Here is a 57,318-nt window from a genome sequence, read left to right as displayed (position 1 = left end):
CGGCGCCCCGGGCTCATCCGTGCTTGCAGGTTCCCGTCGCCGCGCGATTCACGCCCCGGGCGGGCGGACCCGGGGCGGACGGTCGGGGCGGACGGTCGGGGTGGTGGACCGGGGGCGGGGGCCGGGCGGGCCGGTGCCGTACAGGCCGGCAGCCCTGGCGTCGGGGGGACGCACCAGGGCTGCCGGAGTCGGGGTTCGCGCGTCGCGCGGGGGGCCGGGGTGTGGCCTCGCGGGGGAGCCTCGCGAGGTGATGAGGCCGGGAGTGGGAGGCCGCTGAGGTGAGAGGCCGGCCGGATCAGCCGGCGCGCGAGGATCGACGGATCCGGGGGTTTACACCGGACCGGCGGGGCATACGCCGAACTGGGACACGGGGTAACACCCGGAGGCCGGAGGGCGCGTGGAGCGCGCCCTCCGCTTCCGGCCGTCACAGGAAGCCGTCCCGGGCGTCGGTCCCCGGAGGGTCCGGAGGATTCCCGGTGTCAGATGGTCTTGCCGTGGTCGCGGAGCCAGACCGCGGGGTTGACCGGGTCACCGCCGCCGGGCCGGACCTCCAGGTGGAGGTGCGGACCGGAGGAGTTGCCGGTGGAGCCGACCCGGCCGATCGTGTCGCCGGTGGTGACCTCGCCGGAGGTGACGGTCATCGAGGAGAGGTGGCAGTACCAGATCTCCGTGCCGTCATCGAGGGTGAGGATGATGCGGTAGCCGTACGAACCGGCCCAGCCCGCCTCGGTGATCGTGCCGCCGTGCACCGCCTTGACGGGGGTGCCGGTCGGGGCGGCGAAGTCCTGGCCGGTGTGGCTGCTGGACCACATGGAGCCGGACTCGCCGAAGCTGGAGGTGAGGGTGTACGAGGAGAGCGGGAGGGCGTAGCTCGCGGCCAGCTTGGCCAGCCGCTCCTCCTCCGCCTTCCGCGCGGCCTCCTCGGCGGCCTTGCGCTCGGCCTCCTCGGCGGCCTTCTTCTTCTCGGCCTCCGCCTCGGCCTTCTTGGCGGCGGCGTCCTCGGCGGCCTTCTCGCGGGCGGCCTGCTCGGCGGCCAGCCGCTCGGTCGTCTCGGCAACGCTCTGCTGCTGCTCCGCCTGGCGCATGATGCGGGCCCGCAGGGCCTCTCCGGCGTCGGCGCCCTGGGCGATCTCGTCCGTGGTGAGTCCGGCCTGCGACAGCGGGGCGCGGCTCGCGGTGGCGGACACGTCGTTGGAATCGCCGACCAGGGAGTCGATGGCGGGCAGCTTGTCCGTCACCGGGGAGAGGTCGGGAAGCGAGATGGGGGCCGGGGGACGGTCCTTGGCCGTGGCCATGCCGCCGGCGCCGACAGCCGCGATCACACCGACACCCAGGACGGCGCCGCTCCGGGCCATGCCTCCGCCGCGCTGCTTGACGACGCGGTGCCGGCCCCGTACCGGGGTGGTGGATTCGGCGGTGGGATTCCACTCACCGACGGGCGGCTCTCCGTCGAAGTGGGGTCCGGAGGTGGACGGGCCGGCCCACGTTTCGGTGGCAGGGCTGCTGGACGCCACGGAGGCGCACTCCTTTCCTTCCTTCTCGCCTACCGGGTTAGCTGACGGGTTCGGAGCAGGAAGGTCTCCTACGGTTCCCTCCTGGCGGAGGGGCCCGATTCACCCCAAGGATTGGTTCCCCGGTTCCCTTGGTGCAGGTGGTGCTGTTCCGCGCATGCGGGATTCGGCGATTGCGCGCGGCGCCACCTTCGGTGGCGGCTGGGACGACCGCGCTGCGTTATCGAACGTTAATTGACGGGCCCCGGTATTCCAAGCCGTTCCGGCTGATCTTTTGGTAATGACCGCGCGGATGAAACGGACATCGGCCGCCAGAGCAGGGCGAGTTGACCGGGGGCCGGGAAACCTGTTTCCGCTGATCGTGCATCACTTGTTATCGCGGGGACACCGGCCGTCACGCAGTGTTGCCGCGGACGGCGGGAGTCCGCGGCCGGACGGTCACGAGCGGCGTTCCGGGATGTCCGTGACCGCGAGGAGCGCCATGTCGTCGTGGGCGCCGCCGCCGGTGTGCAGGGTCACGTCCGCGACGAGCATGTCCAGCAGTTCCTCCGGGCCGCTGAAGTCCCGCCCGAACAACCGGATTCGGGGATCGTAGAAGTCACCGGCGCGGTCGCGGGCCTCCGTGACGCCGTCGGTGAAGAGCAGGAGGGTGCTCCCGCGCGGGAACACGATCTCCTCCACCCGGTCCGGATCGGTCCGCAGCCAGGCCAGCCCGAGCGGCACGGCGGGCACTTCCGGCTCCACGGCGCACACGACGCCGTCCCCGGTGAGCATCAGCGGGGCCGGATGACCGCGGTTGAGCAGCCGCAGCCTCCGCGGTGGCGACGCTCCGGCGGTGCCGGCGCCGGGGACCCCGGGTTCCCCCGGGCCGGTGCCGGCCGCACCGTCGCCGGGGATCTCGGCGAGCACGGCCGTGGTGAACCCCTCGATCTCCTCCAGCCCTTCCCTGCGCTTCGCCTCCCGCACGAGCGCGCCCTCCAGCCGCTCCGCGATGCCGGTCAGCTCCGGCTCCTCCTCGGCCGCTTCGCGGAACGCCCCGAGGACGACCGCGACGGCGCCCACCGCCCCCATGCCCTTGCCGCGCACGTCGCCGACGATGAGCCGCACCCCGTACGGGGTGGACTGGACCGCGTACAGATCGCCGCCGATCCCCGCGTCCGCCTGCGCCGCCTCGTAGCGGGCGGCGACGCGCAGGCCGCCGATACGGCCGGAGGGCGTGGGCAGTACGGCCCGCTGGGCGGCCTCCGCGACGTTCCGGACGGAGGCGAGCGCGCGGTGGCCGTGGCGCACCACGCGGTTGATGAAGACGGCGAGGCCGGCCACGGTGACCACCGTGGCGGTGTCGAGCAGTGACTGGAACTGCCCGGCCGTGCCGTGCAGGAGAGCGATGCCGACCATCGCCAGGCTGGACGCGACGGCCGTCAGGATCGTCGCGGGGCCGGTGTAGAGCGCCGCGGCGACCATCGGAGCGGCGGCGAAGAACGGCGAGCCGGTCAGCTTCGGCGGTGCCAGCAGACCGAAGACCAGGCCGCCGACGATCAGGAGGCCCGGGATCCAGCAGGGGAACGGGGCACCGCGGAAGCGTGTCCCGCCGTCGCCCCTGCCGCACAGCTGTCCTCGCTGCACCACCAGTGATCTCCTGCCCAGGTCCCGGCCCGTCCGGTTACGGAACGACACCGCGCCCCCTGCCACCCTGAGCCGTCCCGGGGCGGAGGGCGACTCCGCTTCCCCCTAACGGGTGACGGTCCGGGCAGCGGCACGGGCGGCGGCCGCGGAACGGCGGGGGTCAGTGACGCGGGCGGTGGCCGAGGGGGCCGCGCGGGCTGCCGATGACCGCGGACGGTGTCCGGTGACTCCGGACCCGGTGCTTCTTGCCCCCATTCGTGTAGCTTCGAAGATATGAGGAGCACATCGCGCAATGCCGTGCTCGGACCGGTGCTCGCCCTGCTAGCGGCCCTCCTGGTCGCAGCCGGGCTCCTCGCTCCGGGCGCCCGGGCGGCCGACGGACTCGACGGCGCCGCGGAAGCCCTGCGGGACGGCCCGGTGTACGTGGACCCACGGGCCTCCGACCGGCTCTCCGGCTCCGAGGCCGAGTCACTGGCCGACACCATCGAGAACGCCGGCAAGCCCGTCTTCGTCGCCGTCCTGCCGGAGGCCGGGGAGTTCGACCCGGCCACCCTGCTCCAGGACCTGAGAACCCGGGTCGGCGTCAGCGGCGTCTATGCCGTCACCCTCGGCGACGGCTTCGACGCGGGCGCAGACAGCCGGGTGATGTCGCAGAACGCCGTGGGCAATCTGACCGGTGCCGTCGAACGGGAACACGGCACCGACACCGCCGCCCTGCTCGACGACTTCGTCGGCCAGGCGGTCCAGCAGGCGAACGGCTCCGCACCCGACTCCTGGAACGGCGGCGGTGACGGTGGCGGCGGGACGAACACCGTCGCCGGTGTCGTCACTCTGGTCACCGTCGGCGCCCTGGTACTGGTGGCCGTCCTGGCGGCCCTCACCGTCTCCCGGCGCAACCGCGCCCGCCGGGCGGAGCGCGAGAAGGCCGAACTGGAGACCGTACGGCCCCTGGTGGACGAGGACATCACCGCCTTCGGCGAAGAACTGGACCGGCTCGACTTCAACCCCTCCGCGCCGAAGACGGACGACGCCATGCGCCGCGACTTCTCCCACGCGCTGGACTCCTACGAGAACGCGAAGGCCGCGATGGCCCGCGCCCACCACCCCGGTGACGTCCGCCATGTCACCGAGGCCCTGGAGGACGGCCGCTTCTCGCTGGCCACCCTGGAGGCCCGCCGCGCCGGCACTCCGCTGCCCGAGCGCCGGCCCCCCTGCTTCTTCGACCCCCGCCACGGCCCGTCCACCGAGGACGCCGAGTGGGCACCCGAGGGCGGAACGGCGCGCACCGTCCCGGTGTGCGCCGCCGATGCCGCCCGGATCGCCGACGGCCACGAGCCGATGGCCCGCACCGTCGAGACGGCCTCCGGCCGCAGGCCGTACTGGGAGGCCGGGCCCGCCTACGCGCCCTGGGCCGGAGGCTACTTCGGCGGCGGAATGCTGCCCGGACTGCTGGTCGGCACCATGCTCGGCAACATGATGTTCGCCCCCTACGCCCATGGGGCCTACGGCGACTACGGCGGCGGAGACTACGGGGCCGGCGCCGAGGGCGGCGAGTACACCGGCTCCGACTTCAATCCCGGGGACTTCGGCGGAGGAGGCTTCGACGGCGGCGGATTCGGTGGCGGAGGGGACTTCGGCGGCGGCGGAGGCTTCTGAGCGCCGCAGCAGCCCCTCCCGTCCCCGACCCGGCACCCGGCCCCGGACCGGTCCGGAAGTCCGGGAGTGGTCCGGGCAGTCGGGATGATCCGTGAGGCGGGCGGAGCGCGACACCGGCCGGAGACCCCGGACCACCGGGCACCCCGGGCACCCCGGGCACCCCGGGCACCGTCTCCCGCCCCGCCGGCACCGTCAGTCGCCCAGATGCCGCTCGGCATAGACCTTCATGGCGTCCCGGACGAACTCCGCGACCCCCTCACCATGCCGGTCGTAGTGCGCGGCGAACCGCGGATCGGCCACGTACATCTCGGCCAGCCCGATGAAGTAGCCCTTGGAGGGATCGGGCGCGGCATCCGACAGCCAGGTGTAGTGGCGCCGGGTGATCGCCTGCGCCTCCTCGCCGTCCGGAGAGGCGCCGGCACGCGCGGCGTCGCCGTAGTCGCGGGCGATGTCCAGCTCTCGCTGCTGGAAGGACTGTTTGTCCTCGTCGCCGAGCGAGCGCCACCAGCGGTCGGAACGGTCATAGGCCTCGCGCCCCCAGCGCTCGATCACCTCCTCCTTGTGGCGGCTGTGGTCGAAACCGTCCAATATCTCATCGGCCATGAGCTGTTCGCCCTCCTCCGTCTTGCGCAAGGTGGTCCGCACCGACTCGATCTGCCGCCCGATCCGCTCCCGCTCGTGCTCCAGCAGCCGCAGATGCGTACGGAGCGCCGCGGTCTCGTCCCGCTGCCCGGCCAGTACTTCGGTGATGGCGGGCAGCCCGAGGCCCAGCTCGCGCAGCAGCAGAATCCGCTGGAGCCGGATGAGGGCGGCCTGGTCGTAATAGCGGTAGCCGTTGCCGCCGATCCGGCTGGGCGGCAACAGCCCGATGTCGTCGTAGTGGCGCAGCGTCCGGCTGGTCGTCCCCGCACGGCGCGCGATGTCCTGGATCGACCACTCCACCGCGGCTCCCCCTTGCTGTTTCCACGTCCCCGGGCGTCTCTCGCCCAGTGCTCACGACCGTAGAACTTGACGTAGCGTAAAGGTCAACCCGGAAGCGGGCGAACGGCCCGGCGCCCGGCGGGCGGGGCTTTCCGCCGGGGTGACGATCGCGAGACCGGGACGACGGCAGCCGGGCCGGACCGCCGGAGCCACGGCACCGAAGAGGCGGCCGGGACGGTGGGAAGCCTCTCCCGGCGCACGGACGAGGGGAGGGGGCCCATCCATGACGGCAGCGGCAGCACCGGGCACGCCGCCCGGAACGACGACAGGCACGACGCACGGGACGACGACCGGGGCAACAGCGGGGGCAACACCTGCGGGCACGACGAAACCGGAGAGCCGTCCCCTCCCCGGTGCCCAGGGAGGAGGAGGCCGGGGCCGGGACCTGTCCGGACAGGTCGCACTGGTCACCGGAGGGACAGCCGGACTGGGGCTGGCGATCGCCCGGGGCCTGGCCCGGGCGGGCTGCTCGCTCGTCGTCGCGAGCCGGAGCCCCGGCGCCTGCCGGTCGGCCGCGGAGGAGATCACCGAGGACTGCGGCCGGCCGGCCGTGGGCCTCGCGTGCGACGTCCGGGACGAGGAGTCCGTCCAGCGGCTGGTCGAGGGGACCACCGCGCGCCACGGCCGCCTCGACATCCTGGTGACCAGCGCGGGCGTGCAGGCCCGCGGCGCCCTCACCGACCTCGACGTGGCCGCGTTCCGGCAGTGCCTGGAGGTCAATGTGGTGGGTACGTTCCTGGCCTGCCGCGCGGCCGTACCGGTCATGCGCGCCGCCGGGTACGGCCGGATCGTCACCCTCGCCAGCGCGCTGGGCCTGGTCGGGGCCGCGGACCGCAGCGGCTACGCGGCGAGCAAAGGGGCGGTGGTGCAGTTCACCCGGAGCCTCGCCGTGGAGCTCGCCGGTACCGGAATCGGCGTCAACGCGCTGGCGCCCGGGCCGTTCCGCACTCCGATGAACGAAGACGCGGAGAACGATCCCCGGGTGCGCGATTTCCTCGGCCACCAAGTGCCCGCCGGCCGCTGGGCGGACCCTTCCGAACTGGTCGGCGCCGCACTGCTGCTGGCCGGCCCGGACGCCTCCTATCTGACCGGCGCGGTTCTCCCGGTGGACGGCGGCTGGACGGCGCACTGAGCGCGGCACGGAAGACAGCGGAGGTGCCGGTCGTGCGGGACTCAGCCTGTACGGCGGTGGAGATGACCGCGACGCACACGGCATGACGACGGGGACGGCGGTCCCACCCGCCGTCCCCGTCGTCGAGCCGTGACGCGTACCCGTCCCCACGGGCCGGTCCGGAAACCTGCCGGACGTACGGTGCGCACGGCACCGGCACGGTCGTATCCGTGCCCGGCCGCCCGACCGCACGTCCGGCTACCCCAATGTGTCCCGCCCCCACAGCAGGACCCGCACCACCCACCATCGCCGCAGCGGCCCGCGGACGGCAGGGACCGGTCGGCCCGGGAGGGGGCCCATTGGTCCCCCTTCTCCCGGCTCCGCGCGTCTTCTCCTCGGTACGCGCCGCCGCGCTGCCGTCGGCGCCCGGCACTGCCGCTGTCCCGTGGCGGGACGGCTCATCGCTTTGCCCGGGACCGACGGGCAGCAGGGCAGCGGACCGGGCGGCCCACCGGAACCCCGGCCAACGGCACGGCCCGCGGCCGTGACGGCACGCGGCCCCGGAACGCCGTGAGGCCCGGACCGGGCGCTGACGCCGGTCCGGGCCTCCGTGGTAGGCCGTGTGGGACTCGAACCCACAACCAATGGATTAAAAGTCCACTGCTCTGCCAATTGAGCTAACGGCCCGTGGTCGTGCTCCCCCGAGCATAGCCCTCCGCGGGCCGCGAGCCGATCGGGTATACCCCTGTTCGCCCCCGGCGGCTCCGGTGACGGCGGACGCCCGGCCCTCGGCGCGAACCGGACACGGTGGCGCGGGCCCGGAAACGGCCCCGGGGCCCGTACGCACTGCCGTACGGGCCCCGGGGGCACGGGTGTTCGGTCAGACGCCGTCAGCCGTTGCGCTTCCAGCGCGGCTTGTCGGCACGGCGGTCGAACGGACGGCCGCCGGTGGTGTTGCTGCTGCCGCGGTGGTCGTCGCGGCGGGCCGGACGGTCGTCACGGCTGAAGGGACGGTCGTCACGGCGGTCGCGGTTGTGCGGGCGGTCGCCGCCTCGGTGGCTGAACCCGGGGCGGTCGTCGCGGCGCTCGTGCGGACGGGCTCCGCCGAAGCCACCGCGGTCGTCGCGACGGTCGCGACCGTAGCCGCCGACCGGACGGTCGTCACGGCGGTCACGGCTGTAGCCACCGCCGGAGCGGCCGGCGCCGTAGCCACCACTGGGACGGTCGTCGCGACGGTCACGGCTGTAGCCACCGCTGGGACGGTCGTCACGGCGGTCACGGCTGTAGCCACCGCTGGGACGGTCGTCACGGCGGTCACGGTTGAAGCCACCGCTCGGGCGGTCGTCGCGGCGGTAGCCGCCGCTGTAGCCGCCGGAGCGGTCGTCGCGACGGTCACCGCGGTCACGGTTGAAGCCACCGGAGGAACGCTCCTCACGGCGCTCGCGGCCGTAGCCGCCGCGGTCGCCGTAGCCACCGGAGCGGTCGTCACGACGGTCACGGCGGTCGAAGTTGCCCCGGTCGTCACGGCGCTCGCCCGCGGGCGCGGACTGCGCCGGTACGGACGCGGCGGCCCGCGACTCCTCCTCGGCGGCTTCCGCCGCGGCGGCGGCGACCGTGGCCTCGGCCGCGGCCGCGACGGCCGCCTCCGGGTCCTCGCCCCGCTCGCGCGCGGCCCGCGCCACCAACCGGTCGGCTTCCGAGCGGAGTTCGGCCGCGCGGCGCTGTGCCCGCTCAAGCTGCCGGGTGAGGTCCTGGACCTCGCGCTCGGCCTGCTTCGCGGCGTTGCCGGCCGACTCGGCCTGCACCTCGGTCAGCGAACGGGCGCCGGTGATCCGGGCGACGTCCTCGTCGAACGCGCCGGCGCCGCCGACGATGTGGCGCGAGGCGTCGACGCCCGCGTCCTCCATCAGCCGGAAGATCTGCTTGCGCTGGTGCGGCAGCGCGAGGGAGACGACGGTGCCGCTGCGGCCCGCGCGGGCCGTACGGCCGGAGCGGTGCAGGTAGTCCTTGTGGTCACCGGCCGGGTCCACGTTCAGGACCAGGTCGATGTCGTCGACGTGGATGCCGCGCGCCGCGACGTCCGTGGCGACGAGGCAGTTGACGTGACCGTCCTTGAAGTCGGCCAGCGTCCGGGTCCGGGCGCCCTGCGTCATACCGCCGTGCAGCGCGTCCGCGCGCACCCCGGTGTCGAGGAGCTGCTCGGCGACACGGTCGGCGCCCATCTGGGTCCGGACGAAGATGATCGTGCGGCCCTTGCGGGCGGCGATGGCGGCCGTGACCGGCGCCTTGTCCTTCGGCTTCACGACGAGCACGTGGTGGCTCATCGTGGTGACCGCGCCCTGCGCCGCGTCGACCTCGTGCGTCACCGGGTCGACCAGGTAGCGCTTGACGAGGGTGTCGATCTCGTTCTCCAGCGTCGCGGAGAACAGCAGCCGCTGTCCGCCGGCGGGCACGAGGTCGAGGATCTCGGTGACCTCGGGCAGGAAGCCCATGTCGGCCATCTGGTCGGCCTCGTCGAGGACAGCGACCTCGACCTTGTCGAGCGTCGCGGCGCCCCGGTCGATGAGGTCGCGGAGCCGGCCGGGGGTGGCGACGAGGATGTCGACGCCGCGCTCCAGGGCGTAGATCTGGTTGCCCATGGAGGTGCCGCCGCAGACGACCTTCATCTTCAGGCCGAGGACGTCACCGTAGGGCTGGAGGGCGTCGGCGACCTGCATCGCCAGCTCGCGGGTGGGGGTGAGGATCAGGCCGCGGGGGCGCTTCTTCTCGGTGCGGCCCTCGGCGAGACGGGTCAGCAGCGGCAGACCGAAGGAGAGGGTCTTGCCGGAGCCCGTGCGGCCGCGGCCGAGGATGTCCTTGCCCGCCAGCGCGTCCGGGATGGTCGCGGCCTGGATCGGGAACGGGGTGACGACGCCGTTCTGGGAGAGCTTGCGGACGATCGCCTCGGCCAGACCGAGGTCGCCGAAGGTGACACCGGGGGTCTCCGGGGTCTCATCGGCCGTGGCGGCGTCGGGGACCGCGGTGGCGGTGACGGCGTCCGCGGTGGCGGTGGGCTCGTCGAGCTCGGTACCGGCGAGAACGGTGATCTCCGCGTCCTCGGGCATGACGGCGCGGTCAGTGGCAGAAATGGACATGCGAAATGCAAAACCTTCCGGAGTCTCGGCACGCGCCCAAACTCCGTGTATGCATACGCCCGCCTCTATGCGGTCAGCCACGGTTCGGTACAGGAACGCGCCACGCGGCGCGTTCATCACCTCGGTCTTCGAGGAGACACGGTAGCGCCGGGCAAATGGGATCAAACGATCTGTCACCATACGCACCCGGGACCCCGAAGCGCAAATCGGCTCCGGCGGGGGATCCCGGGGGGGGTGTGGTGGTCAGTCGCGGGGTCGTCGTCGCGGTCTGAACCGCGCTCCACCCAGCGTACCGGACGAGCGGGGCAACCGGATCTCCGGTGTACCGGACAAGGCGGTGCGCGGGCCCCCCGGCCCGACGGCGTGGTTGTCCCGCGTTGTCCGTGTCCTGGGCGGTGCGGGCGGAGTTGAGCAGACCGGCCTGCCCGCCCCGTCTTCCGGAGGTGCCCGCCTGTGCGCCCGTTCCCCGTCCGCGTCCCCGCCCCCGCCCCGGCCGCCGGACCGCCTGCCGAAGCCGTGCCCGTGGCGGTCCCGGCCGGTGGGGCGCGCAGGCCGCCCCACCGGCCCGCCCGGCCCTCGGCGGGCACCGGAGCCGGGGGCGGGGGCCCGGCCGTGGAGAAGGCGTTGGACGAGGCGCCGGCCCCGGACCTTCCCCGGCCGACGGCCGGAGCGGGAGCCGGGGCCGCGCCCGGGCCACGGATTGGGACCGGGGCCGCGGCTGGGACCGGGGCCGCGGCTGGGAGTGGAAGCAGGACCGTGGCTGGGACCGGCGCTGGCGCTGGATCCGGAAACGGGACCGGGGCCGGGGTCCGTACGCGGGGCCGCGCGGGCTTCCGCGCCGCCCTTCGCCTGGCCGCCGTCGCCCTCGCTCTGGCCACCGCGACCGCGTGCATGAGCGTGAGCGACAGGACGGACCCGCCGAAGCCCGCCGGTTCGGCCGGGCGGGAGGACGGGGAGGGGAGCGGCGGTCGCCGCTCCGCGGACGGCGAGGGCGTGGAGCAGCCGCACGGCGCGGAGGGCGGGACGGAGGCCCGGAAGCGGCATGGCAAGGCGGACCGCGGGCGGGGCGGGGGCCGCGGTGAGGACGATGATCCGGGGTCCGGCCGCCCGCGTTCCCGTAACGACGCCGACGCCGGTGCCGACGCGGCTCCCGGCCGCCCGGGCGCGGACTCCGGAACCGCCTCCGGCTCCGCCCCGGACGTGGGTGGCGGCCGCGAGGGGGACCAGCCCGCCCCGCGCGCGCCGCGGCAGCCGGACGGGGACGGGACCCCGGCCCGTCCGGCGCCGGAGCCGCCGTCCCCGGAACCCGAGCCGGAACCGAAGCCGGAGCCGGAGCCGTCGAGCCCCGGCCCGGCGCCGACGGGCGAGGAGCCGAAGCCCGAGCCCGGGGGAGCGGCTTCGGCGACGGGCCTCTCACCGGAGCCGGCACCCGCACCGCCTTCGCCGGGCGTTCCGGCGCCGTGAGCGGTCCGGTGCCGGCCGGATCCGCCTCCCTCGCACCGGGCGCACGCCTCGCACCCGACACACCGGCTTCCCGGGCGCACCGGCTCCCCGGGCGTACCCCCACACCGGCTGCACCCCTCTCACCGGGCGCACCGCCGTAACCCGGGCTCAGCCCTGAACGAGCCCCCCGGTCAGCCCCGCGCCCAGGGCGAACGCCCCCAGCCCGCCCACCAGCGACAGGCAGACATTGGCCGCCGCGAGCCCGCCGCGCCCCCGCTCGGCCAGTCGCAGCGTCTCGTACGAGAACGTGGAGTAGGTGGTGAGCGCCCCGCACAGCCCCGTCGCCAGCAGCAGCCGCCACGGGCCGGTGGCCGTTCCGGCGGCGACGGCCCCGGTGAGCAGCCCGAGCAGCAGGCTGCCCGCCACATTGACAGCGACCGTGCCCCAGGGGAACACCGAGTCGTGCCGTGCCTGGACCGCGCGATCGGTGAGATAGCGGAGCGGGGCGCCCACGGCGGCGCCCAGCGCGACCAGCAGCCAGTTCACCGTGCCTGCGCCTCCGTCCCCGCCCCGGCCGACGTCCCCGCCCCCGACGCCGTCCCCGCGCCGGCCCCCGCCGTATCCGCTGCCGCCCTCCCGCCGCGCAGGCCCACGGCTCGCCGGGTCAGCACGGCCGCCGCCCACACACCGGCCAGTGCGGCGGCGAGCGTCCCCGCCGCGTAGGCCAGTGCCACCGGGGTCTCGCCACGGGTCAGGAGCCCCGTCACATCGGCCGCGTACGTCGAGAAGGTGGTGAAGCCACCGAGCACACCGGTGCCGAGGAAGGGGCGCAGCAGCGGATGCGGGGAGGTGTCCGGCCGCTCGCTCACCAGCACCATCAGCACTCCGATCAGCGCGCTGCCCGACGCGTTGACCGCGAGGACCGCCCACGGAGCCGCGCCGGGTGGCGCGGGCCAGGCGAGCGTCAGCCCGTACCGGGCGCAGGCGCCGAGCGCGCCGCCCGCGGAGACGACGGCGAGGGTTCCCCACAGCGCGCGGCCGGTGGCCTCGGACCGCTGCCCGGGGACGTGCAGATCGACGTCGGGGTCGACCGCCTGTGGTGCCCGGCCCGCGGCCGTGGCGCCCGCCGGGGCGGCGCCGGCCGCCGGACCCGTGTCGCATCCCGGTCCGGCGGAACGCGCGCCCGCCGCGCCTCCGGCGCCGGCCGGCTCCCCGGACGACGGCGGGGGCTCCGCCCGGCCCCGCCCGCCCCGCTCTCCCGGCGCGCCGGCCGGACCGTCCGGCTCCGCGCCCTTCCCGCTCATCCGTAGCCCAGGGCGTGCAGCCGCTCGTCGTCGATGCCGAAGTGGTGGGCGATCTCGTGGACGACCGTCACCTCGGTCTCCTCGACGACCTCCTCCCGGCTCCCGCACATCCGGAGCGTCGGCCCCCGGTAGATGGTGATCCGGTCCGGCAGCACGCCCGCGTACCACTCGCCCCGCTCCGTCAGCGGAGTCCCCTCATAGATGCCGAGGAGTTCCGGGTCCTCGGCGGGCGGCTCGTCCTCGACGAACACCGCCACGTTGTCCATGAGCCGCGTCAGCTCGGGCGGGATGCGGTCCAGCGCCTCGGCGACCAGTTCCTCGAACTCCTCACGCGTCATCTCCAGCACGCCGCCATTCTGCGCCACGCCCGGCTCCCCCCGCCGCCGCGCGGCCGGGAACGGCGGCCGGTGACGCCGCCGGGAGCGGCGGGCGGGGGAACGAACCGGCGTCCGCGCCGGTTGACTTCCTCGCATAGCGATCACCGCGGAAGGGCATACGGCAGCAATGGCACGCGAACCACTCCGCCGCCGCTTCCGTCTGCCCTCCCTCCCGGGCCGGAGCGGCGGTCTCCCCTCGAAGGCGCCGGCGGTGCGCCCGCTCGGCCACACACCGCGTCCGTACGCCCGTGCCATCGGACTGGTGTCCGTCGTACTGATCGGCGCGTGGCTGGGCCTGCTGGTGGTCGGCAGCGTGCAGACGCCGGTGGGGCCCATGGACACCAAGATGGCGCTGCGCCCGTCGGTCTCGGGCGGCACGAAGATCAACGTGTCTCCGCTCGGCGCCCTCGAACTCGACAGCCACCACGCGCCCCTCCGCCTCGACGTGGACGTCGACCAGCTGAACCCCGAGCGCTCCCAGGCCCTGGTCAACCACCCGGAGCGGATCGCCGGACTGCAGGAGGAGATCGCCGACGACGTGGCCGCCGGCACCATCGACCTGGGCGTTCGGTCGGTCGTCGCCGTGGTGTCCGGTGCCACGCTGCTCGGCCTGGCCGTCTACCGGCGCCCGCGGCGCGCGCTGGCGGCGGGCGGTCTGGCGCTGGCGCTGCTGGTCGCGTCGGGCGCCGCCGCGTACGCCACCTGGAATCCGAAGTCCGTCCTGGAGCCGAAGTTCTCCGGGCTGCTGAGCAGCGCGCCCAGCGTGGTGGGCAACGCCCGCAGCATCGTCAGCGACTTCGACATCTACCAGCAGGAGCTGGCCCGTCTCGTCACCAACGTCACCCAGCTCTACGACGCCACGGCGAACCTGCCCACGTACCAGCCGGACCCGACGACCATGCGCGTGCTGCACGTCTCGGACATCCATCTCAACCCGGCGGCCTGGCACATCATCGAGTCGCTGGTCAAGCAGTACGACATCGACGTGATCATCGACTCGGGCGACACCATGGACCACGGCACCACGGCCGAGAACGGCTTCCTCGACCCGATCAGCGATCTGGGCGCCCCCTACATCTGGGTGCGGGGCAATCACGACTCGGCGGCGACGCAGGAGTACCTCAAGGACCTCGAGAACGTCCGGGTCCTCGACGACGGCAAGTCCGTCAGCGTCTCCGGTCTGCGGATCGCGGGCATCGGCGACCCGCAGTTCACCCCGGACCGCTCGGTGCAGCCGGTCGGCGACGACTCGGAGCGGGCGGCGGGCCGCAGGCTGGCGGCGGCGATGAACCGGCAGCGGGCCCAGGGGCACCCGGTCGACATCGCGGTGGCGCACAACCCGATGGCGGCCCGCGAGACGGCGGGGGCCGTCCCGCTGGTCCTGGCCGGGCACACCCACAACCGCAAGACGCATGAGCTGGACGGCGGGACACGGCTGATGGTCCAGGGTTCGACCGGCGGCGACGGGCTCCGCGCGGTGGAGGGCGACGAGCCCGCCGATGTCCAGGCCTCCGTGCTCTACCTGGACCGGGAGAGCCGGGAGCTGCAGGCGTGGGACGAGATCACGCTCGGTGGTCTCGGCCTGTCGACGGCCGAGGTGAGCCGCAGGCTGCCGGACGAGAAGACTCCGGGTGAGGGGGCCTCGCCGTCGTCCTCGCCTTCGTCGTCCTCGCCTTCGTCGCCGTCGCCTCCGTCCGCCGGACCGGGCTCCGGTACGGCTTCCCCACCCGCCCGCCGGACGCCGTGACGCCCCGCCCGCGAGGGCACAGCAAACCGTTTTGGCGATCCCTCCCCGCATCCCATATGCTTCTCACGTCCCCGACGGTGCCGGAAGGCGCTGCAGGCGGGCCATTCAGCCCTCATCGTCTAGTGGCCCAGGACGCCGCCCTTTCAAGGCGGTAGCACGGGTTCGAATCCCGTTGGGGGCACGCATCACCATGTGCGAGACTGGAGAACGCCGCCAGTGCTCGCACGAGCTTGGTCCTGTGGAGCAGTTTGGAGTGCTCGCCACCCTGTCAAGGTGGAGGCCGCGGGTTCAAATCCCGTCAGGACCGCTGCAACCGCGAGGTTGCGTGGCTGGGTAGCTCAGTTGGTACGAGCGTCCGCCTGAAAAGCGGAAGGTCGCCGGTTCGACCCCGGCCCCAGCCACCACCGCCCTCACCAGGGCTTGAACCCCTCCCCGAAGCAATCGGGGAGGGGTTCTTTCGTGTCGCGTACGCCAACCCGTACGCCAACGGCTCTCAGGACAGGGTGTCCCCAAGCTTCCGGAGAGCCTTCCGCTGCTCGTCGAGTGAGGCATGGGCGTAGACCTTCATCGTCACGCCGATGTCGCTGTGTCCGACGATCTGCCGGACGATGTGCGGCGGCACCCCCAGGTCGAGCAGCAGCGAGACAGCCGAGTGCCGCAGGTCGTGAAACCTGATCTCCAGCCCCAGCCGCTTCCGGAGCGGGTCCCAGCTCCGTCGGAGGTTGTCCGGCTCCAGCGGTGTGCCGATACGGGACGTGAAGATCAGTCCGTGTTCCTTCCATCCCATGCCGGCCGCCGCCCGCTCCTGCGCTTGACGCTCGCAGTGCTCTCCCAGCGCCTTCACGACGAGCGGCGGGAGAGGGACCGTACGGACCGACGCCAGGGTCTTGGGCCGGACCAACCGGAGCTCCCCGCCGACGCGCTGTAGCGCGCGCTCGATGGTCAGCGTCTCGCGGTCGAAGTCCACCGCATCCCAGCGGAGCCCCAGCAGCTCACCCCGACGCATCCCCAGGACCAGGGCGAGCACGTAGAGGGCGTGCAACCGGTCCTCTACCGACTCTCGGAGCAGCAGCCGGGCGTCCGCCACGCTGAGTCCCTTCCCGGTGTCGTACGACGGTGTGGGGACCTGTACGAGCTGGGCGACGTTCCGCACGATCAGCTCTTCCCGGACGGCGTTCTGCAGCGCGTTCCGCAGGACGGCGTGAATGGACTGCACCATGCGGCGGGACAGCAGGGTCATGCAGCACTCCCCAGCCGCGCAGCACTGCGGCTCCGGTCGTTCCTTGTCCCATCCGTGCTTGCAGCACTGGCACTCGGCCGCGAGACGAGCGAGCCACGTCCGCACCTCGGCGGCCCGCAAGGTGCGGATCTTTTTCCGTCCCAGCCCGGGCACGAGGTGGACCCGCACGACGCTCTCGTAGCCCTGGTAGGTCTTCGGCCGCCGGTGGACCTTGACCACGGTGGCAAGCCAGTAGGTCAGGTACTCCTCAAGCCTCATGTTCGTGTCCGGCACAGGGATGCCCTTGTTCTCCTGTGACTGGAGTTCGGTGATCTTCTCGCGCACCTCGTCTCGCGTCTTGCCGTAGACGGAGACCCGCTTGCGGATGCCGCTGGTCGTGGTCACGTACACGCGGCCGTGGTACGTGCCGTCTTTGCGGATGGTGATACTGCCTTCGCCGTTGGCGCGCTTGGCCATCAGGCGGCCTCCCCTAGTTGGTTCTGCATGAAGGTGTGGAGCGCATCGGCGGGAATCCGGCGGGACCGACCGATGGTGAAACTCGGGAGCTGTTTGGAACGGATGAGGTCGTAGACCTTGAAGCGGCTCAGTCGCAGTGCCGCCATGACTTCCGGCACGGTCAATGCCTGGTGGGTGGTGGGCAGGGTGGGGCTCACTTCTGCCTCCATGGGCGTCTGGGGTCCCGGCTTCTGTCCGAGGTGCGGATTTCTGCGTCACCCGCGTCACCTGCGTCATCCATGCCTCTGACCAGCGGATTTAAGGTGACGCAGAGTCCGCAGGGTGCGTCACCGGTGACGCGGTCCTCCGTCATTGGGTGACGCAGGTGACGCAGGTGACGCGGGGTGACGCAGGAATCGGCTTTCTGCGTCACCCGGCTTTCGGCAGGTCACCGGCCGTTTTCGGGGCGTGGGTGACGCAGGTGACGCAGCGCCTCTCTACTTAGGACAAAGAGGGGGTGGTTTCTGTCGTGGTGCGCGGCTCAGAGCGTGAAGAAGGAGCCGCTTCGCGGCGCGACCACCACAGGGCGGCGCCGCCGCCGAACAGCAAGAGGAGCACGCCTGGCCGGTGGTGCTCCTCTTGCTTGTCCGGCGTGGTGCCGCGCGGTCAGAAGGCCGCTTCCTGCTCGGACGCCAGCGGCGCGGCGGCCGGCCGCGCGATCTCGATATAGCGGGATGCCTTGGTGCGTCCCCAGTCGATGAGGACGCCCCGGGCGGCGAGGGTGGGCTGTAGGCGCTTGAGGCGGTCGGAGAGCACCTTGCCGGTGGTCGGCCACCCTTTGGGCAGGGGACGGCACTCCTCGCCCGTGTAAAGGCCCGTGAGGCAGTGCAGCCATTCGGCGGACGTCATGCGCTGCTCGGTCCCCGGCTCGATGCCGGCGGCGTGCTTGAGCACGGTCTGCGCCAACAGGTCGCCCTCAATGACGTCGTCGTTGAGGTCGTCCAGGCTGGCCCGGTAGGCGGCGAGAGCTCCCAGGCCGGTTGCGGCGTCGAGCTGCGCGCACAGGTGCGCGAAGTCGGCCATGCGCAGGTCCGTCGGGATGTCCGCCTCCGCTGCCCGCACCTGCACGGTGAGGTCCAGGAGCGAGCCGAGGATGACGGGCAGCACCTCTGCGAAGTCCGACCACAGTTCCGCCTCGGTGCGCCGGACCCGAGGGCGTTCCAGGCGGAGCGGCAGGAGCCGTTCGGCGAGGTCGGGTCGGATCACTCCGACGTCGATTCCGGTCAGGAGCAGCGGGCGGCGGTAGCCGATGCGGAAGACGTCCCCGTCGGTGAACAGCGCGCGCTTGACGTTCTCCGCCCCGGTCACGATGCAGCACATCGCATCCGACAGCTCCGGGGTCATGTGGCTCAGGTTGTCCAGGGCCGTGACCCATCCGGCCGCCACCGCCGTGATCAGGTTCTCCTCATCCTTCGGCGCCCGGCGCAGATCCCCGGTCATGCCCTCGATGATCCGCACCAGCATCCGCCCACCGGTGGACTTGCCCGCACCCTGCGGGCCGGTGAGGAACGGCGCCGGGACGGGGACCGTCGGCCCGAGGCAGCCGATGAGCCAGGCGATGGCCAGGCACTCGGTCTCCGCTGTGGCGAAGTTGCACAGCCGCATCAGCAGATCGATGCCCTTGCCGTTGGTGTCCTTGGCCGGCAGGGGCAGTTCCCCGGTGAGCTGGGTGCGACGCCAGCAGACTTCCTGCGGGTCCGGGGTGTGGATGTCCCATCCGGTGGGGTGGATACGCACGGACTGCCCGTCGCTGCGGCCCAGGTCCAGCCACGTGGCCCCGTCGTACCCGGGGGCGACGCGGATGTGTACGGGCTGGACGTCCTCGGTCAGTGCCAACGCTTCGATCAGGTCGAGCGCCTCCTTCATCGCGGTGCCGTTGAACACGCCCACTCCGTCGCGGAAGAGACCGACCATGAGTTCCTGGCGGTGGCTGCCGGTCGTGCCCTGGGAACGGATCGGGCGGGCCACAGGGTGCCCGTTGCGCTGTGCGTAGACGGTCCCGTCGGCGGTGCGGAAGTACCGGAAGTGCGCTTGCGCGTAGTCGGTGATGATCTCGCGGGCGGGGGTCTTGTCGTCGTCGGACATGGTCACAGTCCCAACGTGGTGCGGGCGTTGGTCCACGCATCCGCGCAGTGCCGGGGCGATTCGCCCTTGGCCTGCGCGGCGGTGAACAGTCGGGCGATGTGGGTGTCGGTGAGGCAGCCGCACCGGCCGTGCCGGGACAGCACGGCCAGGAACGTCCGGTACACCGTGGCGTGCACCGCGCTCCGGGCCTCGGTGATGCGCTGCTCTGCCATGCCGATCCCGCGTTCCAGGTAGGTGGGTGTGCGGTGCGGGCACTGCCCACCACCGACCGGCGCCGCCACGGCGACGGCGGCCCGGGCGGGCCGGGCCGTCGAGGGGCGGGGGGTGGCCAGCGCGCGGACAGCCGTGGGCAGTGCCGCGATGCTTCCGTGCCCGGGGCCGCGCCAGCGGGCGTAGGCCATGCGGGATTTGAGGTCCACGCCGGGCCGGACGCGGTTGGCCGATGGCAGGGTGCCCCGGTAGATCCAGTGTTCTCCGCGCGTGGTGGCCACGGTCCGGGTGGGCGGCAGGTGGGCGCGGGCCCAGGTGACGGCGTCGGCGTTGTCGAGGTCGAGCACCGTGAGCCCGGCTCCGCCGGGGTGGTAGGCGACGGCCGCCGCCTCCGCCCATGCCGTCTGCCAGGGCCGGGAGGTGAGGATGCCGGGGTCGGTTGTGGCGGCGGCCCAAGCGTGGCAGGGACGCGGGCAGGCGCACGGCCCGGGGGTCTTCATGTTCGGCCGGCCGCCGCACCGGTTGCCGGTGCAGGAGCGGCAGTTGCCGAACGGCACCTTCCCGGCCCGTAGCGGCAGCACCGGCAGCCCGCTGCCTGCCAGGCGCAGCGCGGTTCGCAGGTGGTCCGGTACTCGCCGGACGGGAACAGGTTGGGTCATGCTGGGTGTCTCCAGTTCCTTGAGGGGTTCTGGCTGGCAAGGGCGGCCCCGGTTCTTTGGCGAGATGCGGGGGCCGCCCTTGGCGTAGCTAGCTGTGGAAGTGGTTGCGCTTGATCACGGCCCGGCGGATGTTGACCGTGGTTCCGTCGCCGTGGCGGCCGGGGCCGAGGACCCGTACGGCGATGGCGCCGCCGAAGATGACGGCGGCCAGGGTGATGAGCTGGGTGACGAGCGCGGCCAGGGCGGTGATGAAGGTGGTGAGCATCAGCAGCCCGCCGCAGACCGCGAGGAAGCCGACGCCGCCGAGGGCGACGTTCACCGCCGCGCGGGAGACGGCCGGCGCCGGGGCTGCCGGTTCGGGCCGGGTGGGTTCGACGGCGTAGCCGGTGACGACGCGGCCGTCGGGCAGGACCACGCTCGCCACGGCCGGGACCACGCCCGGCTGCACCGGGAGAACGGGTGCCGGGGCGGGGGTGATGGGGGTGGGTTGGTGGACTTCCACGGCCCGCAGTGCGGGCGGGCGGTGGGTGTGCTCGGGGTTCATGCGGAATCCCTTCTGGTGTGTGGTCAGGGAGGCGGAGACACCCCCTGCGGGGGTGCCTGTGGAGGGTGTTTCAGGGGTCTGACCTGGGTGCCTCCCTAACTCCCTGAGCGATCGTCTGTGCTGGTCAGGGCCAGGGATGCGGGTCAGGGAGGGGGTTAGGGAGTTCTCCCTGCCTCCCTGACCCGTGCGGGGTTCCGCTCCCTCTACTTCTCGGCGGAAGCGGAACCGTCTTCGTCGCGGTTGGCGAGGGCGCGGGCGACGCGGTCGCGGCCGACGACCATCCGCCCGTCGGACTTGTAGGGCTCGGCTCCGGTGCCCTCCAAGACGCGCTTGAGGTCCACGAACGACCAGCCGCCGTAGGCGTCGGAGTTCAGCGCGTCCAGCCGCTTGAGCACGTCCTGCGTGAGCACCCGCGGGGCGTCCCCAACCGCCGCCGCGATGTCCGCGAGCGGGTCACGCTCCTCGCCCCGGTCGATGGCGCGGAGCGTGGTCACGCCGTCCCGGCGGGCCTTGGCGCGGGTGGCGATCTCCTTTGCGTCGTCGGTGCTGATGTAGTGGGTGCGGACCGTGACCGAGGACTGGCCGGCGGGGATCTCGATTCCGTCGGAGGCGACGACCACGGTTCCCTTGTCCAGCCCGGGGCGGAGCAGGTTCGGCGCGGCCCCGCCGTCGACGGCCTTGTCTCCCAGCGCCATGCGGGCCTGCGACTCCGTGCCCAGTGCGAGCGAGGCGCGGGTGTGGGCGCCTTCGCGCACGAGCTTGGGAAGGTTCTGGTCGGTGGGGTCCTGGGTGCCCTGCCACAGCAGCACGTTGACCGCCCGCCCCTGGTTGTGAACCTTCCGGGCCGCCATGAAGTACCGGGAGGTGGCCTTGCTGCCGCCGTAGGGGCGCTTGTCCTCATCGACCAGCGGGCACATGAACGCCACCTGTGCCTCATCGACCAGCAGGATCAGCGGCGGGAACGCGGTGCCGGGCGGCGCTTGCAGACGGCGCTCCATCTCGGACACACCGCCTTCCAGCATCTCGGTTGCCTCGATCACGTGCTCATCGGTCGGGCCCTGGATGAGCACGGTGGCCAGGCCGTCGAACATCGCCCAGTCACCCGCGCCCTTGAGGTCGGCAACGCGGAACTCAACCGTGCGGTCGAGAGAAAGCCACAGGGCGAGCGCCCGCAGGGCGGCGGTCTTGCCCTGGTTGGACAGGCCGGTGATGAGCAGGTGCCGCTGGTAGAGGCTCAGCGCTGCGGCGTCGCCGCGCAGGTCCTGGCCCCACGGGGCACGGCCCTTGGCGTAGTCGGCGGTCATCGTGTCGTCGGTGACCAGCGGGGACGGGCCGATCGGCTCGTCCAGCGCCCCACTGTCGGCGATCCACAGCCGCACCGTGCGGGCGGCCGGCGGAATGGTGATGAACACCTCGTGCTCGTGCCGGGTCAGGTTCTCCGCGAGCTTGCGCCGCCGCTTCTGCACCTCATCCGTCGACACCCCGGAAGGAAGCTGCACGTCGACTTCCACACCGCACCCGGCGATGGTGATCGGACCGAGCATGGACGCGCCCGCGTCGCCCATCTCCTTGATGGCGTTGCGCAGCGCAGGCACTCCCAGGTCCCGCAGGGCCTTGACGACGATGGACGGGGTGATCGGCTCCCCGTCGCCGTTACGGACCCGCTCCGGCAGAGCCCAGTTCGGGGCGGCCTGCTGGTGGCGGCCGACGGCCCACAGGCCCAGCAGGGCCAGGAACGGGCCGAGGGTGACCACCGGCCCCCACACCACGGTCACGATGACAATGAGCAGGTGGATGAGGTCGACCACCGCCATCAGCGGCGTCACCACATCACCGGGGTTCTTGGTGGCCACGGCCAGGACGACACCGAGGGCGACCAGGGCGCCGATGCCCATGCCGGTGCCGACGGCGGCGCTCTTGGCGGCGTCGACGGGGGCGGTGAGCAGGTCCATCCGGCGGCGGTGCCGGGCGTCGCGGAAGCGCTGCCCGCGCTCCTCCCATTCGGCGGCCACCTCGTAGTTGCCCGCGGCTTCCGCCGCCCGCAGCATCCGCTCATAGCGGGCCGCCGTGCGCGCGTCCCACGCCCGGCGGGCCACGATCCGGGCCCCGCCCACCGTGTAGAGGCCGTGCCGGGCGACCGCGCGGGCGGCGGTCGTTGTGCGCTCGTGGGTGGCGGCCTGCTTCACCGCTCGCCCGGAACGGACCCACAGCGGCGCGGGCGGCGCCGGGGCGGGGTCGGGCACCACGGTCAGCCGCAGCGGCCCACCACCGTCCGGCCCGTCGCTGGGGTTGGGGTTGGGGTCTTTATGGAGGTGAACGACGTTGTCGCTCATGCTGGAAGTCTCCTGACTGCCCCCGAAGCAGGGGGCGGGATGAAAGGGCCCGGGGCGGCCGGTATCCGTAGCAGGGACGGCCGCCCCGAGCACTCGGTGATGAAGGTGAGTCAGGCCGCGGCTGCTGCGGCGGTGGCGCCGGGGATGAGTTGGTCGGCCAGGTGCTCGCACCCGTACGCCTCCATCTCGTCCTGCTTGAGCAGGCGGACGTACTCGCGGGCCTGGCGTCCGGTCTGCCGCTCGATGCCGAGGGCGTCCCGCAGGTCGCGCACGATCCGCTCGCGCACGCCCCGGCGGCCGAACTGGACGGCATGCACCAGCTCGTGCACGACCGTCACGGCGAACGCGCCCGGACTGGGGTGCTTGTCGGCGTCGATGAGGACCAGCACCCCGCCGTCAGGCTTGGGGATGGCGCGGGCCTGGCACTCACGGGCCATGCGCCGCGACTGCCGCACCGCCCGGTTCAGCGCGCGGCGGTCGGCGTGGCCGGCCAGGGCGATGTCGGCGGCGGCCATCAGGTCGACCATGCCGCGTTCGGTGGTCAGCACCACCTCCACGTCCGGCATCCGCCCGGGTACCGCGCGGTTGACCAGGCGTACCGCCTGCTCGGTGAGGCGGCGGGCGGTGCGCAGGGTGGAGCCGTACCCGGGCAGCTTGTGCGTGCTCACACTCGTCTTCACAACGTCTCCGAGAAGGTGGGCCGCCGCTCAGGCGGCGGTGGTGTGGTCGGGGAAGGCGCAGGTGTTGCACGTCCCGAGGGCGGCGGGGATGACGTATCCGGCATCCCTGCGGCACTGCGGGCAGGTGCGGCGTGCGCGGTTGGCCGCATCCAGGGCCGCCGCCCGCCCCGGGGTCATGGGGCGGACGGGCTTGGCGGCGTCGATGCGGTAGAGGTAGGCGACCAGCGGCCCCCGCCGTCGACGAGGGCGTTCGAGCTGGGCGGCCACGTCCTGACCGCCGGGCCGCAAGCCCAAGGCGCGGAGCTGTCGGCGGGTGGCGTATCCGTCCGGGGCCAGGCGCCACCGGAAGACCGGCAGCGCCCCCATCACGCGGCCACGCGCTTCCACGCGGCTCGCAACCGGACCTCAGAGGCCGAGTGGCCGGCCGCGCGGAAGCGGGCGGCCATCTCCCGGTAGGACAGGGCCGGGGATTCGCTGTGGCGGATCTGGTCCACCAGCGTGCCCAGGGCCTCATCGGTGAGCGCGGGCCCCGCATCCAGCGGGAGCGCGGCCACCGGCTCCGTCGGGCCCCACACCGGGAGCTCCCATCGGGGTGTGACGCCGGGTGTGACGCACCGCGTCACGCTGGTCAGCGCCCGGCCGGTGTCCTCACCGTCCCGGGCCGTCTCCAGCGTCGACCACGCCCGCGACAGCTCCTGAGCGGTCTTCGCCTGCACCCGCGCTACACGCGCCCCCGCCTCGGTCACGGCGGTCAGCCGCGTCTCCTCGGTGGCGGCTTCCGCCCGCAGCCGGGCGCGGGAAACGGCCGCCTCATCGCGTGCTTCCTGCTGGATACCGCGGATCGCCCCGAGGGCGGCCGGGGTGAGCGCGGTGCGCTCCCACAGGCCGTGCACCAGCCACAGCGCTTTGGCCGCGATCGGCAGCCAGGCCACCGCCAGCCACGCGCCGGCCGACTCCTCAGCGGTGAGCGCGTGCGCCACCAGGACCCCGGCCGCGATCAGGCCGAAGGACCAGCCGACGGCGGTCACCGCCCGGCTGTGGTCGCCCTGCGCGGCGAGACGGCGCTCATAGGCCAGGGTGGCCAGCCATCCGCCGTCGATGCCCAGACCGACGACCAGGGCGACGGGCCACGGCACCGCAGTGCCGAGCCACATCACCACCACCGCGAGGGTGAGGACCATGGACACGGCCGTCATCGCCACGGCGGGCAGAACGGTCTTGGCGTTCACGCCGCACCCCCGGCGGTGCCGGTCGTGTGGTTGGTCAGGGCCCGGCGGGCGGCGAGCACGCGGCGGCGGGCCCGGCGGATGCGCCGGGCGTCCAGCTCGCAGGGGATGTGGTCCAGGGCGGTGATCTGCGCGTCCAGCAGCTCGACCTCCGCCAGGATCAGCGGAAGCTCCTGCTCGATCGCGTCCAGTTCCGCGCCGGTCGGCTCCGGCTCGGCCAGCCTGGAAGGGGTGGCGGTAACAACCGCCTGACGTGCACCGATGTACTGCATGGGTCGTGGTGTCCTCTCGTAGGGGTAAAACGGCCCGAACAGCGGCCCCGGTGTTCCAGCACCGGGGCCGCGCGCCGTCGAAGGAGTGGTCAGGTCAGGTAGGCGCCCGCGACGTTCACGAAGTCGTCGTGCGCGCTCAGAGCGGCCCGGCGCATGGACTGGAGCCCGGCCACATCGGCCGCGTCCCGCATCCGGTAGGTGGCTTCCGTCGCTTCCACGGCCGCCGCCCGCACCGCCTCGTCAGCGATGAGGAGGCGGAGGCGAACGGCGGGGTCGGTGATGGCGCTGCGGGTGCGGTGCGCTTCATCGCGCAGCTCCTCGATGCGAGCGGCCGGGGCGCCGGTCAGTTCGGCGTTGCGGCGGTTCCACATCGAGCGGCGGTGGTCGGAGACGGCGACGGCCAGGGCCGTCACGGCGTCCATTCGGTCCCGGCGCAACTGCTCGCCTCGGGCGTCGGCCCGGTCGCTGCGGGCCGCGCGGTGTTGCAGCAGGCCGGAGACGAGCGCGCCGGCCAGAGTGCCGAGAACGGCAATCACGGTGGTCAACATGGGTCCCCCTCGGGGTGGTTGGGAAGTTCCGGCTCCCCTCGACCCCGCCCGTACGACCACCAGGGCCGGACGGGCGGAGGAGGCAACCGGCCGCCGCGCACCGAGGCGCGGCGGAGAGGTCGAAATCGCGCTGTACTTCACGCGGGGTCGGAACCCGCGTGGCCGCCTACTTGGCCGAGGAGAGGCGGCGTGATCCCCATGGAGTTGTCAAAGAACTGGCGCTTCCTTCGAACCCGTTTCACGGGGCCCTCCGGGCGCTGGGTACGGCTAGCCGCCCCACCGTGGCACTGCTGGACCTTGTGGCCCTGCTGGTACCAACCAGTTGCTCAGCATGCTGCACCCCGGAACTGGGGGGCGTCAAGGACTTTGGCTCAACTTGTTGGGACCAGTTGCCCCAGTGGGGCAGGATGGACGCATGACTACTGCTTCGCGCCCCCTGTACGCGCAACTGGCCGACACACTCAGGGCGAAGATCGCCGCTGGTGAGTACGAGCCGGGCAGCAAGCTGCCGAGTGAACGTGCGCTCTGCGAGACCTACTCGGCGTCACGCAACACGGTCCGCCTAGGCCTACAGCGGCTCGTCGCAGAGGGCCTGATCGTGGCCAGTCAGGGGCGCGGCTACACGGTGCGCCGGCCGGATGTCCTGGTCTACAACGCTTCCCGCTCCGAGGACCACGACCGCCGTATCTCGGCAGGCGTGGACGCATGGGTCCAGGACATCCGGGAGCAGGGGCGGAACCCCAGTCAGCGAATCTCCGTGAGCATCGAGCGAGCGGAACCGCACATCGCCAGTCGGCTCGAACTTGAGCCGGACGCACTCGTGCTCGTGCGTCGGCGACTCCGCTTCGTGGACGACCAACCGTGGTCTTCGGAAGACTCGTACTACGCGTACGAGGTGGTGAAGGGCACGCCGATCGCGGAGCCGGGCGACATTCAGCAAGGCGTCATCGCCTACATGGCCTCCATGGGATACGTCCAGACCCGTTACGTCGATGACGTCACAGCGGCCATGCCGAACCCGGAGCAGGTGAACGAACTTCAGCTAGAACCGGGCGTTCCTCTCCTCATCCGCACCCGCACCGGGTACACCGATGACGAGAAGCCCGTACGCGTCACGGTCACCGCCATGCCGACCGACCGCAACGTGCTCCGTTACGAGCTGGGAGGCCCCAAGCGTGGTTGAGAGCATCATCGTTCGGCCGGCGGAGCCATCCGAGGTAGAGACGATCGCCTCCATGTGGCGCGAGGCGTCGCAGTGGCTCAAGGCGCAGGGGTCGGACCAGTGGCAGTACCCGCCGGACACGGACAAGATCTCGCGCGACGTGAGGCAGGGGACCGCGTACATCGCTCACAGAGGTGAGACCTACCTCGGCACGATCACCCTTGATGAGTCCGCGGACCCCGAGTTCTGGACTGACGAAGACAAGCCGAACGATGCTCTCTACGGCCACCGAATCATCGTGCTTCCGGCCGCTCACGGGGAACGTGTCGGCAGCGCCCTACTCGACTGGGCATCGGTCAAAGCCCGTGAGGTCGGCAAGCACTGGTTCCGCGTGGACGCCTGGAAGACGAACGAGAAGCTTGGTCAGTACTACGAACGTTGCGGATTCCAGCACGTCCGGACGGTGGACCTGCCACACCGCCGGTCCGGAGCCCTCTACCAGCGCACGGCCGGGCTCGTCACCGGTGACGGGCCGCCGGTAGTGCAGGTGGAAAGGGGCGGAAACGCCGAACTTGTCCTGTGACCAACACCACGGGTCGGAGACAGGAGCAGCGTGCAGCCACCAGCTTTTCCACCACATGCGCCGTCACCTAGCTGTGGGTTGTGGTTACGCCGTGCAGCCGACCCTTCAACGGGGCCTAGACTGAGGCATGTTCGACGGTCTCGGGCCGTAGCCCCGAGACCGGCCTGACACCTCACACAAGCCGGTGTGCCTCCGACCGGGTGTCCACTACTCAGTGGGCGCCTTGGCGGATGCACGACTGGCCAAGAAGAGGTGATGCATGTCCGACCCTGAAAGCATCGAGGGTCGGCAGGATCGTGGAAGGTTGAGCAAGCTCGTCGAGGCTGTTGCGATGGCGCTGAGCGTCAGTTTTGCAACAGAGATCGGCACGAGACTCGGCCAAGCAGTGGCGAAGGTACTCAGCCTGTAGCCGCAGAGCGGCCCTGGGGGGCAACCCAGGGCCGTACTCAACACGGTCCTACCGATTGGCGCCCTGTCGTTCCTAACCCGGCGGCAGGGCGCCGCTTGTTGTGCACTCACACTGGCCGCGAGATACGACCTCGCATACGTATTGCGTACGCAATGCCTTTCCAGAGTAGCGCCTTCCGGGTCGTACGACCTACCTCCCAGCGGGACGACTTGCTGCCAGACGGCCCGCCGTGCCAGAGAAGCTCGTACGCCAACCCATACGCCAACAGCAGCGCACAACCCCAGTCAGCCGAGGGTGCCAGCACGCCCCGCGATCAGCTTGCCCCCGGCCCAGACACGGCCTGAAAAGCGGAAGGTCGCCGGTTCGACCCCGGCCCCAGCCACAACCGCCCACCAGGGCGAAGCCCCCGCCGAGATCATTCGGCGGGGGCTTCTTCGTGCCGTTCCGACGGCAGTGTGACGGGCAGTGCCCGCACCCGAGCACACGGATGATCTAGGTTGTGTCGATGCAGCCCTCTCCGTCGCCGCGGATACCGGCGAACGAGCTCCGGCCCGGCCGTCACTGGTACGCAACGGCGGCCGCGATCTCCGTCCTGCTGATCGTGCTGGGCGTGGCCCTCGGAATGCACGGGTTCAAGAACGTGGTCAACGCGGTGGATACGGACAACCAGTTCGCCAACGGCGACACCGTCACCCTGCGGCTCGATCCGGAACACGAGAAGGCGATCTGGATCAGGGGTCGGGGTCCGTCATCCGCCCAGGCGTGCGACATCACCGGTCCGGGCGACCCCGGTCTCACCGGTCCGGGAATCGACCTGTTCCTCACCCGCGACGAGACCTGGAACCCGCTGTACACCATCGACGTGCCGCGGGCAGGCGACTACAAGGTCACCTGCTCCTCTCAAGGAGGGCCGTCCCGGTACGCCATCGGGGACCCCGGGGGCTTCGTCACGTTCGGAGGCCGGCTGGTACTGGCCATCCTTCTCCCGGTGCTCGGCATCGGCGTCGGCGCCGCCATCGCCCTCGTCACCGCTTTCCGCCGCAGAGGCCATCGCAAGCGGCTGCTCGCCGAACGCCACGGCTCCGGTGGCAGCCATCCCGCACAGCCCGCCATGAGCCCCGGTGCCGGTCCCGACCATCAGTGAAGCGGTGCCGGCGGCCCGGACTTCGGCAGCGCCTTCGACACGGCCGCAAGGCCCCGACGGCCCTCGGGTTCGAGGGTGCCGTCGGGGCCTTCGCCGTTCCCGGGCGTTACGCCGTCCCGTGCAGGTCCGTGTCCGCCGGGCTCGTGGTGAAACCGGTGAACCGTACGGTGAGCCCCTCGCGCTCCGGTGAGCAGCAGAAGGGGCCCGCCGTCGCCACGGCCTCCGGGGGCAGGGGCACCAGCCGGAACATCCGCCACGGACCGCCGGCGGACCGGGCGCGCAGCGTCAGGGCGTCGCCCGCGCGGCTGGCCCGGACGGTGACCGGCTTGCCCGCCCACTCCGGCACCGGCGACTGCGACCAGTCCGATACCTCGCGGGTCACGACGGCGCCCAGATGCGGGGCGCCGTCGGTGTACTCGATCCCCGCCTTGACCCAGTTCGTCTCGTCGACGCGGATCATCAGTCCGGCCTGGTCGTACAGGTGGGTGAAGTCGGCTTCGAAGGTCACTTCGATCGCCCCGCCCTGGGGGAACTCCGTCAGCAGGGCGTGGCCGTCGTCGCGGATGTAGCCGTAGCTCGTGCGGCGCCAGAAGTCGCTGCGGGCCCCCGTGGTCACGACGAGCGCGCCCGTGCCGTCCGGGGCCGCCTGCGGCGGGTGGTTGAGCCACCGCGCTTCGTCCCAGGCCACGGTCCGGTGATGTGTGTCCGCCACCGTCTCTCCTTGTCTGTGCCGGCTGCCCCGCCGTGCGCCATCCTGTCGGACCTGCCGGGCCGGGGCCATGGAAACGGCCCCGCGCTGCGGACGGACGGTGCGGGACGGGGCCTGCGGGGCCCCGTGCGGCACGGCGGGGCCCGCGGAGGGAGTTCCTCCGCGGGCCCGTCGTGCGGCGGCGTCCGCCGGCGTCGCGGCCGCCTGGTCATACGGCCGCCCCGGCGTCGCGGCCGCCCGTCAGCGCCGGCCGTCGGCGGGCGCCTTCCCCGGGGACGTGGACGGCGTCCCCTCCGCACCGGCCGGATCGTCGTCCGCGCCGCGCCGTCCCCGCCGTACGGCGAGCAGCGCGATGCCCGCGCCCGCCGCCGCCAGCAGGCCGAGCAGCGCCCAGTCCGGTACGGCCGCGCCCACTCGCTGGGCCCAGCGCTCCGCCTCGAACGAGCCGTCCACACTGAGCAGTCCGGGCAGTGCCGTCGTGCCGTCGAACACCAGGAACATCGTGCCGAGTGCGATGAAGAACAGCCCGGAGAGCAGCGACGTGGTGTGCAGCTCCAGCCGGCCCACGCGGATGGTACGCCCGCGCAGCCAGCCCTTCCGCCCCAGTTCGAAGCGGTCCCAGAGCAGGGCCAGGACGAACAGCGGTACGGCCATGCCCAGCGCGTACGCCGCGAGCAGCACGCCTCCGTAGACGGGGTTGCCGCTCACCGCGGCGACCGTCAGCACACTGCCGAGGATCGGGCCCGCGCAGAAGCCCGCCAGGCCGTAGACCGTGCCGAGGGCGTAGACCTTCGCGGCGCTCGTCGGGCGGATGCGGCCGGACGCCTCCTGGAGGCGGCGCGAGGCGAAGCCCAGTCCGAGGATCTGCGCGACGCCCAGCGCGATGATCAGCCAGCCGCTGAGGGCGACGAGCAGATCGCGGTGCCCGTAGAACAGGCGTCCCGCGTACGAGCCGCCGACGCCGAGCGGCACCAGGGTCGTCGCCAGGCCCAAGTAGAAGATGCCGGTACGGGCGACGAGGCGCGAGGTGCTGTCGATCGAATAGGCGAAGAACGCGGGCAGCAGCAGCGCGCTGCACGGGCTGAGCAGCGCCAGCAATCCGCCGAGGAAGGCCGCGAGATAGCCGATGTCGGTCACTTGTCCGAGCCCTCGGTCTCCGCCTGCTTCGCCGCCGCCTCAATGGCCTCGGCGAAGACCTCCGTCGGCTGCGCTCCGGCGATCGGCTTGCCGTTGACCAGGAAGGACGGCGTGCTGGTGGCCCCGATGCCGTAGGCCTCCTCCTGGTCCTTCTCCACCGACTGCTTGGCCGCGTAGCTCTCCATGTCGGTGTGGAAGCGGTCCATGTCCTTGACGCCGGCCTTCTTGGCGATCGCGTCGAGGCGCTCCTTCGAGTAGCCCTTCTTCATGTTGTCCTCTTCCGAGAACGCCACCTCGTGGAACTGCCAGAAGCGGCCCTGCTGCCCGGCCGCCCAGCTCGCGTAGGCCGCCTGCGCGGAGTCCTCGCCGAAGACCACGAGGTTGCGCCACTCGATGCGCAGCACGCCCTTGTCGACGTAACGCTTCACCAGTTCGGGCTCGGTGTCGCGCGCGAACTTGCCGCAGAAGGGGCACTTGAAGTCGGCGTATTCGATCAGGACGACGGGGGCGTCCGCGCGGCCCATCGCCAGCTTGTCGTCCTTGTCGCGGCGGGCGAGCTCCGCGAGCTGGGCGTAGGTGTCGGCGTTGGGGTCGGCCGAGCCCTCGCCGGGCGTCTCGACCGTCACGGCCGGGGTGTCGTCGGACGAACCACCGCCCGTCGCGAAAGCCGAGAGGACGCCGAGCACCAGGGCGGCGACCAGCACCACGGCGCCGATCACGATGCCGCGGTTCTTGCGGCCGGCCGGGGAGGGGCCGGGGGTGGACTTGTTGCCGTTGGAGGCCATGGAGATCTCTCCTGGGGAGCGGCACGGCGCCGGCCCACGTCAGTGGCGTGGCCTGTGCGCGTACGTGCCTGGGATGAAGGGACGAGGGGGTGAAGGGGACGGGGAAGAAGGACGAGGGGGCGAGCGGCGAGCGGCGAGGCAACCCGCGGAGGCCCGGCCGATGCGCGCGAGCCCTGCGGGACGGGCGCGCTCCCGGGCGGGAGCCGGACGCAGCCGGACGAACGGCACCGACGGACGGTGCGGCCGGCCCGGTCGGCGCGCGGTTCGCGCCGTCGCGGTGCGCCCCAAGTGCGCCCCGCCTGCGGCGCCGTGCCGTACGCCCTGTCGCTCTGTCGCCCTGTCGTGCGTCCTGCGACCGGGTCCGGTCAGCCGAGCGGGGTGTCCCGCGTGTCCGGTGCGGCTGCCGTGCCCGGCATCCCGGACGCTGCCGCCGCTCCCACGGGGACGGCGCCCGGCACCGACCCGCAGGCGACCTCGCCCGCCAGCCGCTGCGCGGTCGCCACGGCCAGCAGCACGACCGAGGCGACGGCCAGCACCGGCTGGACCGGCGCCCAGACCGTCATCGCCCCGGAGGTCCCGAGCAGCAGCAGGACGACCTTGTTGCACACAGGGCAGCCGACGGCAAGGAACGACAGCAGCCCGCCGGCCGTGCCCAGCCGGCGGCGCCGGCGCTCCCGTCCGTCCGGCTCCGGCGGCTCGCTCCCGCGTTCGGCACCGATGCGTACGTAGGTCGCGAGCAGCAGACCGCCGAGGACGGCGGTGACGGCGAGCACCGGGTAGGCCCACCAGGTGGTCGGCACGGTCCGGCCGAAGACGGGATTCGGGATGACGGCGGTGGGCAGGCCGGCCGCCAGCGCGGTCAGCACGGCCGCGGCCAGGGCGGCGCCCCAGCGGGCGGGCGGCCAGAGGGCGGGGGCGCGCAGCGCCAGCCGCACGGTGGTTCGGGGGTCCTTCACGGTCTTCTCCTGTCCGGGGACGGCGGATGCCGGGGATACGGAGACCGGTGCGGAAGCCGTGCGCGGGGCGCGCGGCGGAAGACGGCCCGGAGCACGCGGCGAGCGCGCGGCGGGAGGCCCTGGCGCGGTGGCGCTACGGGCGGTCGGCACCGGCCGGCGGCATCTAGACCCGCAGCAGGACCGACAGCGTCACAGGAGTGGCGGGGGAGGTCGTCGGACCGCGGGCGTCGGGCAGCCCGCGGAGCGCCTCGGCTCCGTCCCCCTCGGCGTACGCGAGGCGCGCGCCCAGGGCGGGGCACTGGTCGTGGGCGGAGACGGTGCTCGCCGGCACGGCGGGGTCGGTACCCCGGTCCTGCGGACGCTTGCAGTGCGGCGAACCGTCGTCGTCCGACGCCCACGACAGCGGTGTCCCGGCCCGGTCGGCACTCCCGGGCACCGTGAGCGCCCGCCCGGACGGCTGTTCGGCCCCGGACCCGTCACCCCCCGGCTTCTCCGCCGCCGCGGAGCCCTGGTCCGCCACCGGGAAGCCGTGCGCCACGGCTGCGACGCCGGTACCGCCCGTCGCGACGGCGGGTGCCGCCCGGCCCGGCAGGCAGAACAGCGCCACGAGAACGGCCATCAGCGCACCGGCGACCGCGCCGGCCGCGAAGCGGCGGCTGTGCGCGGTGGGGCTGCTGATCACAGGGGGCCTTCCGGAGGGGTGGACTCCAGGCATCGTAACCTCCGGCCGGCGCGACGGGACGGACGGATGGATGGATGGACCGGAGCCCATCCCGTCCGGACCCGGCGACCAGCACGGACACGGACACGGGCGCCGAACCCCCCACCGCCACCGGCCGGGACCCCCGGCAGGCCGCGCGCGTAACTCGTTCGCCAGTTGTTTCCGCGAGGTGAGATCCTGGGCTCGGTATGTCTACTTCCCCCTCCCCCGCTGTCGCCGCCCTCCAGGCCCGGCTGTGCGAGCTGATGCTGCGTGACGAGCACCGGCTGGGGCGGCGCCTCGACGGTGCCCGCCGCATCCGCAAGCCCGAGGCCCGGCAGGCGGTGCTGGACGAGATCACGGCCGAGATAGAGCAGGCCGAGGAGCGCGTGGCGCGGCGGCGCGCCGGCGTGCCGGCCGTGACGTATCCGGAAGCACTGCCGGTCAGCCAGAAGAAGGACGAGATCCTGGCGGCGATCCGCGACCACCAGGTGGTGATCGTCGCCGGTGAGACCGGCTCCGGCAAGACCACTCAGATCCCCAAGATCTGCCTGGAGCTGGGCCGCGGGGTCCGCGGTCTCATCGGGCACACCCAGCCGCGCCGCATCGCGGCCCGCACGGTCGCCGAGCGGGTGGCGGAGGAGCTGAACACACCGCTGGGCGAGGCGGTCGGCTGGAAGGTCCGGTTCACCGATCAGGTGAGCCCCGCCACACACGTCAAGCTGATGACGGACGGCATCCTGCTCGCCGAGATCCAGACGGACCGCGAGCTGCGCCAGTACGACACGATCATCATCGACGAGGCACACGAGCGCAGCCTCAACATCGACTTCATCCTGGGCTACCTCGCCGCGCTGCTGCCGAAGCGTCCCGACCTCAAGATCGTCATCACCTCCGCCACGATCGACCCGGAACGCTTCGCCCGCCACTTCCGCACCCCCGGAGCCACCGGCACCACTCCCGGCGCCCACGACGGCAACGGCGAGGACGGGAAGGCGAACGAGGGCGCCGCCCCCATCGTCGAGGTCTCCGGCCGCACCTATCCCGTCGAGGTGCGCTACCGCCCGCTCCTGGAGGAGGGGTCCGAGGAGAGCGACCGCGACCAGGTGACCGCCATCTGCGACGCCGTCGACGAACTGCAGGCCGAGGGCCCCGGCGACATCCTCGTCTTCCTCTCCGGCGAGCGGGAGATCCGCGACACGGCGGACGCCCTGGGCAAGCGGAACCTGCGCTCCACCGAGATCCTGCCGCTCTACGCCCGCCTCTCGCACGCGGAGCAGCACCGGGTGTTCCAGCGCCACCCCGGCCGCCGCATCGTCCTGGCCACGAACGTCGCCGAGACCTCCCTCACCGTTCCCGGCATCCGCTACGTCATCGACCCGGGCACGGCCCGCATCTCCCGCTACAGCCACCGCACCAAGGTGCAGCGGCTGCCGATCGAGCGGATCTCGCAGGCCAGCGCCAACCAGCGCAAGGGCCGCTGCGGCCGGACGGCCGACGGCATCTGCGTCCGGCTCTACTCCGAGGAGGACTTCCTCTCCCGCCCGGAGTTCACGGACGCCGAGATCCTCCGCACCAACCTCGCCTCCGTCATCCTCCAGATGACCGCGGCCGGGCTCGGCGACATCGAGCGCTTCCCGTTCATCGATCCGCCGGACCGCCGCAACATCAAGGACGGCGTGCAGCTCCTGGAAGAACTGGGAGCCTTCTCCACCGGGCAGAAGGGGGCTTCGGGCTCCGCGCGGGACGCGGGCAAGCGGCTCACCCAGACCGGCCGCAAGCTCTCCCAGCTGCCCGTGGACCCGCGGCTGGCCCGGATGGTCCTCGAAGCCGACCGGAACGGCTGTGTCCGCGAGGTCATGGTGATCGCGGCGGCCCTCTCCATCCAGGACCCGCGCGAACGCCCGGCCGAGAAGCAGCAGCAGGCCGACCAGCAGCACGCCCGCTTCCGCGACGAGACCTCCGACTTCCTCGCCTTCCTCAACCTCTGGCGCTATGTGCGGGAGCGGCAGAAGGAGCTGTCCTCCTCCGCGTTCCGCCGGATGTGCCGCAACGAGTTCCTGAACTACCTGCGGATACGGGAGTGGCAGGACATCTACACCCAGCTCCGGCAGGTGGCTCGCGGCATGGGCATCCACACCGGCGCCGGGGACGAGCCAGACGCGCCCGCCGACCGCGTCCACACCTCCCTGCTCGCCGGTCTCCTCTCGCACATCGGGCTCAAGGACACCGAGGCGAAGAACGAGTATCTGGGCGCGCGGAGCGCCAAGTTCGCGGTCTTCCCCGGCTCCGCCCTCTTCAAGAAGCCGCCGCGCTGGATCATGTCGGCCGAGCTGGTGGAGACGTCCCGGCTGTGGGCGCGGGTCAACGCGAGGATCGAGCCGGAGTGGGTCGAGCCGCTCGCGCAGCATCTGGTGAAGCGCAACTACAGCGAACCGCACTGGGAGCAGAAGCAGGCGGCGGTGATGGCGTATGAGCGGGTGACGCTCTACGGCGTGCCGATCGTCGCCCAGCGGAAGGTCAACTACGGGCGCATCGACCCGGAGACCTCGCGTGAGCTCTTCATCCGCCATGCCCTGGTCGAGGGCGACTGGCGGACGCACCACCAGTTCTTCCACGACAACCGCAAGCTGCTGAGCGAGGTCGAGGAGCTGGAGCACCGCGCCCGCCGCCGCGACATCCTCGTGGACGACGAGACGCTGTTCGACTTCTACGACCAGCGGCTGCCCGAAGACGTCGTCTCCGGCGCGCACTTCGACTCCTGGTGGAAGAAGAAGCGCCGCGAGGAGCCGGAGCTGCTCGACTTCGAGAAGTCGATGCTCATCAACGAGCGGGCGGAGGGCGTCTCCAAGGACGACTACCCGGACTCCTGGCGGCAGGGCAAGCTCAAGTTCCGCGTGACGTACCAGTTCGAGCCGGGTGCCGACGCGGACGGCGTCACCGTCCACGTCCCGCTCCAGGTGCTCAACCAGGTCACCCCGGAGGGCTTCGACTGGCAGATTCCGGGACTGCGGGAGGAGCTGGTCACCGAACTGATCCGTTCCCTCCCCAAGCCCGTACGCCGCAACTACGTGCCGGCGCCGAACTACGCGAAGCGTTTCCTGGCCGCCGCCGTTCCCGGGCCGGAGCCGCTGACGGCGGCCCTCGGCCGGGAACTCCAGCGGATGGTCGGCGTCCGGATCGACCCGGAGGACTGGGATCTCTCCAAGGTCCCGGACCATCTCAAGATCACCTTCCGGGTGGTGGACGAGCGCCGCCGCAAGATCGCCGAGGACAAGGACCTCGACGCGCTCAAACTCCGCCTCAAGCCCAAGACGCAGGCGGCGATCAGCAAGGCCTTCGACCAGTCCTTCGAGAAGCCGTCCACGGGCGGCGAGCGGCCCGCGGGTGCCCCGGCCGGGCCGGTCCAGCGCACCGGGCTCACCTCCTGGACGCTGGGCACCCTGCCGCACACGTTCGAGACCCGGCGGGCCGGACAGCCCGTCAAGGCGTATCCCGCGCTGGTGGACGAGGGCGAGTCGGTGGCCGTACGGCTCTTCGACACCGAGTGGGAGCAAACCGAGGCGATGTGGCGGGGCACCCGCCGGCTGATCCTGCTGGGCATCCCGGTCAACCCCGCGAAGTTCGCCCAGAACCAGCTCTCCAACCAGCAGAAGCTGGCGCTCTCCCGCAATCCGCACGGCAGTGTCCAGGCCCTCTTCGACGACTGCGTGACCGCCGCCGCCGACCGCCTCATCGCCGCCCGCGGCGGCCCGGCCTGGGACGAGGAGAGCTTCCGCAAGCTGTACGACGCCGTACGGGCCGATCTCGTGGACGCCACGATGGACGCCGTCCGCAAGGTCCGCGAGGTGCTGGCCGCGTGGCACGCGTGCGAGCAGCGGCTGCGGTCCACCACGTCGTCGGCGCTCCTCACCTCGGTCGCGGACGTCAGGGAGCAACTGGCGGAACTGATCAAGCCGGGCTTCGTCACGGAGCACGGGGTGGGGCGGCTGCCGGACCTGATGCGCTATCTCGTGGCGGCGGACCGCCGGCTCCAGCAGATGCCGGTGAACGCCGAGCGGGACCGCAGCCGGATGGCGAAGGTCCACGAGATGCGGGACGAATACGCCTGGCTGCTGGAGCAGTTCCCGCCGGGCCGCCCGGTGCCGCCGGAGGCGCGGAAGATCCGCTGGATGATCGAGGAACTGCGGGTCAGCTACTTCGCGCACGCGCTGGGCACGGCGTATCCGGTCTCCGACAAGCGCATCGTGAAGGCCGTCGACGCGGCGGCACCGTCCACCGCGCGGTAACCGCGCGCCGGGGACGGGCCGTGGTTCGACTGCGTGCCTGACCTGCTGTAGAGTCTGGCTTCGCAGCGCACGGAAGTCGGCGCGGCAGCAAGGTCCTGTGGAGCAGTTTGGAGTGCTCGCCACCCTGTCAAGGTGGAGGCCGCGGGTTCAAATCCCGTCAGGACCGCACGGAGCGAAGGGCCCGCACCTCATCGAGGGGCGGGCCCTTCCGTTCACCCCGGCTCCGCCTCCCCCCACACCGGCGACCCGCGCGGGGTGCGGGCGAACTGGACGGTCGTGGAATCACGGAGGCGGTGTAGCCGCCGGTAACTCAGCAAATCCCGTCAGGACCGCACACCTGGCATCACTCGGGCCTCCAGCGGCTTCACGCGCCCCTCTCGCCCCTTACGACGCGCTCCGGGCCGTCCCGGTCCCGTCCGTCCCCGCGGAGCCTCCTCCGCGCGCTGTAGGCCCGTCCACGGCCCGCGCCCGTCTCACTGCCGCCCAACACCCCTGCGTAGACGTTCTGTTGGCTGACAGGCGGCTGTGCCGCCGGAGCCGGGGACTCCTGGCGTCTTGACGGTGCCGGGAGGCGGGAGGTACCCAGACCGGAGGGGCCGGATCGCGGAGGTGGGCGCATGGCGGCATCCGCTCGACATGGGGCGCGGACGCCCGCGCCGCCGTCCGCCTCGGCCGGCGGCACACGCCCCGGCGCCGCCCGGCCCCCCGGACCGTGCTGCACGGAGCCGGACGGAGCCGGACCGTGCCGGACAACACGCGGAACCGCGGCCGACGCAGTCGGCGGAACACGCGCACTTCCCACTACCGCAAGCCAGTTGGGCCGGACAAGAAGGCCACGCTGTGACGGGTGTCACTGAATGAGTTTTCGCGCCAGGGGAACTCGGACACCTCTCGGGAGGCGTCGATTTAATATGTGCAATTGTACTCTCCCGTGAGGTCTGCGCGAACACCCGCGAGAACCACCCGAAGGGGCACCCGGACCTCAACACGGACGCGCAGAACCGATCGCCCGGCCGCCTCGGCGAGGGCCCGGAAAACGCCTTCCCGGCCGGCCGCCCCGGAAGCCCCGCCGGAACCGCGGACCCGAACTCCCGCCCCGCAAAAGAAAGATCGCGCTGGACCCGGCGGAGTCCAGCGCGATCAACGACGCGCCCTCAGGAACAAGGGACCGGAGCCTGAAGGGGCAGGCTCCTGTCGTGGGGTGGGGTGTGGGCCGGACCGGGACCGTGGGGGGCCCGGAAATGCCCGGTTATGCAGGTGTTTCAGGCCTCGCTGCGCTGCTGCGGGATGCCCGCCAGCAGTGCGCGGACCTCCGCTTCGCGGTAGCGCCGATGCCCTCCGAGCGTGCGGATGGACGTGAGCTTGCCAGCCTTGGCCCAGCGCGTGACCGTCTTCGGGTCCACGCGGAACATCGTGGCGACCTCAGCCGGGGTCAGCAGCGGCTCGGCATCAGGGGTGCGAGCGGTCATGAGCGGCCTCCTCGGGAGAACCGAACCATCACGGTTCTTTCCTCTAAATTCTGCACCTTGACCCGCGTTGCCCGAAATGGCAGACGCGGGCCGAGTCGGTTATAGGACGAACGGCTTGCCCTCGGCACTACAACTACACCATCTGTCCAGCCGCGTCGGCCAAACCGATGGAATTGCCCTCCGAGGTGTCCAAGCTCGACGGATCCCGATGGACCGGGCCAGAACGGACAGTTACCCGCTCGTGACGATCAGTCACACCGTGATCAGTGACCACCAGCCCCACCAAGGAGCACATAACAGAGCCATCCGCCCATAGATGGACGGAAGGAGCCCTTGCGGGACTCCTTGTCCCATTTTGGCACGCAGGTGGGGGAAAAGAGCAAGGCCCCGATTAGTGCTCTCCGTCACGCTTGCGACAATGGCCCGGATCGGGCGCTACGCCCGGGATGCCTCGCCCGCATCGGTGACGGCCCGGTCAGCCGTGCGGCCGGAAAGCGACCGAAGCGGCGCCCCGTTCGCCCCGGAAGACCCCGGTGTCCCGTTCGTCCCGGGAGGCTCCGGAGCCCTGGCCGACCTCGCACGCCGCCGGACCGCCCGACGGCACACGCCGCCCGTGGTCCGGGGCCGGCGCGGCGGAGCGGGAGCCACCCGGCGCCGCTCCCGCGTCAGCTGGCGAACTCCCGTTCCCGGACCTCGCGCCAGCGTTCCATCAGCCGCTGGTACACCTCCCCGGCCCGCACGCCGTCCCCCGCGCGCAGCGCCTCCAGCCCCTCGGCGACGTCGGCGGCCGAACGGTCCCCGGCCAGCCAGTCGTCCTTCAGGGCGTGCACCAGGCCCCCGTAGTCGAGCTCGACCAGCGAGCGGGGGTGGAACTCCTCCAGCCAACGACCCACATCCTCCAGGCCGTCGATCAACGGACTCTCACTCAACGCCTCACGCAGAACTTTAAGCCCACGCGCCACACGCCGTCTCGCCTCGACCATCGGCGTGCGGTAGCGGAGCACCGGTCCCTCGGCCTTCTTCCCGACTTCCGACCGCTGGACGTACTCCCGCTCCTCCTCCGTGAAGAGCGCGAACCACCGCACCGGCACATGCCAGGTGGCGGTCCGGATCCACGGCCGGGCGTCCGGGTTGCGCTCCCGCCAGCGTTCGTGGTCGTCCGCCGCCTGCCGGCGCACCACCGGCGGCAGGGCGGCGTCCAGGACCGGGGCCGGCAGCAGCTCGGGCAGCGCTTCCAGCGCCTGCCAGCCGCGCAGCCGGGTCCGCCACGGGCAGACGCAGGTGACGCCGTCCACGACCGTCACGAAGGCGTCCCCGCTCTCGTGCACCGGCACCGCGACCGGTGGCGTCGGCAGCAGGTCCGCCAGCGAGCGGCGCAGCTCGTCCTGCGCGCCCGGGGGGTCGGCACGGTCGGCGTAGCGGTACCAGTGCGAGCGCTCCGGCTCGGGAAACGCCGCGAGTGGCTCGTACACGCGCAGATACGCGGCGTACGGCACGAACAGCGATGACGCCAGGCCCACCCGTTCACTCCCGTCCACAAGCCCGGATCCGCCCGCGGGACCGGTCCGGAGCGTCCCATGTCCGTTCCGCGTCAGAGCCTACGGACCCGGGCTCCGCCGTGGTCCCCGTGCCCCCGGGCGCCGGCGCACCACCCGGCGCACCACCCGGCGCGTCACCGGCGCACGACCGGCGCACCGCCGCGGTGGCCCCCGGGGCCGCGGTCCGGCCGCCACTCGCCCCGGCGCCCGGTACATCGCACGGCACTGGTGATCGGAGCCGGTTCAGGTTCTACTCTGTGCCTCACCGGCCCTCCCCACCCACAGGAGGGCACCCTTCGCGACTCCGGGAGTCACCACCGTGACCGACGTGTCCCACCCCACCGCCGCCGGCGATCTCGGCGCCCTGTCCACCCTCTTCCGCTCCGAGCAGGGCGGCCACGAGCGGGTCCTGCTCTGCCAGGACCGCGAGAGCGGCCTCAAGGCCGTGATCGCCCTTCACTCGACCGCGCTGGGACCCGCCCTCGGCGGCACCCGCTTCCACGCCTACGCCTCCGACGAGGAGGCCGTGCTCGACGCCCTGAACCTCGCCCGCGGCATGTCGTACAAGAACGCCCTCGCCGGGCTGCCGCACGGCGGCGGCAAGGCCGTGATCATCGGCAACCCGGCCACGGTCGCCGAGGGCGGGCTGAAGAGCGAGGCCCTGCTCCGCGCGTACGGGCGCTTCGTCGCCTCGCTGGACGGCCGTTACGTCACGGCCTGTGACGTCGGCACCTACGTCGCCGACATGGACGTCGTCGCCCGCGAGTGCCGGTGGACCACCGGGCGTTCGCCCGAGAACGGCGGCGCCGGCGACTCCTCGGTCCTCACCGCCTTCGGCGTGTTCCAGGGCATGCGGGCCAGCGCGCAGACGCTGTGGGGCGAGCCCACCCTGCGCGGCCGGACCGTCGGCGTGGCCGGGGTCGGCAAGGTCGGCCACCACCTGGTGGACCACCTCGTGGAGGACGGCGCGCGGGTCGTGGTCACCGATGTGCGGCCGGAGAGCGTGGAACGGGTGCGTGCCCGCCACCCGCAGGTGACGGCCGTGCCCGACACCGGGACGCTGATCCGCGCCGGTCTGGACGTCTACGCGCCCTGCGCCCTCGGCGGCGCCCTGGACGACGACACGGTGCCCGCGCTGACCGCGCGCGTCGTCTGCGGCGCGGCCAACAACCAGCTGGCCCACCCGGGCGTCGAGAAGGACCTCGCCGACCGCGGCATCCTGTACGCGCCCGACTACGTCGTGAACGCCGGTGGCGTCATCCAGGTCGCCGATGAGCTGCTCGGTTTTGATTTCGACCGGGCGAAGGCCAAGGCGGCGCAGATCTTCGACACGACCCTGGCCATCTTCGACCGCGCCAGGACCGACGGCGTCCCGCCCGCCGTCGCGGCCGACCGGATCGCCGAGCAGCGCATGGCGGAGGCCCGCACCGCCTGACGGCGCCTCCCGGGGGGGCACGTACGCCCCCGCACGCCGGGGCACGCACGCCGGGGCCCGCCGACGAGAAGTGACGAGAGAAGACTCACCACCCGTCGGCGGGTCGATCCGGAAGACCCGGTAAAATCGGGGTTGACCAGCGAGGACATTCCTCCTCGCGGACCCCGCCGCGGGGCACGTCCTGCGGGCGACGTACCGTATGGCGGCGGAAGCAGGTACCGTTGAAGTCCTACGGGACGGTCTCTTCACGGAGAGTCCGCTCCGGATCATGAACGCGTGTCAAGACTCTGGGGCCGTCGAGCCCCGCAATCGAGGGGGTCGAGCCATGGGGCGCGGCCGGGCCAAGGCCAAGCAGACGAAGGTCGCCCGCCAGCTGAAGTACAACAGCGGTGGGACTGACCTCTCACGGCTGGCCGACGAGCTGGGCGCATCGACGACGAAACAGCCGCCGAACGGCGAGCGCTTCGCGGACGATGAGCCGGACGACGACCCGTACGCACAGTACGCGGAGCTGTACAACGACGACGAGGACGAGGACGAGGAGTCGCAAGCCTCCGACCACTCCTCACGCCGCCGCGCCTGACGCGGCGGCGTCGGCATCCCCGGCACGCACACAACAGACCCGGTCCGTGGGCCAGACCCCGGACCGGGTTCTGTGCTGTCCTCGCCGGGCCGGCCTCGCGCCTCCGGTGCCCGCCTCACCGCACCGGCCGTCATCGCGACCGGTGCCGGTGCTCCGAGGCGGGTCCCGGGGCGTTCCGCTGCTCCGGGCCCACCGCGCATCGCCGACAACACCGCCGTCACACGGCGTAGTCGCCGGTCAGGGCCACCGCCTCGGCGTGCGCGCCGTCCTGCCCGCGTTCGGTGATCTCGCCGCAGACCCAGGCGTCCACCCCGCGGTCGGCGAGCGTCGCCAGGGCGGCGTCGGCTCCTTCCGGGGCCACCACCGCGATCATGCCGACGCCCATGTTGAGCGTCTTCTCCAGTTCCTCGCGTGCGACCGAGCCGGCCGTGCCGACCAGGTCGAAGACGGGGGCCGGGGTCCAGGTGGCGCGGTCCACGGTGGCGTGCAGCCCGTCCGGGATCACCCGGGCCAGGTTGTTGGCCAGGCCGCCGCCGGTGATGTGCGAGAAGGCGTGCACCTCGGTGGTGCGGGTAAGCGCCAGGCAGTCCAGCGAGTAGATCCGCGTCGGCTCCAGCAGTTCCTCGCCGAGGGTCCGGCCGAATTCGGGGATCTCCCGGTCCAGCGCGTAGCCCGCCCGGTCGAAGAGCACGTGCCGGACGAGTGAGTATCCGTTGGAGTGCAGCCCGGAGGAAGCCATGGCGATCACCGCGTCACCCGCGCGGATCCGTTCCGCGCCCAGCAGGCGGTCGGCCTCGACCACGCCCGTGCCGGCCCCGGCGACGTCGAAGTCGTCCGGCTCCAGCAGACCCGGGTGTTCCGCGGTCTCCCCGCCGACGAGCGCGCAGCCGGCCAGCACACAGCCCTCGGCGATGCCCTTGACGATGGCCGCCACCCGCTCGGGGCGGACCTTGCCCACGGCGATGTAGTCGGTCATGAACAGCGGCTCGGCACCGCACACCACCAGATCGTCCACGACCATGCCGACCAGGTCGTGGCCGATCGTGTCGTACACGCCCATGCGGCGGGCGATGTCGACCTTGGTGCCGACGCCGTCGGTGGCGGACGCCAGCAGCGGCCGCTCGTAGCGCTTCAGGACGGAGGCGTCGAAGAGCCCGGCGAAGCCGCCGAGACCGCCCACGACCTCGGGGCGGGTGGCCTTCTTCACCCACTGCTTCATCAGCTCGACCGCGCGGTCGCCCGCCTCGATGTCGACGCCCGCCGTCTTGTAGGACGCCGTCGGACGGCCGGCAGCGGTGCTCTCGGACATGACGCCTCAGTCTTTCGTGGCTCGGGGCTCGGGGCTCGTAGCTCGTTGTGCTCGGGGCTCTGTGGCCCGGGGCTCGATGACCCGGGCCCGGGCCCGGGAAGGACCCTCGGTGCGGGCAGTGCGGCGCTGCGGCCGGGCTACGGGCGGCGCAGGGCGTCCGCGCCGCCGACCCCGGCGGTCGGCGAGACCAGGCCGTCCGCGTCGGTGCGACTGGGCTCCGCCGTCTCGGCTTCCAGCAGGTGCTTGCCGAGCAGCTCCGGGTCCGGCAGGTCCATCGGGTACTCGCCGTCGAAGCAGGCCCGGCAGAGGTCCTTCTTCGGGATCGTCGTCGCCTCGACCATCGAGTCGATGGAGATGTACGCGAGGGAGTCGGCGCCCAGCGACTTGCCGATCTCCTCGACCGACAGCCCGTTGGCGATCAGCTCCGCCCGGGTGGCGAAGTCGATGCCGAAGAAGCACGGCCACTTGATCGGCGGGGAGGAGATCCGGACGTGGATCTCGGCGGCACCGGCCTCGCGGAGCATCCGGACCAGGGCCCGCTGGGTGTTGCCGCGGACGATCGAGTCGTCGACGACCACCAGCCGCTTGCCGCGGATGACTTCCTTGAGCGGGTTGAGCTTCAGCCGGATACCGAGCTGCCGGATGGTCTGGCTCGGCTGGATGAAGGTCCGGCCCACGTAGCTGTTCTTGACCAGCCCGGAACCGTACGGAATGCCGCTGGCCTCGGCATAGCCGACGGCGGCCGGGGTTCCGGACTCCGGGGTGGGTATCACCAGGTCCGCGTCGGCGGGGGCCTCGGCGGCCAGCCTGCGGCCCATCTCCACCCGGGAGAGGTAGACGTTGCGGCCGGCGATGTCGGTGTCGGGGCGCGCGAGGTAGACGTACTCGAAGACGCAGCCGCGCGGGCGGGCCTCGGCGAAGCGGGAGGTGCGCAGCCCGTTCTCGTCGACGGCGATCATCTCGCCGGGCTCGATCTCGCGGATGAAGCTCGCGCCGCAGATGTCGAGGGCGGCGGTCTCGCTCGCCACGACCCAGCCGCGCTCCAGACGGCCGAGGACCAGCGGGCGGACGCCCTGCGGGTCGCGGGCCGCGTAGAGGGTGTGCTCGTCCATGAAGACGAGGGAGAAGGCACCCTGGACCTTGGGCAGCACGATCGGTGCCGCCTGCTCCACGGTCAGCGGCTTGCCGTCCTCGTCCACCTGACCGGCGAGCAGCGCGGTGACGAGGTCGGTGTCGTTGGTGGCGGCCACCTGGGTGGCGCGGCCGTTCTCGCGGGGCAGCTCGGCGACCATCGCGGCCAGCTCGTGGCTGTTGACGAGATTGCCGTTGTGGCCGAGCGCGATGGAGCCGTGCGCGGTGGCACGGAACGTCGGCTGCGCGTTCTCCCACACCGAGGCACCGGTGGTGGAGTAGCGGGCATGGCCCACGGCGATGTGGCCCCGGAGGGAACCGAGCGAGGTCTCGTCGAAGACCTGGGAGACCAGGCCCATGTCCTTGAAGACGAGGATCTGGGAGCCGTTGCTCACAGCGATGCCCGCGGACTCCTGTCCACGGTGCTGCAGCGCGTACAGCCCGAAATAGGTGAGTTTGGCGACCTCTTCTCCCGGAGCCCAGACACCGAAGACGCCGCAGGCGTCCTGGGGGCCCTTCTCCCCGGGAAGGAGATCGTGGCTGAGTCGTCCGTCACCACGTGGCACGTCTCCGAGTCTAGGCCAGGTTGCCGGTTCGTCCGAACCGGGGATTCCGGCGCGAGGGCATTCCCGGGCAGGGCGGGAGCGGAAGCGGGCGGCGCCGGACCACACCTCTCCGCCGCTCCGCGGCGGGTGCGCGAGGGGGCGGCACTCCGGCGGATCCCCTGGTGGGACGGGTCTGCGGGGGGTCGCCCCGGGGTCCGGGAGGCCTCCGAGCGGCCGGGCCGGGACGGCCCTGCCGCGCTCGGCACGGGACCCGCCGGCCCCGTTCTCCGGGCCGCGAGCGGTGTCGAAGGTCACGGTCCGCCGAAGTCCCGTCCCGCTCCGACCGGCCGGGTGGGGACGGGGCGGCGGCGGGAAGCGGTGCTTCGGTGGCGTTCAGCCCAGGACCGGGAGCAGCGCGGAGAGGTCCGCGCGTTCGCCGCTCGCGGAGACCTCCGCCGCGTCCAGCGCCTCGGCCCACGGTCTGCGGCCGGTGGCCAGCCGGATCCAGGTCAGCGGGTTGGTCTCGACGACGTTGGGCGGGGTGCCCCGGGTGTGCCGGGGCCCCTCGACGCACTGCACGACCGCGAACGGCGGGATGCGCACCTCCACCGATCCGCCGGGCGCCTTCACGGCGAGGGCGTCGGCGGTGAGCCGGACCACGGCCGCCAGCGCCTGCCGGTCGTGGGAGACGGCCGTGCCGGTGGCGGCCGTCAGGTCGTCGCCGTGCACCACCGCCTCCAGCAGCCGGGTGACCAGGAAGTCGTCGACGGACATCACCCCGAAGACGGTCCGGACCGTGCTGCGGGCGTCCGTCTCCGCGACCGCCCCGGCCAGCCGGGCCGCTGCGGCGTCGAGCCGTTCCAGCACCGCCGCTCCGGTGCCGGGCAGGGCGGCGGCCTCCCGCACCGCCGCCTCCGCGACTCCGGAGGCCAAATCCCTCCCCTCCGACCCGAACCGGGCGAGGTACCCCTGGAGGTCCAGGTCCGGCTTGGCCGGTCCCGGCTCCTCCGCCAGCCGGCGCGGGAGGAAGTCCAGGCAGATGGCGATGTGCATTACCAGGTCCCGGACCGTCCAGCCCGCCAGTCCGGACGGGGCCTCCAGCAACTCGGGGGCGTCCGGGGCCGCGCAGAGGACGCGGACGGCCTCCCGTACGGCCCGTACCTCGGCGTCCAGCGCCGCGCGGGTGCGGGCGGGGTCGTAGCTGCGGGGGCGTGGCTTGCGCGCTCGCGAGGTCATACGGCCGAGCCTAGAGCCCGGCACGGCCGGGCCGGCCGGACATGGTTCGGATCCGGACCGCTCGGGCCGGGGAAACGGCGGACAGCCGCCGTGGACCCCCGGGCACCGTCCGGATCCGCGCCGTGCCGTGAACGGCCGGCGGGGCCGCGCTCCGTTACGGCCCGGTGGCCCCACGGGGGGCCGCCGCGCCCTTTCCCGAAGCGTCGTCGGACGCGCTCTCCCTCGCACCGCTCGCGCCACCGAGCCGCGGTGCTGATGCCGGTGCCGGTGCCGGTGCCGGTGCCGTGAAGATCTCGCCGTTCGCCGGCACACCTATGCCGCGCCAGTGGAACGGGATGCCCCGGGCCTTCAGGGGGTCGGGGCGGTCCATCAGCTGGAAGTGCAGATGGGGCTCGGTCGAGTTGCCGCTGTTGCCGGTCCCGGCCAGCCGCTGCCCGGCGCTCACCCGGTCTCCCTCGCGGACGGTCACCGACCGGCGGCGCAGATGGGCGTAGAGGGCGTAGGTGCCGTTCCCCAGGTCGAGCACCACGTGGTTGCCGATGACGGCGGCCGGGGTGCCGCAGCCGCGGACCATGGCCTCGGCGAAGAAGTACAGCAGAGCGGGCCAGGAGGTGCGGCTGAGGTGGTCGCGGCGCCCGTCCCGGACCCGCACCACGGTGCCGTCGGCGACGGCCAGCACCGGTTCCCCGAAGGCGGGGAAGTCCTGGTTCCGGCGGACCACGGGCCACCAGCCGAATCCCGGCCGGGCCCGCTCCCCGGGCGCCGCCTCCCGCACCAGGTCTATCGCGTGGGACTGCCCGTAGACCCGGGTGCCGTGGCTCGGCACCTTGCCCGCCGGACTGTTCAGCGCGCGCCACCGCCCGGAGACCGGCGGCTCGACCTCGGCCGCCGGGGGTTCCTCCGGGTTCTCCCGCCGCTCGGCCCGGGGCCGTCGCTGCGAGCGGGCGGGGAGGAACTCGGCCGCGAGGCCGAACGCCACGACCAGTCCGAGGACCCACAGCGGGACGTCGCGGACGGCGTCGAGCCACACCAGGTCGAGCACGATGAGGATCGCCAGCAGACCGTAGTAGTACGGCCGCGCCTGCTTGAGTGCGTGGATCAAGGACATCGCCGGTTCCCCCTGCGGTGTGTCGGTTCTGTTCGCGTGTCGGTTCGGTCGCGTGGCGTGCGGGCAGCGGTCCCGTGCGCGCGGCGGCGCCGGCACGGATACCCGTGCGGGCGGCGGCGTCCCCCCGCGTGGTCGGCGCGGGGCCGGGACGTGCACGGCCGGTGCCGGGCCGGACCGTCGTGGTCAGTGCCCGGCCGCGGCGAGCGCGACGAGCAGCGGGACCACCCGGCCCGCCGGGACCTCGTATCCCGCGCGGCCCGACGACCGCAGCCATCCGGCGGCGGTCAGCTGTCGCAGATGGTGGTACACCTGCCCGGTCGTGCCGACCTCCGCCAGTTCGGTCAGCTCCGCCGCCGTGCGGCGGCCGCCGAGTATCTCCCGGAGCAACCGCAGCCGCACGGGGCGGCCCAGCGCGGCGAACGCCTCGGCGGCGTCCTCCCAGGCACCCGCCAGCAGCTCCTCCGTGGGCAGCCCGTACTGCCACTCGTACTGCTCGCCGGTGGGCAGCCGGACGGATCCGGTGAACAGCACGCCGCCGCTCTCCGCCCCGGCCTCCGACAGCTGGGCCTTGAGCCCGTCGAGCGCCCAGAAGTCCGGGCGCTCCATGACAGCCGGCCGGTCCTGCCGCCCCTCCGTCTCCTCCAGCTCGGCCAGCCGCCGCTCCAGCGCGGTGACCCGCTCTTCCAGGGCCACGGCTTCCCTCGCTTCTTCCCCCGCTTCTCCGCCTTCCACGAGACCCACCTTACGTAATTACGTAATCCTTGACAACATCTGGCCCGAAGGACGGGACGCGGAGGCCGCACCCGCGGGCTCCCGCACGTCTCCGCCTCCGCAACGGTCCCCGGACAGCGCGACGGCCCCGCCCACCGGAGTGGACGGGGCCGTGACAACCGGGCGACCGGGGCGGCCGCGCGGGGCCGGTCCCGGAGCGAGAACCGGTCCCGGAGCGCGGGCCGGTCAGGCCAGCAGGGCCGGGATCGTCGCCTCGTGCGCCTCCCGCAGCTCGGCCAGCGGGATGGAGAACTGGCCCTGCACCTCCACCGCGTCACCGTCGATCACGCCGACACGGGTGGCCGGCAGGCCCCGCGCGCCGCACATGTCGGTGAAGCGGAGCTCCTCGCTGCGCGGCACCGCGACGATCGCGCGGCCCGCCGACTCGGAGAAGAGGAAGACGAACGGGTCCAGCCCCTCGGGTACGACCAGCCGCGCGCCCCTGCCGCCCTTGAGGCAGGACTCGGTGACCGCCTGGATCAGCCCGCCGTCGGAGAGGTCGTGCGCCGCGTCGATCATGCCGTCGCGGGAGCCCGCGATCAGGATCTCGGCGAGCAGCCTCTCGCGCGCCAGGTCCACCTTCGGCGGGAGGCCGCCGAGGTGCCCGTGGACCACCTGCGACCAGGCCGAGCCGCCCAGCTCCTCCCGGGTCTCCCCGAGGAGGTAGACGAGCTGGCCGTCCTCCGCGAAGGCCATCGGGGTGCGGCGCGTGACGTCGTCGATGACGCCCAGCACGCCGACCACCGGGGTCGGGTGGATGGCCGTCTCACCGGTCTGGTTGTACAGCGAGACGTTGCCGCCGGTGACGGGCGTGCCCAGCTCCAGGCAGGCGTCGGCCAGCCCGCGGCAGGCCTCCGCGAACTGCCACATGACCGCCGGGTCCTCCGGCGAGCCGAAGTTGAGGCAGTCGGTGACGGCGAGCGGCTTGGCGCCGGAGGCGGCGACGTTGCGGTACGACTCGGCCAGGGCCAGCTGGGCGCCGGTGTACGGGTCGAGCTTGGCGTAGCGGCCGTTGCCGTCCGTGGCCACCGCGACGCCGAGGTTGGTCTCCTCGTCGATGCGGATCATGCCGGAGTCCTCGGGCTGGGCGAGGACGGTGTTGCCCTGGACGAAGCGGTCGTACTGGTCCGTGACCCAGCTCTTGGACGCCTGGTTCGGCGAGGCCACCAGCTTGAGCACCTGCTCGCGCAGCTCCCCCGCGTCCGCCGGGCGCGGCAGCTTGCCCGCGTCGTCGGCCTGCAGGGCGTCCTGCCAGTCCGGCCGGGCGTACGGACGGTGGTACACCGGGCCCTCGTGGGCGACGGTGCGCGGCGGCACGTCGACGATCTGCTCGCCGTGCCAGTAGATCTCCAGCCGGTCGCCGTCGGTGACCTCACCGATGACGGTGGCGATGACGTCCCACTTCTCGCAGATCTCCAGGAAGCGGGCGACCTTGTCCGGCTCGACGATCGCGCACATCCGCTCCTGCGACTCGCTCATGAGGATCTCCTCGGGCGAGAGGCTGGCGTCGCGCAGCGGCACGGTGTCGAGCTCGACGCGCATACCGCCGGAGCCGGCGCTCGCCAGCTCGCTGGTGGCGCAGGAGAGGCCGGCGCCGCCGAGGTCCTGGATGCCGGCGACGAGGTCCTCGGCGAAGATCTCCAGGGTGCACTCGATGAGGAGCTTCTCCTGGAACGGGTCGCCGACCTGGACGGCGGGGCGCTTGGCGGGGCCGGTGGACTCGAAGGTCTCCGAGGCCAGCACGGAGACGCCGCCGATGCCGTCGCCGCCGGTGCGGGCACCGTAGAGGATCACCTTGTTGCCGGCGCCGGACGCCTTGGCGAGGTGGATGTCCTCGTGCTTCATCACGCCCACGCACAGCGCGTTGACCAGCGGGTTGCCCTGGTAGCAGGGGTCGAAGACGACCTCGCCGCCGATGTTGGGCAGACCCAGGCAGTTGCCGTAGCCGCCGATGCCGGAGACGACGCCGGGCAGCACCCGCTTGGTGTCCTCGTGGTCCGCGGCGCCGAAGCGCAGCGGGTCCATGACGGCGACGGGGCGGGCGCCCATGGCGAGGATGTCGCGGACGATGCCGCCGACGCCGGTGGCCGCGCCCTGGTAGGGCTCGACGTACGAGGGGTGGTTGTGCGACTCGACCTTGAAGGTGACGGCGTAGCCCTGGCCGACGTCCACGACGCCGGCGTTCTCGCCGATGCCGACGAGCATGGCGTCGTTCTCGGGGGCCTTCTCGCCGAACTGCTTGAGGTGCACCTTGCTCGACTTGTACGAGCAGTGCTCCGACCACATGACGGAGTACATGGCGAGCTCGGCGCCGGTCGGGCGGCGGCCGAGGATCTCGCGGATGCGCTCGTACTCGTCCTGCTTGAGGCCGAGCTCGGCCCAGGGCTGCTCGGTGCCGGGGGTGTCCGCGGCGTGCTTGGTGGTGTCGAGGCTCATGCGCTGACCAGCTTCTTCAGGATCGAGGTGAAGAATCCGAGGCCGTCCGTGCCGCCGGTGCCGACCATCGGGTCGACGGCGTGCTCCGGGTGCGGCATGAGACCGACGACGTTGCCGGCCTCGTTGGTGATGCCGGCGATGTCCCGCAGCGAACCGTTGGGGTTCAGGTCGCGGTAGCGGAAGACGACGCGGCCCTCCGCCTCCAGCGTGTCGAGGGTGCGCTCGTCGGCGACGTAGCGGCCGTCCACGTTCTTGAGCGGGATGTGGATCTCCTGGCCGGCGGTGAAGTCGGTGGTCCAGGCCGTCTCAGCGTTCTCCACCCGGAGCTTCTGCTCCCGGCAGATGAAGTGGAGGTGGTTGTTGCGCAGCATGGCGCCGGGCAGCAGATGCGTCTCGGTGAGCACCTGGAAACCGTTGCAGATGCCGAGCACCGGGAGGCCGCCCCGGGCCTCGCCGATCAGGGTGTCCATGACCGGCGAGAAACGGGAGATGGCGCCCGCGCGGAGGTAGTCGCCGTAGGAGAAGCCGCCGGGCAGGACGACGGCGTCGACCTGCTTCAGCTCCTTCTCGCGGTGCCAGAGGGCGACGGGTTCGGCACCGGCCAGCCGGATCGCGCGCCGGGTGTCCCGGTCGTCGAGGCTGCCGGGAAAAGTGATGACTCCGATACGAGCGGTCACGATTCCGCCTTCACGGTTTCCTCCACCCGGACGGTGAAGTCCTCGATGACGGTGTTCGCGAGAAAGGTCTCGGCCATCTCCCGGACCCGGGCGAGCGCGGCGTCGTCGGCCGGCCCGTCCAGTTCGAGTTCGAAGCGCTTTCCCTGGCGTACGTCGGAGATTCCGGCGAAGCCGAGGCGGGGCAGTGCACGCTGCACCGCCTGGCCCTGCGGATCGAGGATCTCCGGCTTGAGCATGACGTCGACTACGACGCGTGCCACTGGCACTCCCGGTGGTGTGGTGGTGCGGCTGTGTCATTCCGGAGGCGCGCCATCGGGCCCAAAGTGATCCGGGGTACGGCCCCGGAGCCCCGAAGTCCTGCGGGGAGCTGACTCCCCGGACCCCCGGCTAGGTGCACCCCAGCCTACCCGGCCGGGAAATCTACGCGAGTAGATATGGCCCCGGCGGTCACATTCGCGTATCGGGCGCCACAACTGTTGTGGAAAATCCGGCAGAGAAAACGTACGGTCTTGATTGCCCTGTGAGGCCCGGATGGAATTCACAGGGTTTCACCATGCAATGCCCCAGCCTGTACAAATGAATTAGCCCTGTCCCCGATCACCACGGCGTACACCATCACCGCACGTCATGGCGGTGGCGCCGGCAGAAAGGACCGATATCCGTGGCTCAGCGCGTAGTGGTCACACTCTCCGACGACATCGACGGCGGGGAAGCGGCGGAAACGGTCATGTTCGGTCTCGACGGCAAGACGTACGAGATCGACCTCAATCCTTCGAATGCGAAGAAGCTGCGGGGGGTCCTGGCGCCCTACGTGGAGGCCGGCCGCAAGCGGTCCCGGTCCGGCCGGACGTACCGCCGCACCGCGATCGCCCCGGATCCGGCCACCGTCCGCGCCTGGGCCCGCTCCAACGGCATGGACGTCCCGCCCCGCGGACGCATCCCGAAGAAGGTCTACGAGGCCTTCGAGGCCGCGAGCTGAACCGACTTGCGCTCCACCCCCGTTGATCGGCTAAAGTCTGGAGCACGCCGAGGGGCGAGGCCGGAAGGCCGGGTCCCGAGGAGTCACGCGGGTGTAGCTCAGTAGTAGAGCGCCCTCTTTCCAAGAGGGAGGCGCAGTGTGCGATCCCTGTCACCCGCTCTCATTACTCACTGGACCAGTCGAATGGATCAGGTAGAGTAGTGCTCGCGCCGAGAGGTGAAAGCTTCTCGGAGGCATGCGGACGTGGCTCAGTTGGTAGAGCATCACCTTGCCAAGGTGAGGGTCGCGAGTTCGAATCTCGTCGTCCGCTCAGGTTGAAGGCCCCGGTCATCATGATCGGGGCCTTCGTCGTTCCCGGGACTCCCCCCGTTTCGTTCTCCCGTTCCGTTCAGGGGTGTTCACCCGCCGCCGTACGCACTCCCCGTTCCCGCCGTTCCCGCCGTTCCCGGCGCGCCCCGCATGGCATTTGTCATCAGCGGTGGTGACAGCACGCACTTACCGCCCCCGCACCGCCGCCACGAAACTCGACGGCATGGACAGCCACAACAGAGTGATCGATGTCACGGACCTGCGGCGGCGGTACGGGCCGGCCGGACGGGGCGGATTCGACGCCGTACGCGGACTCACCTTCTCCGTCGCGCGGGGCGAGCTGTTCGCCCTGCTCGGCACGAACGGCGCGGGCAAGACCTCCACCGTGGAACTGCTGGAAGGGCTGGCGGCCCCCACCGGAGGACGGGTCCGGGTCCTGGGCCGCGACCCGTACCGCGAGCGGCCGGCCGTCCGGTCCCGGATCGGCGTCATGCTCCAGGAGGGCGGTTTTCCCTCCGATCTGACGGTGGCGGAGACGGCCCGGATGTGGGCCGGCTGCACCACCGGGGCCCGGCCCCCCGGCGAGGTCCTGGAGCTGACCGGGCTGGCGGGGCGGGCCCGGGTGCGGGTCAAGCAGCTGTCCGGCGGCGAGCGGCGGCGCCTCGATCTGGCGATGGCCCTGCTCGGCCGGCCCGAGGTGCTGTTCCTGGACGAGCCCACCACCGGGCTGGACGCCGAGGGGCGGCGCGAGACCTGGCGGCTGGTGCGGGGGCTGCGCGAGGCCGGCACCACCGTCCTGCTCACCACCCATTACCTGGAGGAGGCCGAGTCCCTGGCGGACCGGCTCGCCATCATGCGGAACGGGCGCATCGTCGCCTCGGGAAGCCCGGCCGACGTGACGGCCTCGCGGCCGTCCCGGATCCGGTTCCGGCTGCCGGACGGGGTGGCGCCGGGCGAACTGCCGCTGTCGCTGCGCGCAGCCGCCGGGGACGACGGGTGGGTGGAGATCCGGACCGGCGGGCTCCAGGAGGCGCTGGGGGTGCTGCTGCGCTGGGCCGGGGAGAGGGGTCTGACCCTCGGCGGGCTGGACGCGCGCTCGGCCTCGCTGGAGGAGGCGTTCCTCGCCATCGCGCGCTCGGACGCGCACGCGGACGCACCGCCGGATCCGGCCCCCGGCACGGGAGGCGGCGCGGACGGCGCGGACCGTATGGACGGCAGGACGGCGGGCGCCGGGGCGGAACCGGCGGGAACGGGAGCGGAGCGATGACGGCCACGGTGACGGCCTCGGTGCGGGCGACGGCGGCGCGGATGTCGGCCCTGGGCCGGGCCGAGTTCACTCTCCTCCTGCGCAACCGGACGGCGCTCTTCACAGCGCTGCTGATGCCGGTCGGCATGGTCTGGCTGATCCGGACCTCGGTCGCCGGGGCGGATCTGGGCGGGACCGGACTCAGCGCGGGCGGGGTGACGATGACCGGCGGCATCGGCGCCGTCCTCATCCTCGTCGTGTACGGCAATCTGGTCGCCGCCTACGTCGCGCGCCGGGAGGAGCTGGTGCTCAAGCGGCTGCGGACGGGGGAGCCGGCGGATGCGGAGATCCTGGCCGGGACCGCGCTGCCCGCCGCCGCCCTGGCCCTCGCCCAGTGCGCCCTGCTCGTCGCCGCGGGAAGCGCGCTGCTCGGCCTCACGGCGCCACGGCGGCCGGAACTGCTGGTGGCGGGGCTGGTTCTGGGTGTCGTCCTGCTGACCGTACTGGCCGCGGCGACGGCGATCGTGACCCGTACCGTGGAGAGCGCTCAGGTCACGGTGCTGCCGCTGATGATGGTGTCCTTCCTGGGCTCCGGACTCGTGGTGCCCCTGGAGCTGATGCCGGACCGGCTGGCGGACGCGCTGGCACTGCTGCCGTTCACCCCGGTCATGGAGCTGGTGCGGACCGGCTGGCTCGGTGAGCCGGCGGCGGACGGCGGGGCGGTCCGGGCGCTGCTCCTCACAGTGGCCTGGACGGCCCTCGCGGGGTACGCCGTCCGGCGGTGGTTCCGCTGGGAGCCGCGGCGCTGACCGGCCCGGCGAGGACGGGGCGGACGGCGCGGGGCGGGGCGGGCGGACGGCGCCGTCGGGCGGCTGCGTCCGTGGGCGGGACGGGGACGGTGCCGGGGGGCGCCTGCCGGGACCGCGGCGGGACGGCCGCGGGGTGCGGCCCGCGCGGGCAACCCCGGGAGACTGTTACGGGGGCGGTTACGGAACGGCGAGAGGACCGGCGGGTGTTGGGGCGGGTGTTGTCCGGGTCGCGGGGCGGCTGGGGGAAGCGCAGCAGGATCGCGCAGGTCGATCTCTACACGCGGGGCTCGCTGTACGTCATGGTCTGGCTGATCCCGCCGTACACGTTCTTCCTGCTGGCGCCCGCTCTCGCCCGCGGCCCCAGTGGAGCGGAGCTCTGGTCGGCCGTCCTGCTCGCCCTCGTCGCGCCGGCGCAGGCGGTGTCCGCCGTGCGGCTGCTGCGGCGGGGGATCGACCAGTACCGTGGCCGGGGCACCGTGCCCCGCGGGGAGACGATGGCCGGGGCGGCGCTGACGACCGTTGCGCTGGTGCCGGTGACCGTCCTGGCGGCCGGCGGCCACCTCGGCGACCGGGGTGTACCCGTGATGCTGGCGTCCATGACCGTGATCCCGTTCCTCGCCCCGTACGCCCTGCTGGCGCCGCTGCGCACGGTCACCCTGGTGCACGCGGGCTGGGTGGCCGCGGTGCTCGCCGGGTTCGCGGCCGCCGGGATGGGCCGGCCGCTGCTCGCCGGTACCGCGCTGGGGCTGGTCTTCGCCTGCGGCTGGTCCTCCTTCACGGTGCGCTGTTCGGCGTGGATGCTGGCCGTGATGTACGAGCTGGAGGAGTCCCGGACCGTGCAGGCCCGGCTGGCCGTCGCCGAGGAACGGCTGCGGTTCGCCCGGGACATGCACGATGTGATGGGACGGAACCTGGCCGTGATCGCGCTCAAGAGCGAGCTGGCCGTCCAGCTGACGCGGCGCGGCTCGGCGGCCGCTGTTGACCAGATGGTGGAGGTCCAGCGGATCGCGCAGGAGTCGCAGCGGGAGGTCCGGGAGGTCGTCCTGGGCTACCGGGAGGCCGATCTGCACACGGAACTGGTCGGCGCGGGCTCCGTGTTGCGCTCGGCCGGCATCGACTGCCGTATCGAGGACCGGCATCCCGGCGGGCTGTCGCCGGCGGCCCGCTCGGCGCTGGGCTGGGTGGTCAGGGAGGGGACCACCAATGTGCTGCGCCACGCGGAGGCCCGGAACTGCCGGATCCGGGTGCGGCCCGGGCGGGCGCCGGACGGCGGGCGGACGACCGTCCTGGTGATGGAGAACGACGGAGTGCCGGACGGCGCCACGACGGACGGCGCCACGACGGACGGCTCCCGGGCCGCGGGCGGCGGTTCGGGGCTCGCCGGACTGCGGCAGCGGCTGGCGGAGGCGGGCGGTACGGTCACGGCCGGGCCCGTCGCCGGGTGCGGCTTCCGCCTGACGGCGGAGGTGCCGGACGGCCCGGTCGCCGGCGCGGGCGCGGAGGCCGGGGCGGCAGCCGGAACGGAGGCCGGGACGAGCGCCCGTGCCGGTGCGGACCGGGCGGCGGAGGCACAGCCGGTGGACGGGGACCCGTCCGCCCGGACCCCAGTGGGAGCCGGGCCCGGCCGGAGGTGGTCGTTCCCGTTCCCGGCCGGCCGGCGGCCACCACGGCGGGACGGACAGGACACGGAGGAGGCGCGGTGACCGGGGCGGGAGCACCAGGGGGCACCGGTGACGCCGGGCCGGAGGCGTGGGCCGAGGCGATGGCCGGGCACCGGCACGGGGGCGGGACCGCCGGAGCGCCGGTGCGGGTGCTGCTCGCCGAGGACGAGCATCTGATCCGGGGCGCCCTGGCCGCCCTGCTCTCCCTGGAGGAGGATCTGCTGATCGTCGCCGAGGCGGCCACCGGACCGGAGGCGCTGGCCATGGCCCGGGCCCACCGTCCGGACGTGGCGGTGCTGGATCTGCTGATGCCGGGCCTGGACGGCGTGGCGGTCGCCACATCCCTCCGTACCGAACTGCCGTCCTGCCAGACCATGATCGTCACCAGTTACGGCCGTCCCGGCCATCTCAAGCGTGCCCTCGCCGCCGGGGTGCGCGGGTTTCTGCCCAAGACCGTCTCCGCCCGGCGGCTGGCCGAGATCATCCGCACGGTGCACGCCGGAAAGCGCTATGTGGACCCGGAGTTGGCGGCCGACGCGATCAGTGCCGGCGACTCGCCCCTGACCGCCCGCGAGGCTCAGCTGCTGGAGCTGGCGGCCGACGGGGCGCCCGTCGCGGAGATCGCACGGCGGGCCGCTCTCTCCCCCGGGACGGTGCGCAACTATCTCTCCGCCGCCGCCGCGAAGCTCTCCGCCGAGAACCGTCATACGGCCGTGCGCATCGCACGCGAGCGGGGTTGGCTATAGTGGGAGGCGCACCGCTCGGCAACGGGCGGCGCAGGCGGACGTGGCTCAGTTGGTAGAGCATCACCTTGCCAAGGTGAGGGTCGCGAGTTCGAATCTCGTCGTCCGCTCGTTCCCGGAGGGCCCCGGTCATCACGACCGGGGCCCTCCGGCGTTCCGTACCCCGGACACGGCCCCGCCCCCGTTATGTTTTTCGCGGTCCTGCAAGAGGGCCGCTGGCCTCCGGGCCCGGCATGACTGTGTCCCCCTGTCGAACGGATGACCTGGGGGGTGGTGT

Annotated in this window: 48 protein-coding genes, 8 tRNA genes and 1 riboswitch; of the genes, 22 read left to right on the top strand and 34 right to left on the bottom strand. The window is 72.6% G+C overall.

Going from position 1 to position 57,318, the window contains the following annotated elements; translation table 11 throughout:
* Positions 1-479: 479 nt before the first annotated feature.
* Both IF83_RS0124645 and IF83_RS0124640 read right to left on the bottom strand, forming a co-directional pair.
* Positions 480-1,514 (bottom strand): M23 family metallopeptidase, encoded by a 1,035-nt coding sequence (locus IF83_RS0124645; protein ID WP_030547722.1) that lies wholly within the window; start codon positions 1,512-1,514, stop codon positions 480-482.
* Between the two features lie 12 nt (positions 1,515-1,526).
* Positions 1,527-1,693, bottom strand: a riboswitch (cyclic di-AMP (ydaO/yuaA leader).
* 256 nt (positions 1,694-1,949) lie between these two features.
* Positions 1,950-3,140: a PP2C family protein-serine/threonine phosphatase gene (locus IF83_RS0124640; RefSeq protein ID WP_347877124.1), complete on the bottom strand. Its 1,191-nt coding sequence runs from the start codon at positions 3,138-3,140 to the stop codon at positions 1,950-1,952.
* A gap of 270 nt (positions 3,141-3,410) precedes the next feature.
* Between IF83_RS0124640 and IF83_RS0124635 the strand changes: the two genes are divergently transcribed.
* Positions 3,411-4,793 (top strand): hypothetical protein, encoded by a 1,383-nt coding sequence (locus IF83_RS0124635; protein ID WP_030547718.1) that lies wholly within the window; start codon positions 3,411-3,413, stop codon positions 4,791-4,793.
* 192 nt (positions 4,794-4,985) lie between these two features.
* Here the strand turns inward: IF83_RS0124635 and IF83_RS0124630 are convergent, their stop codons facing one another.
* Positions 4,986-5,735 carry a MerR family transcriptional regulator gene (locus IF83_RS0124630; RefSeq protein ID WP_030547716.1) on the bottom strand — a complete coding sequence of 250 codons (750 nt, stop codon included), beginning with the start codon at positions 5,733-5,735 and terminating at the stop codon, positions 4,986-4,988.
* 262 nt (positions 5,736-5,997) lie between these two features.
* Here IF83_RS0124630 and IF83_RS0124625 point away from each other — a divergent pair, with 262 nt between their 5' ends.
* Positions 5,998-6,906 carry an SDR family NAD(P)-dependent oxidoreductase gene (locus tag IF83_RS0124625; protein ID WP_078843825.1) on the top strand — a complete coding sequence of 303 codons (909 nt, stop codon included), beginning with the start codon at positions 5,998-6,000 and terminating at the stop codon, positions 6,904-6,906.
* Between the two features lie 590 nt (positions 6,907-7,496).
* Here IF83_RS0124625 and IF83_RS0124620 read toward each other — a convergent pair.
* From IF83_RS0124620 to IF83_RS0124595, 5 genes are all read right to left on the bottom strand, one after another.
* Positions 7,497-7,572 (bottom strand) — tRNA-Lys (locus IF83_RS0124620).
* 203 nt (positions 7,573-7,775) lie between these two features.
* Positions 7,776-10,019 carry a DEAD/DEAH box helicase gene (locus IF83_RS31370; RefSeq protein ID WP_030547712.1) on the bottom strand — a complete coding sequence of 748 codons (2,244 nt, stop codon included), beginning with the start codon at positions 10,017-10,019 and terminating at the stop codon, positions 7,776-7,778.
* Between the two features lie 1,611 nt (positions 10,020-11,630).
* Positions 11,631-12,008 (bottom strand): fluoride efflux transporter CrcB, encoded by a 378-nt coding sequence (gene crcB / locus IF83_RS0124605; protein WP_030547708.1) that lies wholly within the window; start codon positions 12,006-12,008, stop codon positions 11,631-11,633.
* Entirely contained in the window at positions 12,005-12,535 is a 531-nt protein-coding gene (locus IF83_RS0124600) for a fluoride efflux transporter FluC (protein ID WP_051723323.1), read from the bottom strand. The genes crcB and IF83_RS0124600 overlap by 4 nt, the downstream gene beginning before the upstream one ends.
* 227 nt (positions 12,536-12,762) lie before the next feature.
* A complete protein-coding gene (locus tag IF83_RS0124595) occupies positions 12,763-13,113 on the bottom strand; it encodes a metallopeptidase family protein (protein ID WP_030547706.1) in 351 nt (116 codons plus the stop codon).
* Between the two features lie 157 nt (positions 13,114-13,270).
* On the opposite strand from IF83_RS0124595, the gene IF83_RS0124590 reads away from it, so the two are divergent.
* The 4 genes from IF83_RS0124590 (at position 13,271) to IF83_RS0124575 (ending at position 15,294) form a co-directional block, all read left to right on the top strand.
* Positions 13,271-14,890, top strand: a complete 1,620-nt coding sequence (locus IF83_RS0124590) for a metallophosphoesterase family protein (RefSeq protein ID WP_030547705.1) — start codon at positions 13,271-13,273, stop codon at positions 14,888-14,890.
* A 108-nt stretch (positions 14,891-14,998) separates the two neighbouring features.
* Positions 14,999-15,071: transfer RNA gene (locus IF83_RS0124585), tRNA-Glu, on the top strand.
* A 51-nt stretch (positions 15,072-15,122) separates the two neighbouring features.
* Positions 15,123-15,197, top strand: a tRNA-Asp gene (locus IF83_RS0124580).
* Between the two features lie 20 nt (positions 15,198-15,217).
* Positions 15,218-15,294 (top strand) — tRNA-Phe (locus tag IF83_RS0124575).
* A gap of 89 nt (positions 15,295-15,383) precedes the next feature.
* On the opposite strand, the gene IF83_RS0124570 is transcribed toward IF83_RS0124575, so the two are convergent.
* The 11 genes from IF83_RS0124570 to IF83_RS0124520 all read right to left on the bottom strand — a co-directional run bounded on the left by IF83_RS0124570 (position 15,384) and on the right by IF83_RS0124520 (position 25,182).
* A complete protein-coding gene (locus IF83_RS0124570) occupies positions 15,384-16,586 on the bottom strand; it encodes a site-specific integrase (protein ID WP_030547704.1) in 1,203 nt (400 codons plus the stop codon).
* On the bottom strand, positions 16,586-16,783 hold the full coding sequence (locus IF83_RS0124565) for a helix-turn-helix domain-containing protein (RefSeq protein WP_030547703.1): 198 nt from the start codon (positions 16,781-16,783) through the stop codon (positions 16,586-16,588). Before IF83_RS0124565 ends, IF83_RS0124570 begins: the two co-directional genes overlap by 1 nt.
* Positions 16,784-17,231: 448 nt before the next feature.
* Entirely contained in the window at positions 17,232-18,710 is a 1,479-nt protein-coding gene (locus IF83_RS0124560) for a hypothetical protein (protein WP_030547702.1), read from the bottom strand.
* A gap of 2 nt (positions 18,711-18,712) precedes the next feature.
* Positions 18,713-19,579 carry a bifunctional DNA primase/polymerase gene (locus tag IF83_RS0124555; protein ID WP_030547700.1) on the bottom strand — a complete coding sequence of 289 codons (867 nt, stop codon included), beginning with the start codon at positions 19,577-19,579 and terminating at the stop codon, positions 18,713-18,715.
* Between the two features lie 88 nt (positions 19,580-19,667).
* Positions 19,668-20,123 (bottom strand): hypothetical protein, encoded by a 456-nt coding sequence (locus tag IF83_RS0124550; protein ID WP_030547698.1) that lies wholly within the window; start codon positions 20,121-20,123, stop codon positions 19,668-19,670.
* A gap of 203 nt (positions 20,124-20,326) precedes the next feature.
* Entirely contained in the window at positions 20,327-22,456 is a 2,130-nt protein-coding gene (locus tag IF83_RS0124545) for a cell division protein FtsK (RefSeq protein ID WP_030547696.1), read from the bottom strand.
* A gap of 110 nt (positions 22,457-22,566) precedes the next feature.
* On the bottom strand, positions 22,567-23,124 hold the full coding sequence (locus tag IF83_RS0124540; RefSeq protein WP_244177192.1) for a hypothetical protein: 558 nt from the start codon (positions 23,122-23,124) through the stop codon (positions 22,567-22,569).
* A 39-nt stretch (positions 23,125-23,163) separates the two neighbouring features.
* Positions 23,164-23,502 (bottom strand): RRQRL motif-containing zinc-binding protein, encoded by a 339-nt coding sequence (locus IF83_RS0124535; RefSeq protein WP_030547692.1) that lies wholly within the window; start codon positions 23,500-23,502, stop codon positions 23,164-23,166.
* On the bottom strand, positions 23,502-24,365 hold the full coding sequence (locus IF83_RS0124530) for a hypothetical protein (protein WP_030547690.1): 864 nt from the start codon (positions 24,363-24,365) through the stop codon (positions 23,502-23,504). Before IF83_RS0124530 ends, IF83_RS0124535 begins: the two co-directional genes overlap by 1 nt.
* Positions 24,362-24,634, bottom strand: coding sequence for a DUF6284 family protein (locus IF83_RS0124525; protein ID WP_030547688.1), 273 nt, complete (start codon positions 24,632-24,634; stop codon positions 24,362-24,364). The genes IF83_RS0124530 and IF83_RS0124525 overlap by 4 nt, the downstream gene beginning before the upstream one ends.
* A gap of 89 nt (positions 24,635-24,723) precedes the next feature.
* Complete coding sequence (locus IF83_RS0124520; RefSeq protein WP_030547687.1) at positions 24,724-25,182, bottom strand: hypothetical protein; 459 nt, start codon at positions 25,180-25,182, stop codon at positions 24,724-24,726.
* A gap of 415 nt (positions 25,183-25,597) precedes the next feature.
* Between IF83_RS0124520 and IF83_RS0124515 the strand changes: the two genes are divergently transcribed.
* The 4 genes from IF83_RS0124515 (at position 25,598) to IF83_RS0124505 (ending at position 28,480) form a co-directional block, all read left to right on the top strand.
* The gene (locus tag IF83_RS0124515; protein WP_037681191.1) at positions 25,598-26,365 is read left to right on the top strand and encodes a GntR family transcriptional regulator; all 768 of its coding nucleotides are present in this window, start codon (positions 25,598-25,600) and stop codon (positions 26,363-26,365) included.
* Complete coding sequence (locus IF83_RS0124510) at positions 26,358-26,927, top strand: GNAT family N-acetyltransferase (protein WP_030547683.1); 570 nt, start codon at positions 26,358-26,360, stop codon at positions 26,925-26,927. The genes IF83_RS0124515 and IF83_RS0124510 overlap by 8 nt, the downstream gene beginning before the upstream one ends.
* Positions 26,928-27,186: 259 nt before the next feature.
* Entirely contained in the window at positions 27,187-27,336 is a 150-nt protein-coding gene (locus tag IF83_RS33865) for a hypothetical protein (RefSeq protein ID WP_158711102.1), read from the top strand.
* Between the two features lie 505 nt (positions 27,337-27,841).
* Positions 27,842-28,480, top strand: coding sequence for a hypothetical protein (locus tag IF83_RS0124505; protein WP_030547681.1), 639 nt, complete (start codon positions 27,842-27,844; stop codon positions 28,478-28,480).
* 106 nt (positions 28,481-28,586) lie between these two features.
* On the opposite strand, the gene IF83_RS0124500 is transcribed toward IF83_RS0124505, so the two are convergent.
* The 5 genes from IF83_RS0124500 to IF83_RS0124475 form a co-directional block, all read right to left on the bottom strand.
* Positions 28,587-29,192 carry a DUF1349 domain-containing protein gene (locus tag IF83_RS0124500; protein ID WP_051723315.1) on the bottom strand — a complete coding sequence of 202 codons (606 nt, stop codon included), beginning with the start codon at positions 29,190-29,192 and terminating at the stop codon, positions 28,587-28,589.
* 237 nt (positions 29,193-29,429) lie between these two features.
* The gene (locus tag IF83_RS0124495; RefSeq protein WP_030547677.1) at positions 29,430-30,326 is read right to left on the bottom strand and encodes a cytochrome c biogenesis CcdA family protein; all 897 of its coding nucleotides are present in this window, start codon (positions 30,324-30,326) and stop codon (positions 29,430-29,432) included.
* On the bottom strand, positions 30,323-31,111 hold the full coding sequence (locus IF83_RS0124490; RefSeq protein WP_037681190.1) for a DsbA family protein: 789 nt from the start codon (positions 31,109-31,111) through the stop codon (positions 30,323-30,325). Before IF83_RS0124490 ends, IF83_RS0124495 begins: the two co-directional genes overlap by 4 nt.
* Positions 31,112-31,476: 365 nt before the next feature.
* Positions 31,477-32,067, bottom strand: coding sequence for a hypothetical protein (locus IF83_RS0124485; protein WP_244177191.1), 591 nt, complete (start codon positions 32,065-32,067; stop codon positions 31,477-31,479).
* Positions 32,068-32,230: 163 nt separating this feature from the next.
* Positions 32,231-32,749 carry a hypothetical protein gene (locus tag IF83_RS0124475; RefSeq protein ID WP_030547671.1) on the bottom strand — a complete coding sequence of 173 codons (519 nt, stop codon included), beginning with the start codon at positions 32,747-32,749 and terminating at the stop codon, positions 32,231-32,233.
* Positions 32,750-32,976: 227 nt separating this feature from the next.
* Here IF83_RS0124475 and hrpA point away from each other — a divergent pair, with 227 nt between their 5' ends.
* Together hrpA and IF83_RS0124465 are read left to right on the top strand one after the other, a co-directional pair.
* On the top strand, positions 32,977-37,056 hold the full coding sequence (gene hrpA, locus IF83_RS0124470; protein WP_030547670.1) for an ATP-dependent RNA helicase HrpA: 4,080 nt from the start codon (positions 32,977-32,979) through the stop codon (positions 37,054-37,056).
* Between the two features lie 91 nt (positions 37,057-37,147).
* A tRNA-Asp gene (locus IF83_RS0124465) sits at positions 37,148-37,222 on the top strand.
* Positions 37,223-38,318: 1,096 nt separating this feature from the next.
* Here IF83_RS0124465 and bldC read toward each other — a convergent pair.
* Together bldC and IF83_RS0124450 are read right to left on the bottom strand one after the other, a co-directional pair.
* The gene (gene bldC, locus IF83_RS0124460) at positions 38,319-38,525 is read right to left on the bottom strand and encodes a developmental transcriptional regulator BldC (RefSeq protein WP_003949541.1); all 207 of its coding nucleotides are present in this window, start codon (positions 38,523-38,525) and stop codon (positions 38,319-38,321) included.
* A gap of 665 nt (positions 38,526-39,190) precedes the next feature.
* Positions 39,191-40,045 carry a hypothetical protein gene (locus IF83_RS0124450; protein ID WP_030547668.1) on the bottom strand — a complete coding sequence of 285 codons (855 nt, stop codon included), beginning with the start codon at positions 40,043-40,045 and terminating at the stop codon, positions 39,191-39,193.
* A 337-nt stretch (positions 40,046-40,382) separates the two neighbouring features.
* On the opposite strand from IF83_RS0124450, the gene IF83_RS0124445 reads away from it, so the two are divergent.
* Together IF83_RS0124445 and IF83_RS0124440 are read left to right on the top strand one after the other, a co-directional pair.
* Positions 40,383-41,498, top strand: a complete 1,116-nt coding sequence (locus IF83_RS0124445) for a Leu/Phe/Val dehydrogenase (protein WP_037681189.1) — start codon at positions 40,383-40,385, stop codon at positions 41,496-41,498.
* 325 nt (positions 41,499-41,823) lie between these two features.
* Positions 41,824-42,081: a DUF3073 domain-containing protein gene (locus IF83_RS0124440; protein ID WP_030547664.1), complete on the top strand. Its 258-nt coding sequence runs from the start codon at positions 41,824-41,826 to the stop codon at positions 42,079-42,081.
* A gap of 217 nt (positions 42,082-42,298) precedes the next feature.
* On the opposite strand, the gene purM is transcribed toward IF83_RS0124440, so the two are convergent.
* The 8 genes from purM to purS form a co-directional block, all read right to left on the bottom strand.
* Positions 42,299-43,390 (bottom strand): phosphoribosylformylglycinamidine cyclo-ligase, encoded by a 1,092-nt coding sequence (gene purM / locus IF83_RS0124435; protein ID WP_030547661.1) that lies wholly within the window; start codon positions 43,388-43,390, stop codon positions 42,299-42,301.
* Between the two features lie 137 nt (positions 43,391-43,527).
* The gene (gene purF, locus IF83_RS0124430; RefSeq protein ID WP_030547659.1) at positions 43,528-45,087 is read right to left on the bottom strand and encodes an amidophosphoribosyltransferase; all 1,560 of its coding nucleotides are present in this window, start codon (positions 45,085-45,087) and stop codon (positions 43,528-43,530) included.
* A 372-nt stretch (positions 45,088-45,459) separates the two neighbouring features.
* Complete coding sequence (locus tag IF83_RS0124425; RefSeq protein ID WP_030547657.1) at positions 45,460-46,302, bottom strand: sterol carrier family protein; 843 nt, start codon at positions 46,300-46,302, stop codon at positions 45,460-45,462.
* Between the two features lie 154 nt (positions 46,303-46,456).
* A complete protein-coding gene (locus tag IF83_RS0124420) occupies positions 46,457-47,410 on the bottom strand; it encodes a M23 family metallopeptidase (RefSeq protein ID WP_078843819.1) in 954 nt (317 codons plus the stop codon).
* Positions 47,411-47,593: 183 nt separating this feature from the next.
* On the bottom strand, positions 47,594-48,103 hold the full coding sequence (locus IF83_RS0124415) for an ArsR/SmtB family transcription factor (protein ID WP_030547654.1): 510 nt from the start codon (positions 48,101-48,103) through the stop codon (positions 47,594-47,596).
* A gap of 264 nt (positions 48,104-48,367) precedes the next feature.
* On the bottom strand, positions 48,368-50,617 hold the full coding sequence (gene purL / locus IF83_RS0124410; protein ID WP_030547652.1) for a phosphoribosylformylglycinamidine synthase subunit PurL: 2,250 nt from the start codon (positions 50,615-50,617) through the stop codon (positions 48,368-48,370).
* On the bottom strand, positions 50,614-51,294 hold the full coding sequence (gene purQ, locus IF83_RS0124405; protein ID WP_030547650.1) for a phosphoribosylformylglycinamidine synthase subunit PurQ: 681 nt from the start codon (positions 51,292-51,294) through the stop codon (positions 50,614-50,616). The genes purL and purQ overlap by 4 nt, the downstream gene beginning before the upstream one ends.
* The gene (gene purS, locus IF83_RS0124400) at positions 51,291-51,554 is read right to left on the bottom strand and encodes a phosphoribosylformylglycinamidine synthase subunit PurS (RefSeq protein ID WP_019707179.1); all 264 of its coding nucleotides are present in this window, start codon (positions 51,552-51,554) and stop codon (positions 51,291-51,293) included. Before purS ends, purQ begins: the two co-directional genes overlap by 4 nt.
* A 401-nt stretch (positions 51,555-51,955) precedes the next feature.
* Here purS and IF83_RS0124395 point away from each other — a divergent pair, with 401 nt between their 5' ends.
* From IF83_RS0124395 to IF83_RS0124360, 8 genes are all read left to right on the top strand, one after another.
* Complete coding sequence (locus tag IF83_RS0124395) at positions 51,956-52,273, top strand: histone-like nucleoid-structuring protein Lsr2 (protein WP_030547647.1); 318 nt, start codon at positions 51,956-51,958, stop codon at positions 52,271-52,273.
* Positions 52,274-52,360: 87 nt separating this feature from the next.
* Positions 52,361-52,432: transfer RNA gene (locus IF83_RS0124390), tRNA-Gly, on the top strand.
* A gap of 78 nt (positions 52,433-52,510) precedes the next feature.
* Positions 52,511-52,583: transfer RNA gene (locus IF83_RS0124385), tRNA-Gly, on the top strand.
* Between the two features lie 222 nt (positions 52,584-52,805).
* The gene (locus IF83_RS35030; RefSeq protein ID WP_078843818.1) at positions 52,806-53,849 is read left to right on the top strand and encodes an ABC transporter ATP-binding protein; all 1,044 of its coding nucleotides are present in this window, start codon (positions 52,806-52,808) and stop codon (positions 53,847-53,849) included.
* The gene (locus tag IF83_RS35025) at positions 53,846-54,637 is read left to right on the top strand and encodes an ABC transporter permease (RefSeq protein ID WP_030547643.1); all 792 of its coding nucleotides are present in this window, start codon (positions 53,846-53,848) and stop codon (positions 54,635-54,637) included. The genes IF83_RS35030 and IF83_RS35025 overlap by 4 nt, the downstream gene beginning before the upstream one ends.
* A 203-nt stretch (positions 54,638-54,840) precedes the next feature.
* The gene (locus IF83_RS0124370; protein ID WP_244177190.1) at positions 54,841-56,340 is read left to right on the top strand and encodes a sensor histidine kinase; all 1,500 of its coding nucleotides are present in this window, start codon (positions 54,841-54,843) and stop codon (positions 56,338-56,340) included.
* A 59-nt stretch (positions 56,341-56,399) separates the two neighbouring features.
* Positions 56,400-57,044 (top strand): response regulator transcription factor, encoded by a 645-nt coding sequence (locus IF83_RS0124365; RefSeq protein WP_051723320.1) that lies wholly within the window; start codon positions 56,400-56,402, stop codon positions 57,042-57,044.
* Positions 57,045-57,078: 34 nt separating this feature from the next.
* Positions 57,079-57,151: transfer RNA gene (locus IF83_RS0124360), tRNA-Gly, on the top strand.
* Positions 57,152-57,318: the final 167 nt, after the last annotated feature.

Source organism: Streptomyces albus subsp. albus, assembly GCF_000719865.1.
GTDB classification, from domain to species: Bacteria; Actinomycetota; Actinomycetes; order Streptomycetales; family Streptomycetaceae; genus Streptomyces; species Streptomyces albus_E.
This window is presented reverse-complemented; position numbering and strand designations above follow the sequence as displayed.

What these genes read in the sequence shown, in the direction of transcription:
- hrpA (WP_030547670.1), top strand. Translation starts at nt 32,977, where the DNA reads ATGTCTACTTCCCCCTCCCCCGCTGTCGCCGCCCTCCAGGCCCGGCTG.
- IF83_RS0124545 (WP_030547696.1), bottom strand. Translation starts at nt 22,456, where the DNA reads ATGAGCGACAACGTCGTTCACCTCCATAAAGACCCCAACCCCAACCCC.
- bldC (WP_003949541.1), bottom strand. Translation starts at nt 38,525, where the DNA reads ATGACCGCTCGCACCCCTGATGCCGAGCCGCTGCTGACCCCGGCTGAG.
- IF83_RS0124535 (WP_030547692.1), bottom strand. Translation starts at nt 23,502, where the DNA reads ATGGGGGCGCTGCCGGTCTTCCGGTGGCGCCTGGCCCCGGACGGATAC.
- IF83_RS0124590 (WP_030547705.1), top strand. Translation starts at nt 13,271, where the DNA reads ATGGCACGCGAACCACTCCGCCGCCGCTTCCGTCTGCCCTCCCTCCCG.
- IF83_RS0124515 (WP_037681191.1), top strand. Translation starts at nt 25,598, where the DNA reads ATGACTACTGCTTCGCGCCCCCTGTACGCGCAACTGGCCGACACACTC.
- IF83_RS35025 (WP_030547643.1), top strand. Translation starts at nt 53,846, where the DNA reads ATGACGGCCACGGTGACGGCCTCGGTGCGGGCGACGGCGGCGCGGATG.
- purL (WP_030547652.1), bottom strand. Translation starts at nt 50,617, where the DNA reads ATGAGCCTCGACACCACCAAGCACGCCGCGGACACCCCCGGCACCGAG.
- IF83_RS0124550 (WP_030547698.1), bottom strand. Translation starts at nt 20,123, where the DNA reads ATGAACCCCGAGCACACCCACCGCCCGCCCGCACTGCGGGCCGTGGAA.
- IF83_RS0124625 (WP_078843825.1), top strand. Translation starts at nt 5,998, where the DNA reads ATGACGGCAGCGGCAGCACCGGGCACGCCGCCCGGAACGACGACAGGC.
- IF83_RS35030 (WP_078843818.1), top strand. Translation starts at nt 52,806, where the DNA reads ATGGACAGCCACAACAGAGTGATCGATGTCACGGACCTGCGGCGGCGG.
- IF83_RS0124440 (WP_030547664.1), top strand. Translation starts at nt 41,824, where the DNA reads ATGGGGCGCGGCCGGGCCAAGGCCAAGCAGACGAAGGTCGCCCGCCAG.
- IF83_RS0124525 (WP_030547688.1), bottom strand. Translation starts at nt 24,634, where the DNA reads ATGCAGTACATCGGTGCACGTCAGGCGGTTGTTACCGCCACCCCTTCC.
- IF83_RS0124490 (WP_037681190.1), bottom strand. Translation starts at nt 31,111, where the DNA reads ATGGCCTCCAACGGCAACAAGTCCACCCCCGGCCCCTCCCCGGCCGGC.
- purM (WP_030547661.1), bottom strand. Translation starts at nt 43,390, where the DNA reads ATGTCCGAGAGCACCGCTGCCGGCCGTCCGACGGCGTCCTACAAGACG.
- IF83_RS0124635 (WP_030547718.1), top strand. Translation starts at nt 3,411, where the DNA reads ATGAGGAGCACATCGCGCAATGCCGTGCTCGGACCGGTGCTCGCCCTG.
- IF83_RS0124425 (WP_030547657.1), bottom strand. Translation starts at nt 46,302, where the DNA reads ATGACCTCGCGAGCGCGCAAGCCACGCCCCCGCAGCTACGACCCCGCC.
- IF83_RS31370 (WP_030547712.1), bottom strand. Translation starts at nt 10,019, where the DNA reads ATGTCCATTTCTGCCACTGACCGCGCCGTCATGCCCGAGGACGCGGAG.
- IF83_RS0124570 (WP_030547704.1), bottom strand. Translation starts at nt 16,586, where the DNA reads ATGGCCAAGCGCGCCAACGGCGAAGGCAGTATCACCATCCGCAAAGAC.
- IF83_RS0124420 (WP_078843819.1), bottom strand. Translation starts at nt 47,410, where the DNA reads ATGTCCTTGATCCACGCACTCAAGCAGGCGCGGCCGTACTACTACGGT.
- IF83_RS0124520 (WP_030547687.1), bottom strand. Translation starts at nt 25,182, where the DNA reads ATGTTGACCACCGTGATTGCCGTTCTCGGCACTCTGGCCGGCGCGCTC.
- IF83_RS0124365 (WP_051723320.1), top strand. Translation starts at nt 56,400, where the DNA reads ATGGCCGGGCACCGGCACGGGGGCGGGACCGCCGGAGCGCCGGTGCGG.
- IF83_RS0124505 (WP_030547681.1), top strand. Translation starts at nt 27,842, where the DNA reads ATGCAGCCCTCTCCGTCGCCGCGGATACCGGCGAACGAGCTCCGGCCC.
- IF83_RS33865 (WP_158711102.1), top strand. Translation starts at nt 27,187, where the DNA reads ATGTCCGACCCTGAAAGCATCGAGGGTCGGCAGGATCGTGGAAGGTTG.
- IF83_RS0124560 (WP_030547702.1), bottom strand. Translation starts at nt 18,710, where the DNA reads ATGTCCGACGACGACAAGACCCCCGCCCGCGAGATCATCACCGACTAC.
- IF83_RS0124555 (WP_030547700.1), bottom strand. Translation starts at nt 19,579, where the DNA reads ATGACCCAACCTGTTCCCGTCCGGCGAGTACCGGACCACCTGCGAACC.